The sequence below is a fragment of the Streptomyces sp. NPDC041970 genome, from assembly GCF_055588985.1.
In genome coordinates this window covers 15772-73442 of sequence record NZ_JBVJCD010000021.1, presented here as the reverse complement: position 1 = coordinate 73442, position 57671 = coordinate 15772, and the positions used below count along the sequence as shown (strand labels likewise).

Here is a 57671-nt window from a genome sequence, read left to right as displayed (position 1 = left end):
TCTCGGTCACCGCCACGATCCGGACGGCGCCGTCCGCGACGTACCCTTCGACGCTCACCTCGGGGCCCGTCACGTACGCCTCGACGAGCAGCAGGTTGCCGAGGCTGAGGCCCATGTCGTCGATGGGGTCGCGCCGGGACAGCTCCACCTGTTCGCGCAGCTCCTCCAGCTCCTCGACCCGGCGGACCCGGAGGCTTCCGCAGCCGTTGACGGGCTTGACGACCGCGGGGAAGCCCACCCGGCGGGCCACGTGCTGGAGCGCCTTGTCGTCGACCCGCTCCGCGGCCAGCGAGACGCCGTGCGCCACGCGTACACCGCCGACCGACAGGGCTTGCTTCATCTTGCGTTTGTCGCGCAGGAGTTCGGCCGCACGGGGGGCGATCCCCGGCAGGCCGAGGCGGGCCGCCACCGCCGAGGCGACGGGCACGGCGTACTCGAACGCCGGTGCCACCGCGGCGATCTCGGTCCGCCGGGCCAGGGCGGCGGCCGCGTCGGCCACCGCCCCGGCCGACCGCGTGTCCACCCGGAGGTGGGTCGCCGTTCCCGCGGCGACGGCGTCACGCACCGCGGAGGGCAGCTCGTGGGCGGCCCGGCGGTCGACCACGTGGACGCCGAAGCCGAGCCCGAGCGCTGCCGGGATGAGGTCGATTCCGGATGACTCCGGTTCGATTATCAGGACGGTCGCATCGGGCACTACGGATCCTTACGGTCGGAGGGCTTCACGCGGTCGTGCGGAGGGGTGCGGGCTGATTCAGACCTTGCTGCCCACGGTGGTCTCGTAGAGCTCGGTGAAGTAGAGCGCTATGAGGTCGATGAAGTTGACCAGGTGCCGTTCCGCGTCCTCCAGGGAACCCCAACCCTTGATGGCGCGGTCCACCGTGGACCACATCAGCTCGTCGTGGTCGTGGGACTCGTCGTAGTCGATGTGGGCCTGGGAGCCCTTGACCTTCTCCAGGCCGTACACCTCGGCCGCGTGCTTGGTGATGGCCGGGTTGTAGCGGTCGGAGTACCACTCGACGAACCAGTTCCAGACGGTGGTCGGGAGCGGCCCCTCCTGGTTGATGGAGAAGTACATGTACCCGATCAGGTACTCGGTCGAGGGGAGCGGGCGCGTGGCGTCCACGTCCTCCTTGGTGAGCCCGAACTCCTTGAGGTCCCTCAGGAACATTCCCTCGTGGTTGTTCTCCTCCGAGAGGTACCGGGCGAGGGTCGCGGCCAGGCGGTGGTCCTTGTAGCCCACCTTGTAGAGGCCGTAGGCGTCCACCTCGTTGTTGAGCCGGATGCGCAGTACGGTCTCGACCAGGTGGCGGCGGTAGTAGTCCGGGTCGCTCCACTCGGCGGCGTGGAATTCCCGAGCCTTCGGGACCTTCTCGAAGAGCCGCTCCATTCCTTCGGCGGCCAGCTTCTCGAGGCGCTCGCGTGACATGTGAGTCCCTTTCCTTGCACGGCAGTGTGGATTCTTTCGTGCTCCTCGGCGCATCGCGGTGAAAAGCCGATGCCGGCCGAGGCCCACCACCTCGTGAACTGTTCAGACCCTCAAGACGAACGCCGTGCACCTGTTCATCGACTCGCGACGGAGGGAATGAGCGGAGGCGGTTGTCCAATGGGGGGACCGGCTCACCGGCAGCCAGGAACCCCGGTTATCGAAGGGGCGTGCGACGCCGAAGGCGCGCGGCGGAACGAGTACGCCCGAGGAGAGGAGGATCGAATCGGAACGGACAACAGTAGGAACGGGTGCGGTCCTTCCGCATCCGACGGCTAGCCGCGGGCCGACTCGGCGCCCGCGGAGGCGCCGACCGGCTCGGGCGCGAGGTCCGGGCGGCGGCCGCGCTGTACGGCTCCGATGCTGGCCAGGACCACGCACAGGAGGCCGAAACACTGGAGCAGCGTCATCGACTGGCTGAGGAGGGCGAGGCCCACGACGGCCGCGATGCCCGGCTCGAAACTCATCAGGGTGCCCATCGCCGCAGTGGTCAGTCTGCGCAGGGCGACCATTTCCAGGACGTACGGCAGGACCGGCAGCAGCAGCGCGGCCGCGGCGGACCCCACCACCACCGCGGTGCTGAAGTGGCCCATCGCCTGGGGGAGGCCGAACGGCGCCGCGCACAGCGCCGCGACCGTCAGGGACAGGGCGAGCCCGTCGACGCCGGCGAACCGGTCGCCGACCTTCTGGGTGAAGACGACGTAGCCGCCGAGACACGCCCCGGACAGTGCGCCGAACAGCAGCCCGACCAGGTCCGCGGAGCCTTCCCAGGGGCGGGCCAGGGCCAGGACGCCGACGGCGGCGAGGGCGGGCCAGAGCAGGTCGAGCCGCCGGCCGCGCAGCCCGAAGATCGCCACGCCGAGAGGACCGAGGAACTCGAGGGCGCTCGCGACGCCCAGCGGGATCCGGTCCACCGCGAGGAAGTAGAAGATGGTCATCGCCGCGCTCATGGCGCCGAGCGTGGCGGCGACGCGCAGGTCTCCGGGCTCCCGCCCGCGCAGCCGGGGACGGGCCCAGAGCAGCAGGAAGGCGGCGGCCCAGGCGAGACGGGTGAAGGCAGTGCCCATCGGGCCGATCTCGTCGAACATCCAAGTCGAGACCGCGGCTCCGGACTGGACGCTGATCATCGCGATCACGACCAGGCCGGCCGGGCCGTAAGTTCTTGCGGAAACTGACTTGGCTGACACGGCTGCCCTCTGAATCTGTCTCGCTTAGACGGACGAAATGGGCGATCCTGCGGAGCGGGAATCAGTAATGCGTCGAATCGGTGATGGAGGAGGAATGGCTTCGCTCCCCCTTCCCCCAGCCGTCGTCTGCGACTTTCGGGACCAGTATGGTCCCAGCCATTCAAGAGAATGCCCCCGGCCCCGACGTGCACTCAAGCATTGGCCCGTCCGAGTGTCAATCAAATCTTGTCGATTCCAGCCACTTATGGCCGGAGAACGGCGATTCTCGGTCGCGTAACGACAGGTTCACGCCACGAACGCCCCCGTCGGCTCCGTACCCGCGTCCGCGCCGGACCGCACCGCGCGGGCCGCGGCCGCGAGGCGGGCCGCCGCCTCGCCCGCCAGCGGATCGCCCACCGTGAAGGGCAGGCGCACATAGCCCTCGAAGGCCCCGTCCACGCCGAAACGCGGCCCGGACGGCACCCGCACCCCGAGCCGCGCGCCGGCCTCGGCGAGGCGCGACCCGGAGAGCCCGCCCGCGCGCGCCCACAGCGTCAGACCACCACCGGGCACCTCGAACTCCCAGTCCGGCAGCTCCCGGCGCACCGCTGCCACGAGGGTGTCGCGGTTGTCTCGGGCCAGCGTCCGGCAGGCCTCCACACCCCGCTCCCAACCGCCGGTCCGCATGGCCCAGTTGACAGCGAGCTGCTCCAGTACGGGGGTGCCCAGGTCGGAGTGGGCGCGCGTCGCCACCAGGCCGCGGATCACGTCGGGCGCGGCGCGCACCCAGCCGATGCGCATCCCCGCCCAGAAGGCCTTGCTCGCCGAGCCGACGGTGACGACGGTGGAGCCGGCCGGGTCGAACGAGCACACCGGACGCGGCATCTCGGGACCGGGTTCGAACCACAGCTCCGACATCGACTCGTCGGCGACGAGCACGGCGCCCGCAGAACGCGCGGCGTCCACGAGGCCGCGGCGCTGGTCGTCACCGGGCAGGGCGCCGGTCGGGTTGTGGAAGTCCGCGATGACGTAGGCCAGACGGGGCGCCGACTCCCGCAGCACCCGGCGCCAGCGGTCCATGTCCCAACCCGTCGGCCCCTCGGCCATCGCGACGGGCACCAGCCGGGCGCCCGTCGCGCGCATGAGCTGGAGGACGTTGGCGTACGACGGCGACTCGACGGCGATGCGCTCGACGCGGCCCACGAAGAGCCGGCAGATCGCGTCGACCGCGCCCATGGCGCCCGTGGTGACCATGATCTGCTCGGGCGTGGTCGGGACGCCGCGCTCGGTGTAGCGGTCGGCGAGCATCCGCCGCAGCACGGGCAGCCCGGCCGGATGATCGCCGTGCGTCCGGGCGTAGGGCGGCAGTTCTTCGAGCGCGCCCCGCACGGAGCGGGTGAGCCAGGGCTCAGGGGCGGGCAGCGCCGCGCACCCCAGATCGATCACGAAGCCGGGCGCTTCCGGCGGCAGCGGCTCCGGGCCGCGCGCGGGCAGCGGATGACCCGCGGGGACGGTGATCCAACTCCCGGCCCCCCTGCGGGACTCCAGGAAGCCGTCGCCGCGCAGAGCCTCGTAGGCGGCGGCGACGGTGGTGCGGCTGACGTTCAACGACTGGGCCAGCTCCCGCTCGGCCGGCAACCGCGCCGCCACCGGTAAGCGCCCGTCGAGCACCAGGAGCCGGACGCCCTCGGCCAGCGCGCGGTAGGCGGGCGGGCGGCGCGCGCCCGCGGGCCGGTCCCGCAGGGAGCCGATCAGCCGCGCGAGGTGCGTGGAGCCCACCACGGAAGTCCACTGCGTCATGCCAACCAGCGCACCTTTCCCGAATGAACCACGCCAGACCCTATCCTCCGGGCCGGGGAGTGTCATGCGACGGACCGCGGCCGAGACGGGGCCGGGAGACCCCCGCGTACGGGCGGGCCGGTGAGGGACCGTCCACGGCCGCCCGGTGCTCTGTCGTGCGCAGAGCGGATGTCAGTACGGGCCCAGTTCGGCGCCAACGTCTTCGGCGCCGCCGCCACCGTTCAGGCCTGCCCGTCAGCGGTCACCCACATCCCGACCACGTTCACGTCACCGGTCCCTGGCCCGGCGGCTGCGTGCGGCGGGCTCGACTGGTTGCTCACCATGTGCTCCTTGCTGTTCGCGGTGGTGATCACCAGCCTGAGCGGGGCGGGGGAAGGGAGCCAGGACGAGTCGTGCCTGGGTACGGCGCACCCAGGCACGCGGAGTGGGGGCGGCTTAGCCTGAAGGGGTGGCCAGCAATGATCTCGGAGACTTCCTGCGCGCCCACCGCGCCCGCCTGCGCCCCGACGACGTCGGGCTCGCCTCCTGGGGTGCGCGCCGGGTGGCGGGGCTGCGGCGGGAGGAGGTCGCGCTGCTGGCCGGCATGAACAGCGACTACTACGCCCGTCTGGAGCAGGGGCGTGAGCGCAGCCCTTCGCCGCAGATCCTTGAGGCCATCAGCAGCGCGCTGCTGATGGATGTCGAAGCGCGGGAGCACATGTTCCGGTTGGCGGGCACCGCGCCGGAGGGGGAGCGGCCGCAGCCGGGGGAAGCGGTCAGTCCCGCGCTGCGCCAGTTGCTGGACGGGTACGCGAACGCCGCGGCGTTCGTCCTGAACCCGGCCAACGACTTCCTGGCTTCGAACGCGCTCGCCGACGCCCTGTTCTCCCCGTTCGAGGGCATGGACAACATGGCCCGTATGACCTTCCTGGATCCGGCCGCCCGGAGCTTCTTCACCCAGTGGGGCCGGGCGGCGGAGGCGGTCGTGGCCGGGCTGCGCCACGCCATGGGTCTTGACCCGCACTACCGGCGCCTGCACGACCTCGTCGAATCCCTGGCCGAGGAGAGCGAGGAGTTCGCCGCTCTGTGGTCCTCGTACGCCGTCCACGGCAAGACCCGTGCCGGCAAGGAGCTCCTCCACCCCGACGTCGGTCACCTCGATCTCACCTACCAGACCTTCGACGTCCGCGGCGCGCCGGGCCAGCAGATGGTGATCTACCACGCCGCGCCGGGAAGCCCCGGTGCCCAGGCGCTGGCCCTGCTCGGCAGCCTCCACGCCACCCAGCGTCAGCAATCCGCCCCGGAGCAGTGATGACCCCCGGGAGGGCGGAGCCTCGTGCGCGTGAGCCCATCGCGCCCCGGGGTGTGATGGGCTCACGCGCACAGAACAGCGACCACTCGGGGCGCCGGCGGCGCAGGGCCGGCAGTGCCAGGGGGGCGCCCAGGACGAGCCCGGCGGCGGCGACGGGCAGGAGGGTGCCGAAACCCTGTCCAGTGAGGGCGCCGGCCAGTTGCGGGCCCAGGCCGGCACCGATGAACACGCTGTACGCGTAGAGGGCGACGGCTGCGCCGCGCGCGTGCGGGGCGGTCGCGTTGACGGTCTCGACGACAGCGGGTGCCGCGGTTGCGACGGCGCCCACGAACAGCGGCAGTGCCACGGCCAGGGGGGCCGTGTGGCCGCCGAGCAGGCAGGCAGCCGCGACGGTGACAGCGGACACGCCCAGCGTGAGTATCAGCCGCTTCGGTGCGGCGGTCTTGGCCGGGTGCCGGGTGCCGGGTGCCGGGTGCCGGGAGGTGGCAGGGGGACGGGGCACGGGACTTCGGGGCGGGCACGGGGCGGCCGTTCGCACGGACGGTGTGCGATCGGCCGGGAAGGGATCATGGGTGCGGGGTGATCAGCGGCGGGTGAAGCGGTATCCGGCATGGTGCAGGCGGCCGTCGTGGAATGCGCCGAAGGCCCAGAAGCCCAGGTCGTCGAGGTAGTCGATGCGGTTTCCGGTGATCCAGTAGCGGCCCTGGTAGGCGCTGGGGCGGTCCCCGCGCGCCTCGTCGTAGCGACCGTCGGGCAGCAGCTCCTGGCGCACGAAGTCGTGGTCGTCGACCCACATCCCCACGAAGGGGTGTGACGGGTCGTGGGCGGGCTCACCGGCAGGGGCCGGCGTGGTGGGGGTGCCGGCCTCGTCGAGGGGGCGGCCGCCCCAGAGGCGGACCTGCCCGCCGGTGATCAGGAGGTCGAGGTGGCTGCCGCGGGCCGGTACCGCCCCGGTGGGGGTTCCGGGGGTGTCGGTCAGCCGCAGGACGGCGATGTCGGCGTTCTGGCCGGGGGTGAGGGTGGCGCTGGTGCGGGGGGCGGTGAAGTCGGTGGTGGCGGGCAGGACGAGGGTGCCCGCGCAGTCGATGACGATCATGTTGTCGTCGCCGGCGGCGGTCAGCAGGCCGGGGCCGATGCCCACGATCACGGTGCCGCCGATGAGGACGTCGGCGTTCTGCCAGTCGCCCAGCAGCTCGTTGCCGGTGACGACGGCGCCGCCGGTCAGCAGCAGCGGGCGGCCCTGGGGGGCGCGCAGTTCGCGCAGCATGTCGTTGTCACGGCGCGGGACGGGGGAGGAGGTGCTGGTCATGTCGGTACCCGATCTGTGTCGAGGCGGTGGAGGCGTCGTCAGGCGGCAGAGGTGTTGAGGACGTACTCGCGGGAGGCGTGGACCTCCTCGCGCAGCGCGGGCAGGTCGACGTCGAGGACCTGGCCGTTCCACTTGCGGGGTGCGCCGTTGATGAGGACGGCGCTGATGTTGCGGGCGTCCGAGCCCAGCACGAGGGTGCCGACGGCGTCGTTGAGCGGCATGTTGTTGAGGTCCTCGGCCCGGATGACCAGCAGGTCGGCCTTCTTGCCAGGAGTGAGTGAGCCGGTGACGCCGGCCAGGCCGTTGGTGCGGGCGCCCTGGAGGGTGGCGAAGTCCAGGACGTCGTGGGTCGTGATCCGGGCCGGCGGCTGCTCGGTGCCGTAGACCGTGTTGACCGCGCGCATCCGCTGGATGGCGTGCAGGGCCCGCATCTGCGTGAACATGTCGCTCACCAGCGCCACCTCGACGTCGATGCTCAGACCGGGCCGCACCCCCACCGACAGGGCTTCGTCGACGGCGGGGATCGCGGTCTCCAGCCCGATCTGCGCGTCCGAGGTCGGGGCCAGGGCGATGGTCGTGCCGCTGTCCCCGATCGCCTTCCACGCCTCCCGGGTCAGGCCGGTGGCGTGGATGAGGGTGAGGTCCGGACCGAGGAGGCCGTCCCTCTCCCAGTTCAGGATGGCCGACGAGGAGGAGGCGCCGAAGACGGCGTCCACGCTCACCCTGATCCCCAGGTCCCGCGCCGTGCGGGCCAGTTCGGGACCGTAGGCCAGGGTGGGCCCGGCGATCTCGTCGGTGGCCAGAGCGGCCAGGCGCAGGGTCAGCAACCGGTCACCGCCGGCGAAGTACCGCTCCTTGAGGCGGGCCAGGTCTCCGGGCCACTGCTCGTCCCAGTCCCCGAAGTGCGGGCCCATGGAGGCGTGCACCCCGCGGATACCGGTGTCGATCAGCGCTTGGACGGCCGCGTCGGAGTGCTCGGGGGTGCGGGAGTTGTGGGAGAAGTCGAGCATGGTCGTGATGCCGCTGTCGATCGCCGTCAGGGCGGCCAGCTTGGTGCCGACGTACATGTCGTGGGGCCGGTAGACGGTGGCGTAGCCGGCGAGGGTGGACATCACGTAGGCGCCGAGGTCGTCGACGTCCGGCATGATCCGGCGCAACTGGGTCTCCCAGGCGTGCCGGTGGGTGTCGACGAAGCCCGGCGTGAGGATCGTGCCGGTGGCGTCGACGACCACCGCACCGTCCTGGCCCAGGCTCCTGCCGATGGCGGTGATCGTGTCGCCCTCGACGAGGAGATCGGCGTCGTGAAGGACACCGAGGCCGGGGTCCATGGTGACGATGGTCGCGCCGGTGAACAGGATGCGCCGCTTCGGGTCGGTGGACCGGCGCTGGAGCTGTGCGAGCAGCGCCGGGCTGGTGGTGTCGGAGGAGATCAGGGGGAGGTCCTGTTCGTCAGGCCGGGGCGCGGGGTCCGGGCCGGGTGGGTGACGACCTCAGCCTCGGCCCGTGCGGCAGGGGCAACCAGGCCGCCGTCTGCCCAGGTACGGCGCACCCAGGCTCGCCGGCGGGGCCTGACGGTTCGCGTGGGAGCGGGGAGGACCAGATGCCATGAGCACCGCACCACGACGCGCTCGCCGTCGTCGCCGCGCTCGCGCACGCCGGCCCCCTCGCCGCCGCCGACCCCCTCACCGCCGCTCTCTCCTGGACCCGCCACCGGCTCTACGCGGCCCACGACCACGCCCGCACCCACCCGAACACCGGCGGCGCGCTCGCCCTGCGGCACGTCCCGCCCGAGGCGCACACCGTCACCCCGCACCTCGACGTCCTCGCCCCGCACCAGGTCGACGCGCTCACGGGACGGAAGAACCCCCGCCCCGACACACGCGGCCCCATCCGGCCCGCCGAGGCCGAAGTCCTCCTGCGCGTCGGGATCGACGGCGGCATCGCCCCGGAGACGCCGCCCAGCGCCAGGCCCTCGAAGACCTCGCCGCCGCCGACATGGTCTCCCGCGGCGACATCATCGACCGCTTCCACGACGACATCGCCTACAGCCCGCGGATGCTCCCCGAGCCGCCGGCTCCTACCGACACGGACTCTGCGATCCCACTGTCATGACCCTGCGCATCCCGTGACGTCTACTCCGCGCACGACATGCTCGCCGCTCCGGCACGGCAGCGCGGACCCACGCCCATGCGGCCCGTCCGGCGCCACCGGGGACGTACGCGCCCCGACCGTCCGGATAATCGGATGGCCGGGGCGAGCGCGACGCGGCAGGATGCTCCGCATGACCTTGCCCACCCCCGAGCTGCACACCGCCCGCCTGCGGCTGCGGCCCTTCACCGACGCCGACGCGGCGCCGCTCTACGCGCTGCACAGCAGCGCCCACGTGCTGCGTTACTGGGACTCCCCGCCGTGGACCGAACCGGCCCGCGCCCAACGCTTCCTCGCGACCTGCCGGACGATCGAGGAGGAAGGCACGGGAGCCCGGATGGCGGTCGACCGCCTCTCCGACGGCGCGTTCATCGGCTGGTGCGGACTGACCAGTTGGAACCCGGACTTCCGCAGCGCGTCCCTGGGTTACGTCTTCGACGCCGCCGCCTGGGGCCACGGCTACGCCACGGAGACCGCGCACGCCGTCCTGCGGTGGGCGTTCGACACCCTGGACCTGAACCGCGTCCAGGCCGAGGCCGACACCCGCAACGCGGCCTCCGCGCGAGTCCTGGAGAAGCTCGGCTTCGTCCGCGAAGGCACCCTCCGCGAGGACTGCGTCGTCAACGGCGACGTCTCCGACTCCTGGGTGTTCGGCCTCCTCCGCCGCGAGTGGGACCCGACGGCCACGCCGGCGTCCGGCCGTTGAACAAGCATCGGGAAGACCGATGTCGTGCTCGGCCTCACGCAGTGATGCGTGCTTCCGCCAGTTCGCAGCAGGGCGGAACGCGTATCGCTCTTCCCTGAAGGAGTGGCTCCGCGGCGGTTGGAAGCGGATCGCCGCCGTCGGCTTGCGACGCAGGCGGGGTGTGCGGGGATCCATGGCGCGTCTTCTCTCGTCCCGTCGCCCCATGGGTGCGGTCGGCTGGCCGGAGGGATTTCGTTCCGCCGTGGTGAAGCCGACCCGCCCGAACATCTGCGCATCTCGCTCCGGGCGGCAGCGGACGCTGACGCTCCGTCGGCCGGGGAGCTCGTCCGCGTCGGATTTCTCGTGCTCAGTGGCCCATGGCGGTGAGCTTGTCCCGCAACGACTGCAATTCCTTCGAGACGGTGATGTCGGGAATCTTCGCCAAGCGGTCCGCCACGGCGGCATTCTCATCCAGGCAGGCGGGATCATTCACGTTCTCGATGATCCACGTGTCACCCTTGGGGTAGAACTCTCCGTCGCCCCCTGCATCGACAAGGGCGATAGGGCCTACAGTCGTCCTGGTGCCGTCATGCTCGAAGACGATGTCCACCACCCCGTACCAGGCCGGCCCCCACCCGACCGATTCCGGCCCATCGTCAGGGTCAGGCGGTCGACCTTGTTGTCCTCGACGACGAAACTGATGTCCTTCGACTTCTCGTACGGCGTCTTCGGCAACTCGTAGGGCATCGGGAAGTCGTAGTTCATCGAGACCGCGGCCCTGCCCCTTGTGATCGCGTACCGTCAGGGGCATGAGTACAGAGCTCATCGTCGCCTCTGTCTCGGCGGCCGTGGCCTTGGTCAGCGTGGCCATCAGCGCGCGTGCCAGTCGACGGCAAACGCTTCTGGCCGCGGAGCTGGAACGCCAGACTGCGGCTCATGCCCGCGACATGGCCCGCCAAGACATCATGAGCCGTGTCCGCGACCCTCTCCTGTGGGCCGCCTACGACCTTCAGTCCCGGATCTACAACATCGCTCGAAGCGAGTTCGGGTTCCTCACCCTCTATCACAGGGACGGCACCCCGCAGGAGCGTGAGTACGCTCGTCGCAACACGCTGTACGTGATCGCGGAGTACTTCTACTGGGTCGAGGTCCTCCGACAGCGGGTGCAGTTCCTGGACTTGGGCAACAGAGAGGACAACCGGAAGGTGGTGAATCTCCTTCACGAGGTCTCCATCCGGTTCAGTGCGGACCGGAACCAGGGAGCCGGTTTCCGTCTCTTTCGGGGCGAACAGCGCGCCATCGGGGAGTTGTTGGTCAGCCAGACCGGCGGTGATCAGGGTTGTATGGGCTATGCCGAGTTCTGCCGGCGCCTTGACGAGGACGAGGAGTTCGGTGCTTGGTTCGCCTCTCTGGACATGGCCATTCAGGAGCTGGGCAATGAGTTCCATGTCGAGCCGCGCTTGATCGAGATTCAGCACACACTCCTCAGACTGATCAAGTTTCTCGACCAGGACGGCGAGAGATTCCCCTTCACACGTGAGCTGCCCCGGCCGCGGGCCGAGACACCTCGATGGCTCAACGGACTCCAAGCGGATGCGCTCGAACCTGGGTCCGGATGAGGGCCGGTCGGCCAAGACTGCTCGTAGCGCCAAGAACGGCCGGTCTGCCGGTACGGCCCGGCGGGGTGGAAGCGACGCCCTCCGCATTCGTGGGGTGCGGAGCAGACCGTACAGGGCGTCGACGCGACAAGGCGTCCGGCGCGTTGGGCCCTCGTGCCATGCGCGGGAAACCAGCCCTTGCCCTCTGATGTCGGACACACGGGACACCGCATCCCGAGGACCTGATGAGGACGGACGTCTCGTGGCTCCGCGGAAGAAGGTCCGCGAGCTCCAGGAGGCACGCGAGATCCTGCGCGAGGCGGCGACGTATTCCGCCAAGGCCTCCATCCCGCCCCTTCGACCCGTATCCCGGTCAGACCCCTCAACGGTCAGACCCCTCAACGGTGTGACGATGGGTTCTCCGGGCCGGTGAACGCGGTGCGGGAGGTCGGGGAAGCGGTGCTGCCCTGCCAGGTGTTCCAGAGGTCGGCGTAGGCGCCGCCGCGTTCGAGGAGTTCGTGATGGGTTCCCAGCTCGGTGATCCGTCCCTCCTCCATGACGGCGATCCTGTCGGCGTCGTGCGCTGTGTGGAGGCGGTGAGCGATGGCGACCACCGTGCGGTCCTTCAGGACGGCGGAGAGGGAGCGTTCGACCTGTCGGGCGGACCGCGGGTCGAGGAAGGCGGTGGCCTCATCCAGGATCAGGGTGTGCGGGTTCGCCAGGACGAGGCGGGCGAGGGTGATCTGCTGCGTCTGGGCAGGGGTCAGCGCGTCCTGGTGGAGGCTGATCCGGGTGTCGAGGCCGAACCGCGCCGCCCACTGATCGGCGTCGACCGCTGCCAGGGCGGCCTCGATCTCCCTGTCCGTGGCGTCGGATTTGGCGATCACCAGGTTGTCGCGCAGGGAACCGTCGAAGACGTGGTGGTCCTGGGCCACGATGGCGACCCGTCCGCGCAGGTCTTCCAGGGGTATCTCCGCCAGCGGCAGTCCTCCGAGGGTGATCGAACCGGAACGGGGCCGATGGATCCCCGCGAGCAGTTGACCGAGGGTGGACTTGCCCGAGCCCGAAGGTCCGACGATGGCGAGCCGTTCCCCCGGGACGATGTCGAGATCGATGCCGTGCAGTACGTCGACGCCGGTGCGGTACGCGTACCGCACGTCCCGTACGACCAGGTGGGAGTCGCCGGCGATGTCCGGCGTCTTCGGCGCGCTCTTGTGGAGGTCGGCGGCGGGCGAGGCGGACTCGGCGATGCCCAGCAGCCGGGCGAGGGCGACGCCCGACATCTGCAGCTCGGTGAGCCAGAACAGCAGGGTGTCGACCGGGCCGAGGAGCTGCTGTATGTACAAGGTGGCCGCGGTCACCTCGGCCAGGGTGACCATTCCGTGGATGTAGAAGAGACCGCCGATGACGAGGCTGGCCGCCACGGGCAGGACGTATGTCGTGTCGCAGATCGGGAGGAACACGTTGCGCAGGCGCAGGGTGTGGCGCTCGGCGGCGTAGGACTCGGCGATGTCACGGTCCACCCGTTCGAGTCGGCGGGCGGAGAGCTGGAGCGCCTCCACCGTGTGGGCGCCTTCGACCGTTTCGGTCAGACCTTCGGTGAGCTGCGCGTAGGACGCGCTCTGCCGCAGGTATCCGGCGCGGGCCCGAGCCACGTACCACCTGGACGCCGCGAACAGGATGGGGGCGGAGATCAGGCAGGGCAGGACGAGCAGGGGACTGAGCAGAAGCAGGGCGCCGACGGTGATCACGATGGTCACCACGGCGATCAGCGTCTCGGGGATCGCGTGCCGGACGGTGGTGGACAGCGTGCCCACGTCGCGCGTGGTGCGGGTCACCAGGTCGCCCCGGTCGGCGTTCTCGACGGTGTTGAGCTCCAGCGCGAGCAGGTCGTGGACGAACTCCTGGCGCAGTTCGGCGAGCACCTTCTCGCCCAGGATCGCCGCCGCGTACATCGCGTACTTGATGAGCAGCGCCTGGACAACGCAGGCCAGGCAGATCAGCAGCACGTAGTGCGCGATCTCGTCGCGGCCCCGGGCCACCGACGCGACAAGATCGCCCAGCAGCCAGGGCATCGCGAGCCCGGAAGCGGCCGCCAGCACGTTCAGCGCGATGACGGTGGCCAGTCGGCGCGGGTGGCGCAGGGCGATGCGCCTGGCGTGGGAGCGTACTTCCTTCGTCGAGGCGACCGGCAGTGTGTTCACATCGACTCCGTCGCCCTGGTGACGAGCGAGTGGTAGCGCGCGTCCTCCAGCATGTGATGGTGTGGTCCTTCGGCCACCACGTGGCCGTTCTCGACGTAACTGACCCGGTCCGCCAGCCCGAGAAGCATCGTGCTCGTGGTGATGACGATCGTGGTCCGGCCCTCGCGGGCCTCGCGGAGCCGGGTCGCCATCCGTGCCTCGGTGTGGGCGTCCACGGCGCTGGTGGGGTCCACCAGGATCAGTATCCTCGGGTCGGCCATCAACGCGCGTGCCAGGCGCAGCCTTTGCCGCTGGCCGCCGGAGAACTGCCGGCCGCCGGCGGCGACGGCGCCGTCGAGACCGTCGGGCAGTGCTTCGGTGACGTCGGAGGCGGAGGCGTGGTCGACGGCCGCGAGCAGGATGTCGTCCGAGTCCTGGGCCCGGTCGTGAGGGTCGAGTTCGGCGCGTAGCGGGCCGGCGAAGAACCGGGCGTCGTTCCTGGTGAGGAGGATGTGCTGCCGGACCGCCCGCAGTGGCAGGGAGTCCAGCCGCTGCCCGTGGTACGTCGTCTCCGAGGCCGTGTAGTAGGCCAGCCGCGCGGCCAGCATGTCGGCGTCGGCGGGGGAGGCACAGGCGACGGCGGTGAGGCGGCCGGGCAGCGAACGGACGCCGGAGACGGGGTCGACCAGCAGGTCGGGGCCGGCCGCAGGACCGGTGCCGAGGTCGGATCCGGCGGGTTCAGCCGGTAGCTCGGGCTCCATGCGCAGCAGTGCCGTGACGTGCTCCGCGGAGACATGGGCCTTCATCAACTGGCCGACCGCCAGCGTCAGACGGCGCAGCGGGACCGCCAAGAACATCGCGTACCCGTAGAAGGCCACGAGCTGGCCCACGGTGAGGTGGTCGGTCAGGACCCGGTGGGCGCCGAGTCCCACGACCAGGACGACGAGCACGCCGGGCAGCAGGGTCTTGGCGCCGTCCAGTACCGAATCGAGCTGCGCGACGTGTACCGCGGCCTGCCGGGTGGACTGGGACTTCTCCCGGTAGCGGCGCTCGATCACCCGCTCGCCCCCGATGCCGCGCAGGACCCGCAGGCCGTGGACGATGTCGACGGCCTGGTCGGTGAGCGCGCGCTGTTGCGCGTGGGACGTCGCCTGGCGGCGGTGCAGGGGACGGATCATCTGGGTGGTCAGCCAGAGCATGACGGGTACGCCGATCAGGACGACGAGACCGATCTGCCAGGACGCGATGAGCATCATCAGAGCGATGGCGATGATCGCGACGACGGCGCCCGCCCCCCGGGTGGCGACCTCCATGGCGTTGCCGATCTGCGTCATGTCCGAGACGCTGACGTTCACCATGTCTCCGGTGGACACCCGCTTGGACAGTGTGGCGCCCAGCCGGCAGGCCTGCCGGGTGGCGAACTGCATGGTCTGGTAGCCGGCGCCGACCTTCACCTCCAGTGCGAATCGGTCCTGCAGCGCGCTGCCCAGCGCCTGGACGACGCCCAGCGCCAGCACGGCCATGCCCCACCACACCAGGGCCGTCGTGTCGCGGGCGGTGATCCCGTCGTCGATCGCCTTGCCGACGAGCGCGGGCGACAGCCCTTGCGCGACGGTCCACACGATGGCGAACACGGAGCCCAGGACGATCGACCTGCGGTGATCACAGGCGAGCCACAGCAGATATCCGCGGGCGCTGCGGATATCCGGCGATCCGGGATCGCGGTCGGGGAAGCTGCGCAAGGGTGGCACCTGTTTCGCGACGTCGAGGTGAGGGGGGCGGGGGAGTGACAGTGGTGGCCGTCGTGCGATCAAACCCCGCGTACGGCCGCCGCGTCGAGCACGTTGCGCGTGAGCCGGTCCACGGCGGGATGGCCCAGGTGCCGTGGCCAGTCGGTGGTTCCGGCATTGAAGACCAGAGCCTGTCCGCGGCGGTAGTAGGCGATCGTCGCGCACCGCGGCGATCGCAGCTCCGGCTCGCGGGGGTCGGAGAACCAGCGGGAGTGCGGGGCGTCGTCGAGCAGAGCGTAGGCGAGAACCACCAGGTCGCCGGGGGTGTCCTCAGCGCCCCTGGGGTGCCACGGCCGGCCGGGTTCGTACGCGTGGCCGTCGGCCTCGTACCCCGCCAGATCGGTCAGCTCACTGAAGGCCGCCACGTCGACGCCGTCGAGCAGCGGGTCGCCGTCCGGCCGGAAGGTGTACGACGTGTCCGGCCGGGCTCCCAGCCAACTGGCTCCGCCATGGCGGAAACTGAGCCCGATCAGCCGCGCTTCCGGCCGGTCGGTGAGCCACCAGAGATCGCCGCCCGCGGGATTGGCCTCGTCCTTCCTCACCCGGATCTCGCCGTCCCGCACCTCGGTACGCCACCAGCAGGTGTTCCCGCCGAAGATCAGGACGTTGCCGCCGGAGGCCGAGAACTCCTCGGTCCGGCTGCGGCACTCGGTCGTCCAGTACTCGTCGTGGCCTGCCGTGATGAGCGTTTCGTATCCGCCGAGCAGTTCGGGCTCGGTGTCCAGCGCGGTGTCGAAGACGACGTCGAGGGCGTAGCCGGACTCGGCGGCCCAGGCCAGGAAGGGGCCGTCCCAATGCCAGAAGGTCTGGCGCGGGCTTTCCGGCGCGTAGGTGTCGACCGGTTCCGCGGTCGGACCACCGATACCGGCTCCGGGGCGCCGTACCCCGGCCACACACGCGCCGTCCCGCCACTGGCGGTTGACGTACAGGCTCGCGCCGCCGGCCGGGTTGTAGGCGAGGTAGGTGCGCATGGGCAGTTTGTACAGGGCGGAGGAAGCGGGCCGGTGCGGAGTGACGGCCAGCAGGGCGGTGGCGTCGTAGCCGACCAGGCTCGGCTCGTAGCCGGTCTGATCGCCGGTCTCGTTGCCCACGACGAGGTAGACGCCGCCGGGGAGGTCCGCGGGCAGGTCGACGGGGTAGCCGGGCCACTGCCAGTCCTGGGTCGGGTCGCCCGCAGGCAGCAGCCTGCCGACCAGCTCCGGGCTGCACCACACCGGAGTGGATCCGCGCAACGGGTACAGCTGCAGCCGAAAGGTGGCGGACGTGGTGGAGACGTGGACGGACGTCCGGTCGCCGGGCCGGACCACATGTTCTACATCGCAATACAGCGCTAGCATCTGGCAGCCTGTTCTCTCTGTGCTGGCATCCGGTCGGGGCGGCCCAGGACGCGGTGGGTGGTGTCCCGCGCCGAGCGGTCAGTCGGACGTGGCGCTCTCCACACAGGTGACGAGCGTCTCGACGGTCGGCGAGCTGAGGAACGCCATGAGCGGAACCTCGGTCGCGAACTCCTCGCTGATCCTGGCGAGCAGTTCCATGACGCGAAGCGAGTCGCCGCCGCTGGCCAGGAAATGGTCCCGCAGGCCCGCTGATTCCCGCCCCAGGACCTCGCACCACACACGGGCCAATGCCAGTTCGAGGTCCGTCCGCGGGACGTCGCCGGAATCCGGTGCCCGCTGCGGGGGAGCGGGCAGTCGGGCCCGGTCCAGCTTGCCCGTCGGCCCGATCGGGAACCGGTCCAGGACCATCACGTGATCGGGCACGGCGTAGGGGGGCAGGTGGCGGCCGAGATAGCCGAGCAGTTCCTCCGGATTGGCGTTCAGCGCCCCGGGCGAGGTCACATAGCCGATGAGGCGGGTGCCGTGCGTCGCGTGTCGGTCGGGCACCACCGCGGCCCGCCGGACGGTCGGGTGGGCGCGCAGCAGCGTCTCGGCCTCGGCGGGCTCGACCCGGTGGCCGCGGATCTTCACCTGCCCGTCCCGGCGCCCGCAGGACATCAGCCGCCCGTCGGGCAGCCGGCGGGCCAGGTCGCCGGTTCGGTAGTACCGCCTTCCGTCCGGTCCGGTGCCGAACGCCCGCGCCGTGGCTTCTGGCTGGTTCCAGTAGCCGAGGGCGATGTGGTCCCCGCGCAGTACGAGTTCGCCGAAGACCTCGGCCGTCCGGCCGGTGGCGTCCACCAGGTCCACGGTCGTCCCGCCGACGGGGTGACCGATCGGCACCGACGACAACTGGTCGGCGGCCGGGGCCACGAGGTACTGGAGGGCGATCGTGCACTCGGTGGGCCCGAGTCCGTTGACCAGAGCGGTGCCGGTGGGGAAGTGCCGGGCGAACTCGGCCACGTCCGCCCGGGTGGCCTCCTCGCCGCCGAGGACGACGGCCCGGATGTCCGTCCGCGTTCCGGCCACGTCGGTGTGGGACATCAGATGCCGGAACAGGGTGGGCGTGCAGTGCAGGAGCGTGGCGCGCGCCGCCGCCAGAGCGGCACGCAACGCGGTGGGCGACTGCGTGGGGTCGATCATGTGGAGGCTCGCGCCGGACAGCAGGCCGCCGAACACGTCCATGACGGCCGCGTCGGAGGTGTAGGGGGCGACCACCGGCAGGCGGTCCTCGGGGTGGATGCGCAGCCGCTCGGCGTAGCGGAGTGCGTGTCCCAGCACGTTGCGGTGCGACTGTATGACGCCCTTGGGGCGTCCGGTCGAGCCGGAGGTGTGCAGGATGTAGGCCACCTCGTCGGCCGCCGGCGCGGAAGGCGGCGCGGCGGCTGCGGCGTTCTCCTCATCGTCCAGCGCCAGGACCGGCAGGCCGCCTGCCAGCGCGGTCGCCAACGGGACCAGATCGGCGTCGCACAGCAGGGCCCGCACCGAGGCGTCGGCGACCAGCGCGGCCAGCCTCGGCTGCGGGTGCCGGGGATCGAGCGGTACGTACGCCGCGCCGGACTTGAGCACCGACCAGATGGCCACCACGGCTTCGACGCCGGTCCGGCACAGCAGTGCCACCCGCTGTCCGGGACCGGCGACCTTCGCCACCCGGGCTGCGACCGCGTCGGTGCGGGAGTCGAGCTGGGCGTAGGTGTAGCCGCCGGACGGCCCGCGCAGCGCCGGGCGGCCGCCGTGCGACGCGGCCACCGCCCGGAAGCGGTCCACCAGGCTCTCCGAGGGGCCCGGTGGTTCGGGCGCCCGGTATCCGACCGGCACGGGCAGCGCCCACGGCGGCGGGGTCGTGGGACCGGGGTCCAGAGCGATGTCGCCGAGCGGTCGCGCCGGGTCGCGCAGGGCCTGGTCCAGCAGTGCGGCGTAGTGCCGGCCGAGCCGCTCCGCGGTGAACGGCTCGAAGGCCGTGCTCCCGTGCCGGATCAGCAGGGTGGCGGGCTCGTCACCGGTCTCACTCAGCGTCAGTTCCAGTGGATGCCCGTCCGACGGGTACGGGCCCGCCGTCGCGGTCCGGTGGTGGAACACGATGCCGAGGGCTGGGCCGGAGGCGTCGGTCGTCGACCGGGCGGGGGCGGTGTGGTGGACCGCGTCGCTCAGGGCGGTGTGCACGGCGTCGACGAGTTCGGCGAAGGGCGCGGCCGGATTCACCGTGGCCCTCAGGGGCAGGACGGGGCCGGGCCCGTCGTCCGGTTCGCGGCCGGCGTCGGGCTCGTCGCGGCCGCCGGCTCCGCCGGCCGCCGCCCCCAGGAGCAGGTCGCACTCGCCGGTGTGTCGCTGGACGACCGCGAAGCAGGCGGCCAGCAGGACGGCGAGCGGCGTCGTGCGGTGCTGCGCCGCGTAGGCATGAGCCGCGGTGAGGGCCGGGGCGGGCACCGGGGTGCGGGTGACCGTCCGGTCCCGTCCGTCCTGGGCGGAGTGGGGCAGGCTGGAGGGGATCAGGGTCGCGGTCGCGCCTTCGAGTTGTCGGCGCCAGTACGCCTGGGAGTCCTCGATGCCGTCTGCGCGCCGCGGTCCCGGCGGGTGGAGAGGGCCTGTGGCTGTGTCCGTACTCATCCTGGTCGACTCCGGCTCAGGGCTCGGTGGTGAAAAGGGGGGCGAGCGCGAGGTTGACGTCCCACGCCGTGTCGATGTCGGGCGCCACGATGCAGTACATGACGCCCTGGTGCTCCGCGTCGTAGGCGCTGACGACGATCACCCCGGTCCGGGTGGCCGGGTCGTAGGCGTAGCCGGCCTCGGTGAGCGTCTGCACGGCGTCGCTGAACGAATCGGTGGCCCAGCCCGGCGGCCAGACGTGTTCCAGCAGGACGCGGTCGGCCTGGTAGTCCTTGCCCACCACCGTGTCGCCGAGGACGTAGTACGTGTGCGTGGACCCGGTCAGGCGCCCGTTCCACTCGGTGTAGAGGACCTGGCGGTCGGGGGTCACGATGGCGTCGGCGCTGAGCATCCCCCGGTATCCCATCGCGTGCAGCGGGACGCACATCCGGCGACCGCCCTCGATGAGCCGCTCCAGTGTCGCGGCATCGAGGTCGGCCGGGATGATCTGCGCCATGTAGTACGGCGCCGACTGCATCTCGCCATGGCCGCCCAGCTCGATGCCCTCGTCGCCGATGATGAACTCGACGAAGTAGGCCGCGCTGTCGCGGAAGTAGCGCTCCACGACCACCTGGTGTCGGCCGCCGTCGGTGAGCCAGTCCCAGTTCTCCTGCACATACGCGTGGACGGCGGGGCGTCCGGAGAGCACCACGGTGCGGCGGGCGCCCACCGGGCGGACCCCCTCGATGGGGCTGAGCACCTCGTTGCCGCGGCCGCCGGAGCGGAATTCGAGTTTGAGCATCACGATGTGGCCCTGGTCGAGCTGTTCCGTGATCGCGTTCTCGGCGGCGGCGCTGTTGGAGCACACCGCGCCCTCGGGCAGTGGCACTCCCGCTCCCGCGGCCACCGAGCGGAAGACCGCCTTGCTGCTGACCAGGGTGCCGCCGCTCTGGGCGAGGAAGGGGCCGCCGGACAGGGCGTCCTGCGCTCCGACGGCCTTGGCCAGCGCGGCCACCGAGGCGTGCGGCGACATGGGGACCACGCTCTGCACGGTGCGCCCCGCCAGGACGGTTCGCAGCTCGTCGTGCAGGACCGGATCGGTGAGGCGGTCCGCGGTGAGCAGCCCTGCGCCCGTCTGTCCGGGAGGCGGTACGACCACCCGCAGGGTGGAGCGGTCGGTGCCGGTCAGTGCGGTCACGTAGTCGAGAAAGGCGTCCTCCGGCCGCTCCGGAAGAACGAGGACATCGCCGTCCTGCGCGAACCAGGCGATGCGCTGGACCCACCAGCCCGACCACCCGCGGTCGTCCCGCAGGTCCTCGTCGAAATCATTGCCGATAAGCAGTCTGGTCACGCGCAGCCCTTTCGCCGAAGACTGCGTCATGAAAGCACGTGCCGTACGGGGCCCCTAGTGCTCGCTGCCGCTGCCATGCGGTGCGTATGCGGTGCGTATGCGAGAACTGCGTAGGCTGCTCGCGTTGCCCTTCCGGCCTGCCGGGAAGCGGTGTTCGGTGACGCCGCTCCGGCGGTGTCCAATTCCCTCACAATCCTTGGAGCGGGATATGGATATACCTTGGGATGCGCCGTTCGAGCAGATTCTCCGGCAAGCGCTGCCCCTCCTCCCCTCCGAGAAGGAGTTGAGCCCCGACCTCAACACCGCGCTGTTCGGGCTGGATTCGCTTGCGGCGGTGGAGCTGCTCATCACCGTCGAGACCGCATACGGCATCTCCATTCCCGAGGATCTTCTGCAGTTGAGCAGCTTCGCGACTCCCGGCGCCTTGTGGGAGTTGGTCTGTTCCGTTCGCGCGTCACACGGTTCGATGGCTCCTTGAACGCTATGCCGGCGCATCGGCCCGACCGTAATGCGGACGCCCCGTGCACGCCCCGGCCGGTATGTCGCGACAATGTCGCCGAAGGCTCTGTGGCCGCCGTTCGCGGAGATCGTCGTTCCGCTGCCGGGCCGTGTCCGTCGACCGGGACGATCCCTTGACACCGTGTGGCGGGGAACCGAAGATCATCTGGATCGTTCGGAAAGTTTCCCAACAGTTGGTCAAGCATCCCTCCCACGCACAGCGCCAGCTCACGCCGCTCGACACGACCCGCATCCGGGGACCTCGAAGGGTACGGCCTGCCATGACCTCCAAGCCCCCTCAGTTGATCGCCACCGATCTGGACGGCACGATCATCCGCAGCGACGGGACGATCTCCCCCCGGACGGTCGCCGCGTTCGCGCGGGTCGAGCGGGCCGGCGCCCAGTTCGTCTTCGTGACCGGCAGGCCACCGGGCCAACTGGCCGGGATCGTCAGAGCCTTCGGCGCCTTCGGCACCGCGATCTGCTCCAACGGAGCCCTCATCCACGACCTGCGCACCGGGCGCGTCGTCGAGGAGCACCCGATCGGCGCCGACGTCCTGCGTCAGGCCGCCAAGCTGCTCCGGGACCTGTTCCCCGGGATCGGACTGGCCGTCGAGTACGCCGACGAACTGGCCGGGGACCCGCATTACGTGCCGGACCACTGGGACGGAGACGTGGCGATCCGACGGCGCTCCGACGACGTGCTGTTCGGCCGGCCCGGCCACAAACTCCTGGGCCGCCATCCCCACCTGTCCGCCGACGAGCTGCTGACCGCGGCAAAGCCGGTGCTGGGCGACCTGGTCACCGTCTACCACTCCAACGGCCAGCGGCTGGTCGAGGTCAGCGCCGCCGGAGTGGACAAGGCGTCCGCCCTCGCCCGCCTGGCGCGACGCCGGGGCGTCGGGCCCGCTGACGTGGCGGCCTTCGGTGACATGCCGAACGACCTGCCGATGCTCGCCTGGGCCGGCGCCTCCTACGGAGTGTCCAACGCGCACCCGGCCGTGCTGTCCGCTGTCGACCACGTGATCGGCCACCACGATGAGGACGGTGTCGCCGCCGTCCTCGAAAGCCTCTTTCCCGAAGGAGACCACGCCGTATGAGCGATCGACGCCGGCCGGTGAGTCCGCGCCTGCCGCAAGCGCGGTACCACGCCGCAGCCGGATTCGGGGGGTGTCCGTGCATTTCCGACTGATCGGTCCACCCGGAGTGGACAGCGGCAACCGTCGCACGATGTCGCCCAAGGGGATGACGACCACCCTGTTCGCCGCGCTGCTGCTGCGCGCGAACCAGGCCGTCGACTCGACTTCCCTCGTCACGCTGCTGTGGCCCGGAACGCGTCCCCCCTCCGCGGACGCCAATCTCCGCCAGTACGCGTCGCGGCTGCGGACGTACCTGCAGAAGGCCGCCCCCGAGGACGAGCCGCGACTGCGCTCCGCGCCGGGCGGCGGATATCTCCTCGAACTGGGCCGCGACGAACTCGACCTGACCATTTTCGACGACCTTGCCACCCTTGGCCGCGAGGCCCTGGAAGCGGGTGACGTCCATACGGCACAGGCCAATCTCCAGCAGGCGGTCAGCCTCTGGAAGGGGCCGATGTGCCAGGGCGCCGCACTCGCCCCCGAGCTCGAAGTGGACGTCCTCTACTGGGACGAACTACGGCTCTCCGCAGCCCTTCTCCTGCTGCAGACCCGCCTGCGCCTCGGTGAATACCACAAGGCGATAGCGGAGATCCGCCCGATGCTCGCGAACTACCCGCTGTGCGAGGAACTGTGGGGAATGCTGATGCTCGCTCTCTACCGCTCCCATCGGCGCGGCGAGGCGTTGGAGGCGTTCCGCACCGCCCACCGGCGCTTCGTCCGTGATCTCGGTATCGAACCGACCCTGGACCTCCGCCGTCTCCACCAGGCCATCCTGGCCGGGGAGTGCCCGCTCGACGGTTTCTCGTGGGTCACTCCGCCGATGCGGGGCAACCCTGGTGCGAATGCCGCCGTCGGTCTCGGATCCCGCTGACCGGAGGGGAGGGAGAAACTCCGGAATGACGACAGCGAACCGTCGGCAAAGGAAGGTGTGCAGTGGTTACCGTCTACTCGACCTGTCCGGGCTCCACCGACCGCACGGCGGCGCAATTCCGCGTCGCGATTCGTGATGTCGCGCGCTGGACCGAGGACGCCGGATGCCGCGGGCTGCTGGTGTACACGGACAACAGGCTCGTCGATCCCTGGGCCGCCGCCCAGTTCGTCCTCGATCGCACCGAACGGCTCGTCCCGCTCGTCGCGGTCCAGCCGGTGTACATGCATCCGTTCACCGTGGCCCGGATGATCCGGTCGATCGACTACGTGCACGGCCGGAGCGTCGACCTCAACCTGGTGACCGGCGGCTACGCGGGCCACCTGACGTCCCTGGCGTCCGAGCTCGACCACGACGCCCGCTACGACCGCCTGGTCGAGTACGGCGAGATCGTCCGGGCGCTGCTCACATCGGACCGGCCGGTCAGCCATGACGGCGCGTACTACGAACTCCGGCAGGCCGCCCTGGACCTGCCGGGAGACGACGCGCTCGACCCCCGAGTCTTCGTCGCGGGGTCCTCCCCGGCCTGTGTGGCCGCCGCCGGGCGCCTGTCCGCGACCCGGCTCGCCTACCCCCGGTGGATCGAGGAGTACGACGACCCCGCCGCGCTCGCCGGCACCGGCATCCGGATGGGCGTCATCGCCCGCGACTCCGCCGAGGCCGCCTGGCGGCTGGCCCACGAACGGTTCCCACCGGACCCCCGCGGTGAGCGGGTCCACGACATCTCGGCGCGCATGGTCCAGTCCCACTGGCACCGCGGCCTCTCCGATGACGCGCGCCGCTCGTCGACCCCGCGCGACGCGTACTGGCTGTACCCCTTCAGGACCTACAAGACCTTCTGCCCCTACCTGGTGGGAAGTTACGAGGAGGTGGCGGAACTGCTGCGCCGCTATCTCGACCTGGGGGTCACCACCTTGATCCTCGACGAACCCGCGGCCGAGGACGATCTGCACCACGCGAACCGCGCGATCCGGCGCGCCGAGCGCCTCAGCGTCTCGGCGCCACCCGTGGCAGCCTCGATCGACTCCGGCCGCGGGGCCGGCGCGTGACGGCCGCCCCTCGTGAGACGAAAGGCACGCTCATGCCGGAGACGACCACCCGCACCGTGCGGTTCTCCGTCGGCGGCCCGCGCCAGGGGCCCCTCACCTGGGGGCAGTTGGCGATTCTGCGAGAGCTGACCTGGCTGGCCGACGAGGCGTACTCGTACAACGAGACCGTGACCGTCGACGTCGCGCCCGGCACCTCCCTCGACGCCGTGCTTGACGCGGTCCGGTTGATGGTGCAGGCGCACGAGGGGCTGCGCACCACGATCGGGCGCCCCGCCGGCGCGGACGCCTCCGCCGAACCGTGGCAGCGGGTCCACGCCCGCGGCCGGATCCAGGTCGGGCTGATCGACGGTCCGCGGACCGACGCGGACACGCAGTCCGGGGAGATCCCGGACGCGCGGCACAACTTCGACCCGGAGACCGAGTTCCCCGTGCGCTGGACGGTCTTCTGCCGGGAGGGGCAGCCGCGGCGCCTGTGCGCCGTCATCAGCCATTTCACCATCGACGGCACCGCGCTGCGGGCGTTCCGCGAGGAACTGCGGATGTTCCTGACCGGCGGCGATCACAGCCCTGCCCGTGGTCCGGTCTGGCATCCGCTCGATCAGGCCCGCTGGGAGCGCACCGAGGGCGCCGCGGCCAGCGGGGCAGCGGTCGAGCGCTGGCTGAGCGTGATCGCCGAGGCTCCGCAGCAGATGTTCAACGTCCGCCACCCCTCCACCGGGGCCGAGGACTTCCACTGCTTCGAGATGCGCTCCGTAGCCGCGGCAGTTGCCCTGCACCGTCTTTCACGGCGGATGAACGTCTCGACCTCCACCATCGTCGTCGCGCTCACCGCGGTCACGGTGGCCCGGCTCAGCGGCAACCGGCGCGTGGTCTTCAAGGTGGTGGTGGGCAATCGGATGGATGAGCGGTCGCGCAACCACATCGCCCCGCTGGTCCAGGACGGTGTCCTGGCTCTGGACACCCACGGCAGCTTCGCGGCGGTGATCCGGCGTGCCTGGCCCGCCTCGCTCCGCACCTACTCGCGCTCGCGCTACCATCCCGGCGAACTCTCCGCCGCGCTGGAGGAGTACGCCGCGCGGCACGGCCACGACGGCGATCCGCGCGTGGCGCTCAACGACGCCCGCTTCGACGGTCCGCGGACGGCGCTGCCCGAACCGCGAAACGCCGACGCGATGCGCGCACTGTGCGAGCGGACGGAGATCGCACACCAGTTCTCCCAGGAACGGGTCGACGTCAAGTTCTTCGTGGAGGTCACCCAGGCCGAGGACTGCCTGCGGATGAGCCTGCTGACCGACGGCACCTACATTCCGACCGACCTGATCCCGGACATCCTGCGCGGAATGGAGGGGATTCTCGTGGAGGAAGCCCTCGGGGCAGCGGAATCGGGTGACGACACTCCGCCCCGATGGAGCATCGCCCCTCTGGCGCGTGGCCCGGAATGGCAGCCGGTGCAAGGGCATTGGATCCGCCCGGAGGCCCTGCGCGCCGTCCTCACCTCGATACCCGGCGTGAGAAGCGCGGAATTTCCGTCTCTCCCCCCGCAGCGTACGGCGGAGGGGTTGGCGTGCCGACTGGTCGTGGACGGATCCTTCGGCCACGACGAGACGGAATTGCGGCGTCTCGTCGTCGACGCCGCCCGCGGTCGCGAAGACCTCCTCGTTCCGGAGACGTACGAGATCGTCCGTGCCGCCTCCTCGGCCGCAATGCGCTGACACCCGCGGGCGTGCCGGACGACCGGCCGGCCGTCGCGGTATGCGGCTCATATGCGGGCGTTTCGTACGATGCGCATACCCCATCGCCGTCGTCTGCGCGGTGCGAGCCGCGGATGCGGCTCGTCATGAGAGGACACGCTATGCGCCTGAACAGCTATGACGAATGGTCTCCGCTCAAGGAAATAATTCTGGGTTCCGCCGTCAATTACACCTCCCATGAACGGGAGTTGTCGTTCGAGCTCTTCTTCTACGATCAGGTGGCGACCCAGACGTCGTTCTACGACCGTATGTACTACCCCCATCACACGGCGCCGGGCGCCGAGTCCGCCGCCAAGGGCGCGTCGGGCAGCTCACCGATCAAGCAGCGGTACGTGGAGGAGCTGAACAAGGACGTCGAGGGCATCGCGGAGACCATGCGGTCGCTCGGGATCGTGGTGCACCGGCCGCTGGACCTGGAGCAGTCGATGGAGGTGCGGACGCCCGCGTGGCCGGCCGCGGTGGTGCCGCCGCTCAACATCCGGGACAACACCCTGATCCTCGGCGACGAGATCATCGAAACGCCGCCCCAGGTCAGGTCGCGGTACTTCGAGACGCAGTTCCTCACCCCCGTCTTCGCCGACTACTTCCGGCAGGGCGCACGGTGGACCGTGATGCCGCGCCCGCTGATGACCGACGACTCCTTCGACCCCTCCTACGTCAAGGGCGGCCCGGTCGAGTTCGTCCCCGATCCGAAGCCCTCCGCGTACGACGTCGGCTTCGAGATGATGTTCGACGGGGCCCAGTGCGTCCGGTTCGGCAAGGACCTGCTGGTGAACATCGCGACGGCCAACCACGCTCTGGCGTGCGACTGGCTGGAGCGCCACCTGGAGGGGCGGATCAGGATCCACCGGGTGCACAAGCTGGCTGACGGGCACATCGACAGCATGGTCCTGGCACTGCGCCCCGGACTCCTGCTGGTCCGCACGCCGCAGGTGGCCGAAGCGCTTCCCGAGCCGCTGCGCTCCTGGGACATGATCTTCGCTCCCGAGCCGGCGACCAACAACTTCCCCGAGTACGACAACGACGACCTGATCCTCACCAGCCCGTACATCGACCTGAACATCCTGTCGATCAGCCCGGACACCGTGATGATCAACGAGGCGTGCCCGGAGCTCATCCGCCTGATGGAGAAGAACGGCTTCACCGTCGTGCCCGTCCGGCACCGGCACCGGCGCATCTTCGGCGGCGGTCTGCACTGCTTCACCCTGGACACCGTGCGGGAGGGGGCAGCGGAGGACTACTTCGGCTGACGGCGCCGCCCCGCGCGTCGGGGGCAGCGAAGGAACCCGAAAGCCCGTTCACCCCGGCCCATGGAGGTGAACGGGCTTTCGGCCGCGATGTGGGGACCGCTCAGGCGACACCCGCGTGCATCAGCGCCAGCGCGATCCGCTCCAGCCCGAACGCCACGCAGGCGGTGTGCGCCGGGTCACCGCCGGCCAGGGTGACACCGAATGCCTCCCCGAAGTGCTCCTTGTGGCAGTTGGCGGAGGCGATCGCCTGCCGCAGCCCAGGAGCCACACCGGCGATGAACTCCCACTTGAGCGCCTGCTGCACCTGACTGGCCCGCATCAGCCGGGCGCCCGGGCCGAAGAACGGGTCATTGGCCAGCTCGGTGCGCACGTCCAGCCCCAGCCCGGTCAGCCAGTCCGCGATCCGCCCGCGCCACTGGTCGCGCCACTCCGCACAGCCCTCGGGCGAGCCGACGTAGACCAGCTCCTTCATCCGGAACGAGCGGAGCCGACCCACCTCGCTCGTCGCCTCGTCGCGGTAGCAGTACGCCTCCACGCCGAACCGCAGCGGCTCGGTGACATCCGCTCCGGTCAGCCGCGGGTAGACGTGGTAGCAGGCGGCGGGGGTGAGCACCACATCGGTGATCTCCTGGCGGTCGTGCCACCGGCCGTCGGGCCGGGCCTGCGGACGCAGTGTCCGCCACTCGTCCGCCGTGCCCGCGTAGCGGTGCACGGAGCCGAGCAGGTGGGGGAACTCCCTGACGAAGCCGCTTCGTTCCACGGTCTCGCGTGCGATGACCGGTGGTGCGCCGAGGGTGACGAAGGGCTCGTCCCCGGCCAGTTCGTCGATCTGCGCCCGCAGTCGCGCCACAACGCCTTCGAACCGCGCGCTGAACAGCTCGACGCCCGGTACGGGCCGGGGCGGGGCGGGGGCAAGCGGTTCCACCGGTGGGGTCACGTTGATCTCCTGAGGTCCATAGCGAGGCGGGTGGCCGCGAGTCGTGCGGGGTCGGCCCGGGTGGCACTCCACGGGCGGTGCAGATGGTCGCCGTCGCGCCGGGGGACCACATGCAGATGCAGGTGGAACACGTCCTGCCAGCCGGCGTCCCTGTTCGCCTGGAACAGGGTCAGGCCGTCGGGCGCGAAGACGTCCTTGACCAGGCGTGCCATCCGGTGCGCGGTGCGCATCACCGCGGCGGCGTCCGACTCGCTCACCGCCCACAGGTCCTCGGCGTGGCGCTTGGGGACGACCAGGGTGTGGCCCTCCATCACGGCGGTGTTGTCGAGGAAGGCGAGCGTCCTGTCGTCCTCGAACACGATCTCCGCCGGCAGTGCGCGGTGGACGATGGCGCAGAACACGCAGCCGTCCGGCGCCCCGGGAGGGCCGGCTCCCGGAGGTGTCACCAGGGCCGTCACCGCGCCAACTCCGCGGACAGTGCCCGTAGGTCGTTCGCCGTACGGGACAGCGGGAAACGCGCGGCGTTGCGGTGCCCGGAGCGGCGCAGGTCGGCGAGGGCGCCGGCGTCGTCCCGCAGTCCGCTCACCACGGCCGTCACCAGGCGCGGGTCGGCGCCGAAGTCCACTGCCAGAGCGGAGTCCCCCAGGACCTCGGCGAGCCCGGGCACCGGCGTGTGCAGCACGGGGAGCCCGCACGCCTGGGCCTCGACGGCGACCAGCCCGAACGCCTCCAGCCGGTTGGACGGCATCACCAGGGCGTCGTGTTCGCCGAAGACCTGCCACAGCCGGGGGCGCGTCAGCCAACCGAGATACCGCACCCCACTGAGGTCCATCCGCCCGGCCAGCTTCCGGTACTCCGCGGCCGGGGCGGCGATGCTGAGCGACACCCCGGGGATCCTCGTCAGCTCTGCCACGGCCTCGGCCGGCCCCTTCTCCGCGCTGAGCCGTCCCGCGTAGAGCAGCCGCAGCGGTGCGCCGTCGTGCGCGGGCCGCGGCGGGGGAGCGGAGAGCAGCCGGTCGGGTACGCCCCAGGGGATGTGCACGACGCGTCGCGCGTCGACGTCCGCCAGCGAACGCAGGGCCGCGGCCATGGCCGTGGTGGGGACGACCACGGCCGCGGCCCGGCGCACCGTCTCGCGCAGTACCTCGGCCTGCGTGGCGTGGTCGGCCGCGAAGATCAGGTCGGTGCCGTGCACCAGGGCGATGTGCGGGTGGTCGGGGAAGGCCCGCAGCAGGGCGGGGGTGGCCCCGAAGGCGAGGTGCTGCAGATGGACCACTCCGTGGTCACCCGGTGCGAAGCGCCGCCGCAGCGCTCGGGCGAGCTCGGCCACGTACGACCAGAAGCCGGGCCCCGACACCTGTTTGCCCGGCACGGACAGCAGAGCCGGGCGTGCGGCGCCCGGCTCTGCGGGCTGCTCGTCGTCGGCCGGTCCGGAGAGCAGGAAGACCTCGGCGTCGAGCGGCCGGTCCGGCGCCAGGTACAGGTCCCGCAGGAGTTCCATGCTGCCGCCCGGGCTGCCGGCGGGGAGGTCGATGCCGGTGAGCGTGGTCACTCGAACTCCTCGTGCAGACGGGAGATGCCGATACCGCCGGTCACGGTGTACTTGCGGCCCACCTCCTGGTAGCTCAGCAGCGGTCCCTGCGTCGCCAGGAAGATGATCTTGCCGAAGGTCATGCGGGGGTAGACGCGCACCGGTCGGGCCACCCGGATCTCCAGCGTCCAGCGGATGGCGTGGCCGACATGGCCCAGCGGAGCCGACACGTGCACCCAGACGCCCAGCGCGCCGATCGCGTGATCACCGTTGATCATCTGGGCGTAGTGGTCGGAGTGCGTTCGCTCGTGCGTGACGCCCAGATACAGCCGGTGCGGCTGCAGCACCAACCCCTGGGCGGGAATGGTCGCTTCGGTGAAGGGCGTGGACACCGCCGCGTCGAGCGGGCCGTCGTGCCAGCGGATCCGGTCGCCCAGACGCCAGTCGTAGGCGTTCGGCGAGACCCGGTCCGCCTCGAACGGCTCGATGACGATCTCGCCCGCCCGCACGGCCGCCGCGATGGCCGGCCCGGTGAGGATCACGAGACACCGACCCGGTCGTGCCAGTAGCGCGACTCCTGAGGTCCCGACGCGGCCTGGTACTTGCCCTGGTAGAGCTCGACCTCGCCACGGGAGACGAAGAACATGATCTGCCCGATCTTCATCCCGGGGTAGACCCGCAGGGGCAGGACCGCCGAGAGCATCAGCGTCCACTGCCCGTGGAACCCGATGTCGCCGATCGGCGCGGTGATCTCCACGAACAGGCCCAGTCTGCCGACCGAGGAGCGGCCGAACAGCAGCGGCACGTAACTGTCGGAACCCACGTGCTCCATGGTGTGGCCCAGGTACAACTGCCCCGGCTGGAGCACGTATCCCTCGGGGCCGATCCGCACGGACGTCGTCGGGTTCGGGGCGTAGGCGTCGATGACCTCGTCGACGTACGTCATGAGGGTCTCGCCCAGCCGGATGTTGTAGCTGTTCGGGTTGACCTGCTCGGGGCTGTAGGGACAGATCCTGACCCGACCGTCGTGGTGGGCTCGGCTTATCTCCGGTCCTGTGAGTATCAACTTCTCCCCGTAACGCCGTCGGTCCTCGTCGTCGGCGTCCCCGCCGGTGACACCGTCATCGTGTGCTCCTCTCCAGCGCCGCGACCCGCCCCCGCGTCCCGGCCGCGCGATATCCCGTGTGGAAGGCGACCCAGGCGATCTCCGTCAGCACCTCCCAGTGCTCGCGCCACCGCACGACGGCCGCCTCCTTGGCCAGGCCCGACTCGACGAGGGTGGCCATCGCCGCGCTGTTGGCCGGTGAGCGGCCGGGCGGGTCGGCCTGATCCGCCCGGACCCCGGCCACCACCCAGCCCAGGCCGTAGCCGGCCAGGTACAGCTCCCGGACCAGCAGCCGGACGGCTCCGCGCCGCTCGGGCAGCGCCGGCATCTGCTCGAACCAGACGTCCGACAGGCGCTGGAGCCGGTCGGCGGACAGGCCGAGGACCTGGAGCTGGGCCACCCGGGTCTGCGTCTGCCAGCGGGCTCGCCCCAGCCTGGACGGCATACGCAGCAGCGCTCGGCGTTGGTTGAACTGCGCCCAGGCCGGAGGGGAGCGGAGCACGGACCGCACGAGGGGCGCCTGGGTGTGCGACTGGAAGCACACGGAACGCCGCACCCCGCCGAACATGTCGGGGCGCCGGGGGTCGGCGTCCCAGCCCGACAGGCTCGGCAGGTCCCGGTGCTCGACGAGATTCTGGGCGCGGAGCAGGGCCGGCACCTGGCGGTCGGCCAGGAAGTCGGCCAGCACCTCGTCGTCGTCGGTCTCCTGCTGCGCCAGATGGTCCGTGGCCAGCTCCGCGAAATCGTGGGCGATCGCGCAGGGCATGACGGTCGCGAGCGTCGGAAAGTACTCGCCGGGGACCGGTGGCACCCAGGTGTGGCCGGCCAGTACCGCCGCCCGCGCCGACGCGCCGTTCCAGCTTGTGGAGTTGACGTAGAAGGTGAGCACCGCCGCCGGATGCTCGTCGATGGCGCTCACCATGAGCGGCCACAGATTCGCCGTCGGTTCGATGTCGTCCTGGACGACCGCGTGGTGGGTGCTCGTGCCGTCGCAGGCCGCCCAGGCGCGGGCCGCGGTGCGCAGGGCGCTGGGCGCCGCATCAGGCTCCGGGTCGAATACCTGGCGGGTGCCGTTGCCCAGCCGCTCCGCCAGCCGTCCGGCCTCCCGCGCGCGCCGCGGGTGGCACATCACGGTCATGCTGAGCCGGCTGGAGGAGTCCCTCCCTGTCCGTGCCTCCGCCTCCGGCGGGCGGTCGGACGGTGTCTGCTCGGTCACACTCGGGCCTCGTCTCTCGCGGGGGCTGTGCGGGGGGACCGGTACCGTGCCACGCCCAGCCACCAGGCCAGGCCCAGCCCGTCGTCGCCCCGCCGTTGCCGGGACTCCTCCAGCAGGCCGCCGAGCAGCCGCTGGATCGTGGCTCGCCGGGGCCCGGCGGAGCGCCGGTAGGCGGCGTACGCGGTCGGCGCCAGGTCGGCGAACTCCGCCCAGTAGGCGGCCGTGTCGGGGACCGGCCGACGGCAGTGCCGACGCTGCCAGTCGACGGTGCCGAAGCCCGCGTCGCGCAGCCAGCCGCCGACCCGGTCGGGCGTCAGCGCGAAGGGGCCGGTCACCCCGGCGGAGAGGCGGGACGACGGGACCACCCGGCCGATCGCGGCGGCGCCGAGGGTGAGGAGGCGGCAGTCCGCGGGAGCGCCCCAGAGGTGGACCACCAGGACGCCTCCGGGACGGAGCACCCGTGCCGTCTCGGCGAGAACCCGCTGCGGGTCGGCGAACGCCCAGAGGGTCGACACGCACAGTGCCGCGTCGGTCGACGCGGCGCCGAGGGGGATGCGCTCCGCGTCGGCGCGCAGCCACACGCCGCCGCCGCGAAGGATGCCGTCGCCCGTGCCTGCCGCCTGGCCGAGTGCCTCGGCCGAGAAGTCCATCCCGATCCCGCGCACACCCGCGGGCATCGCGGCCAGCAGGGCGCCGGTGCCGCAGCCGATGTCCAGGACGGTCCCGGCGCCCCGCAGATGCCGGTCCACGGCCGAAGCGACGGACGTGTGCAGCGCGCGGCTCGCTCCGGTGCCGCCGGGCGCCCGGGTGCGGTGGTCCTGCTCCCGGTGCACGTCGTCCCAGTGCTCCGGCCGGTGGTAGGCGGGTGCGGACATGTCACCACCCCCCGAGCGGGGCGATCGCGAACCAGTACACCGTCGCCAGGACGCAGAAGGTCGCCGCGGTGCTCAGCAGGATCGAGGCCAGCGCGTAACCGACGTGGAGCAGTGGCGCGTCATGGCCGGCGCGGGCGGACGGGGGCGTCCCGGTGACGGCGTCGAGCAGGTGCTGGAAACTGCGCTGACGCAGGTTCGGCCTGTCCAGCCACATCTCCAGCAGCAGATACGCGTCGCCCTCGAAGGTCGGGACCAAGGTGGGGGCCATGCCCACGGTCCCGGCGACGACGGTCCACAGTCCGACCAGCCGCAGCGCCTCGACGTCATGGCCGACCCACCACAGTGTCCCGCCGAGTGCGGCGAACAGCAGGCTGCCCAGGGGGCCGGCCACAGCGGTCACGACCCTGGCCCGTCCCGGCAGCCGTCGCCACGCTCCCTGATCGGGTCTGGTCCACGCGAAGGGCACGAACCAGCGCAGCCCGATGCCCATCCGCTCGACGCCCACCGCGTACCGGTGGCACGCGATCGCGTGTCCGCCCTCGTGGAACACCGCCGAGGCGGCGAAGGCGGCGGCCAGGCCGAGAAGCCCGCCGTGTTCCAGGGCGGGACGCAACTCGCCGGCCAGGTCACCGGCGCGGGTGCAGAGCAGGACGAGCACCGTCAGGGAGTACGCCGTCACGACGGACACGGAGACCCGGTCGGTGAGGCGGCGCACGAGCCGGCCCCACCGGTCCAGCAGGGGAGTCGGGTCGCCGCCCGCGAACTCGATCGTGCCCAGCCGGCGCCATACCGCGACAAGCCGCCGCTGGAGGCCTGCGGCCCGTCCGGCGCCGCCGGGTTCCAGGATGCCGAGCCGCAGGAGTCGGGCCTCGAAGCGGCGGACCGCGTGCGGAGCGACCGCGGGACGGCCGGTGCTCGCGTCGGCCGCCGCGATGTCGCGGTAGCTGCGCGTGCCGTCGAATCGGCGCGCGGTAAGCAGCTCCCGCGGGCCGAGTATCCACCGGCGGTCCGACGCCGGATCGCGTACCTCGCACCGTCCGTCGGTGTCGGGCGGTCCGATCCGGTAGCGGGCCGGGAACATCCCGAGGGCGCTCGTGTCGTCGGGACAGGACGCGGGCTCGGGTTCGGCCACGGGGTCCGACCCGGCCGTGCGGGGGTGCTCGGACGGGGCGCCGGGGTGGCGCATCGGCATCTGTTCCACCTCACACCACGAACGACAGGCGTAGTTCCGAGCAGTACCGTCCGCGGTCGTCGGCCAGCCACAGTTCGTCCGGGCCGGGGCTCATCTCGGTCAGCCGGACGTGCCGCGCCTGGCGGACGGCCTTGGCGAAGGTGTCCACGGCCTGCGGGTTCAGCCAGTCGAGGTACATCGGCTTGGGCTCGGTGTCCGCGAGGAAGAAGCCGTGTCGCGGCAGGCCCTGCTCGCGGGCCCAACCGGCAAACGCCGCGTAGTGGGCGAAGCACTCGGCGGGCTGCGGTGCGTCGGGCAGCCCGGCGGTGTCGAAGGACCACGAGCGGCGCTTGATCTCGACCTCCTGCCAGACGACACGCTGCGGCAGCGCGCCTCCGAGGACCTCGCCGGCCACGGCGAACAGCACCCGGTGCAGATCCGTCGAGAACACCGTGACGATGTCCTCCTCACGGCCGGACGCGCGGTCGACGAAGCGGATCAGCCCGTCGCGTACGACGACCCGGCCGCGGCCGACGGGGATCTGCCGGTCGGGGGCGCAGCGGCTGGTGGCCCCGGGCAGGGTCACCTCCCACAGATGTGGCACCACCGGCCAGTCGATCCGTGACCGCTGGTACGACTCGTTGCTCGCCGCCAGCAGGACCCGTCCGGGCGCCAGCAGGTCGTTCACCTGTCGCCGGGCCTCGGTGAGTGCGGTCTCGTCGAAGAAGGGCAGGACCACCGGCTGGAGCGCGGTCAGCACACCGGGGTGGACCTCGCCGATCACGATCCGGGCGGCGCCGGACCGTAGGGCGTCCGCGTCGCGGGCCGCCAGCAGCACGTCGGGGGAGACGACGCCGACGCCGAGCACGTCGGCGAACCGTTCGTGATCGGGGTGCGCGGCGGTGAGCGCCGCCTCGACGCGTGCCAAGCCGTCCTCGGTCAAGCGCAGTTCGTCGGCGGAGGCGTCCTTCGCCAGTTCGGCCCACACCGAGCGGAGCACGTCCCGGAGGGCGGTCACGACGGGTTCGTGCACGCGCTGCTGGTGGCCGCTGCCCCGCACCGCGCTCAGGAACAGCGGGAAGTCGACCTGGCCGTCCACGGCCGGCAGGGACGCCAGGGTGTCCGCGTACCGCGCGTGCAGGCGGGCGGCGGCGCATTCGGCGACCAGCCGGTAGATCCGCATCAGGGGGGTGAGCCGAAGGCGCAGTCGCGCGGCGAGCGGCGCTCCGATGGTGACGCCCAGATTGCGTTCGCAGTCCTCGTAGACCGGGAACCGCCCGACGTACATGCGGCCCCGGGCGCGGTCGGTATCGACGCCGACCGAAGCAAGAGTCCGACCCATCCCCTCGAGCAGAGCGCGGCGTTCCTCCTGCCCGGCTGCTTCGAAGTCCCGCCGCATGACGTCAAGTGCCTCGGCGGCCTGGTGTATCGGCCGCGTCTCGGGCACCGGGCCGGCGATGCGTACGACCTTGGAGATCTGTTCCATCGGCTGTGGCGCGCCCGGCGGGAGGGCGAACTCGGCCGACACCAGGCGCGCCACCGTCGCGCGGACCGCGTCGGTGGCGGCGTCGAGGGTCTTCGCGTCCAGATCGCCCTCGGCGGCGGCCGCCAGCAGCTCCGCGGTCTCCGCGCTCACCGCGATCTGCTTGCCCAGGGGGATGCGCACGGTGCGCCCCAGCGCGTCGCAACTGGGCAGGAGACGGTGGGGCAGTACGTGCCTGAGGTGTCCGCCCTCGTTGAGCACGGTGCAGAGTCGATCCACGACCCAGTGCTCGAAGAAGACCCGTCGCCGGTGCAGTGGGCCGAGGCTCTCGTCCAGTGGGTCCAGCCGCAGTGCGTCCGGCGACGCGAGGTCGAGCCGTCCCAGGGCCAGCGGGCCGAAGAAGCTGCAGGTGTCGTTCTTGGTGTGGAACCGCTGCAGATAGCTCCAGCCCAGCCGCAGCCGCTGGCGCTGCCGTGAGTTCAGCGGCCGCTCCGGGTCCTTGCCCAAGGTGGCCAGCCGGTCCAGGGCGTCGGGGTTGGACAGCAGCAGCGCCTCGGTGGCGCGGGGTCCGGCGAGCAGGGCGGCCAGGTCGGTCCGGGCCCGTACGACGTGCTGCCGGAACATCGCCTCGTCGTCGGCGGTGGGCGTGGGGAGCGTGATCTGCGTCGGCAGGGCGAGCCGGGTGAGGTCGCCGAAGGGGAAACCGGTCGAGCGCAGCCAGAAGAACTCAAACACGGGCGTGAGTCCTGTCCTCAGGCGCGTCCACGAGCCCCTTGGCCGCGAGCCGGCCGAGCAGTTCGCGGTCGCGTCGCGCGTCGCGGGGATGTCCGTCCCTCTCCAGTGCCGTCGACAGATCCGCCGCGCTGAGCGGCCCCTCGTGCAGGATGTGCAGGACGCGGGCGGCTCGTGCCGGCAACGCGACGATGTGTCGGTCCGCGGTGAGGGAGGGCAGGTGGACGGCGTAGATCCGCGGCGTGCGCGGCGGCGCGATGCGGCCGACGGCCCCGGGGTCGCGCAGCCACTGCGACAGGTCGACGTCACTTCGGTGGATCGCGCACCAGGGACGGGCCCGCCACAACGGGTCGGCCGTGACCGCCGACCGGGGCGGGCCGGCGTCGGCTCCGGCCGGGGAGCCGGCCGGCGGTGTCCTCACGTCGTCCGGGGAGCCGCCGGTCGGTGTCGTCGCGTCGGCGGCGGCCGTCACGAGGTCGATCGCCGTTCGTTCCAGCGCGATGAGTTCGCGCAGCCCGTCGATGGCCATCGCGGTGTCGTCGGCCTCGACGTGGGCCAGGATCTGCCGGCCGAAGGTGTAGACGAACGGTCCGAAGTCCGACCAGGCGTGCGCGTCGAAGAACGCCGTCGCGACGGCACGCAGATCCGCCCCGCTCGCCAGGAGCGCCCGGTGGGTCAACGGGGAGGCCGTCTCCAGGGCATTGAAGAACGAACTCACCATGCGGAAGCGGTAGCTCTCCACGAACATCCGCACACCGGCCTGACCGGCGGCGTACTCGCGCGCCACCGCGACCTCGTCCGGGCTGAGCCGCAACGCCCCGGCTCTCTCCTCCAGCAGGCCGTCGGCCATCGCCTGCCGCACCGGCGCTTCGCACAGGATGCGCCGCCAGACCTGCCAGACCATCGCCGCGTCCATCACACGACCTCGGCGGGGCGCATGGCGGCCTGCCAGATGCTCCGGGCCCGTGCGAGATCGTCGACGATCATCCGCACATCGGACTCGCCGCCCAGCACACGGGTCCCCTCGTGGTGGCAGCGCCCTTGGTACTCCAGCGTGACCGCGGCCGGCGACGACCGCTCCAGCAGCCACTGGAGCATCTCCCACACCGGCTCCGGCACCGGACTGTCGTGCCAGTCGTGGTAGAAGCCGTCGCGCCAGCTACCCCCGGCCAGATGGACTGCGAGCACCTTGTCCAGCGGCAGCGCGTCCAGGTACGCCTCGGTCCGATAACCGGGCAGATTCAGCGAGTTGGCGTAGATGTTGTGCAGGTCGAGGTGCAGATAGGTGCCCGCTTCCTCGGCCACGGCGGCCATGAAGTCGGCCTCGCGCATGTCCGCGCCCGGTGTCGGGACGTAGTACGTCGCGTTCTCGTGCGCCAGCGGGACCCCGTACAGGTCCTGCAGCCGCCGCGCCCGGTCCGCGACGCGGACGACCTCGGCTCGGGAGAACTGCAGCGGGCTGCTCCAGATGTCCAGCCACGAGTTGTCACCGTAGAAGCAGTGGTCGGCAACCCACGGGCTGCCGATCGCTTGGGTCATCGGTACGTGCCGGCGGGCGGCGGGCGTCTGCTCCAGCGGGAGGAACCCGAAGTCGCAGCCGTAGTTCGAGTGGGCCAGCAGAGGGCGTCGCTGTTTCAGTTCCAGGAGTTTTTCGAGCGCCCCCGGCAGGAAGACGTAGGGGCTGTCGAGTGGGCCCATGACGGGGTCGAGCAGCACCTCGAAAAGATCGACGTCCAAACTCTCGAACGGGAACCAGTCGAGTATCTCAGGGTTGTACTGGATTCCGATGCCGATGCTCTGCGGACGATCCATGGCCGTCATTCGCCCCCCGATGCGCTAGAAACACTGAAGAATTGACCCGGCAGTCCAGGCGGCTAACCGAAGACCTTGCTCTCGATGACCTCGATGTCATCCAGGGTGAATTCCTCGAAATCATCCTCGGATTCACCGGTCGCGTCGGAAAACGCGTCGGCGGAAGGCTCGGTCGAGCTCTCCTGGTCCGTGCTCTCGTGGTCGGGGGTCACAGGGATCTCCTTCTGCGATCAGGAATTCTTTGCGTCCAGACAGTACAGGGCGAGCTTCTCGCTGTGTAGACCCGAATTCTCCATCGAGCCCAGGGGCTCGCCCCACCCGGTGGAACCCGAAAGAATGATACGGCAGGGAGCAGCGGAATGCGCATATGTGTTGCATAAGGCCCGCACACCAGCCGTACTCAGAGAAAGCTGCGTTCCTTGACACATTCCTTCCGCCGCTGAAGCATCCAGTGGCGGCGGCTGAACGGGCTGCCCGTTCCGGCGTGATGGAAGGGACGACGTATGGGCCAGTCGAGTGTGCCGACCGAGGAACGCTTGACGCCTCTCAGAACGGCCCCCGCCTCTCTCACCCAGGAACAGCTCTTCCCGCTGGTCTCCCGATTGCCGGAGATCAACCGCACCTACACCACCTATCAGGCGTACCGGCTGCGTGGCGCTGTCGACGTCGATGCGCTGGGCCGCGCGTTCGATCAGGTCGTCGCCCGGCACGAGGCGCTGCGCACACGCCTGCGGCGCACGTCCGAAGGGCTGCGTCAGGAGATCGTCGCCGACCGCGGCGCAACGCTGCGTTCGGTGGATCTGCGCGCTGTCCCGCCGTCCGAGGCCCCGGACGCTCTCGCCCGGAGTCTCCTCGCGGAGTCGGAGGCGCTCTTCCGGATCACCGACGAGCCGCTCTCGCGTTTCACGCTCTTCCGGACAGCCGACGACGATCAGGTCGTGCTGGCCGTGGTGCATCATCTGGTGTTCGACGGCTGGTCGTTCGGCGTGCTGTGGCGTGAGGTCGGCGAGCTCTACCGCGCCGACCTCACCGGCGAACCACCCGCTCTGGAACCGGTCAAGAAGCAGTTCGCCGACTTCGTCACCGAGCAGCGCGGCTGGCTGGAGCAGGGCGGAGCCGAACGGCAGATCGCCTACTGGCTCGCCGAGTTGGACGGCTGCACCGGCGGAGCGACGCTCCCGTACGACGGAGTCGCGGCGTCGGCGTCCCCGCGCGCGGGCGCGCGCCTGCCGGTGGCGCTGTCCGCCGAGCTGAGCGCCCGCGTGGCGACGACCGCGCGGCGGGAACGCGTGACGCCGGCCGCGATCACCCTGCTGGCCCTCCAGCTCGCGGTCGGCCGGGCCGCCGCCGCCGACGATGTGGTGCTGGGCATCCCGATGGGGAACAGGACCGGGACGGACGACTTCGACGCGATGGGGTTCTTCGTCAACGCCCATGCCGTGCGGATCCGGCTGAACGACGGGCGGACCGAACGCGAGCTCGTACGCGGTGCCGCACGCAAGCTGCTGGAAGCGATGGTCAACCAGCGGGTGCCGCTGCCGGCCGTCGTCGCGGCCTCCCGGGCGAACGGGAGGCCGGGACTGCCGTCGGCGCTGTTCCGGGTGATGTTCACCTACCACAACGAACCGAATCCGCCCCTGGACCTCAGCGGTGTCCGCTCCGAGTGGTGGAACGTCGAGGACCGCACCCGACGGGCCGATCTGACGCTGCACATCGGGTTCCAGGAGGACCGGCTCGCCGGAGAGTTCGAGTACAGCACCCAGTTGTACCGCCCGCAGACCGTCGCGCGGTTCGGGCAGACGTACACGGCCACGGTCCGGGAGATCCTCGATGGCCTCGACGCCCCCCGGGCCGCCGCGGTCCAGCACTGACGTTCGACACCGAGCCCGGAGATCCAGGAAGTGGTGGCTGTGGACATCTACTGTGTACTGCCCGAGGCCGTCGGGGAATTCGAGGATTTCCGCGACAGCTACCGAAAGCGCCTGACGGACATGGCCCGCACCGCCGAGGGGGCGAGGTGGACAGGCGGTCTGATCCCGACGTTCCTGCACGAGGTCGACCCCTTCATGGTCGCGTCGTACTTGGGATCCGCCACCGAGGGATTCATCCCGCTCATCGCCGTCCAGCCGGCCTGCACCCCGCCGCACGCCGCCGCCTCGTGCGCCGCCGCGTACGCGATGATGTACGACCGCCCGGTGTACTTCAATCTGGTCGCCGGTGCGCGGGACGACGAGATGCGCAGGATCGGGGACGACCTGACGCACGACGAGCGCTACGACCGGCTGCATGAGTACGGGCGGGTGCTGCGGGGACTGCTGGCGGGCGAGAAGGTCACCCATCACGGGACCTACTACACCTACGACAAGTTCGCCCTGGCCCCCCGGCCCGAAGTGCTGGAGCAGTGCAAGATCTTCGTCGCGGGCTCCTCGACCGCGGGACGGCAGGCCGCCCAGAGCATCGCCGATGTCGTGGTCACCCACCCCAAGCCTTTCGCGGACTGGCGGGAGAACGTACTGCTCCCGTTGCTCGCCGGCGGATACGAGGGCGAGATCGGGATCCGTATCGGGGTGATCTGCCGCGAGAGCCGTGACGAGGCGTGGGAGATCGCCCACCGGCGTTTTCCCGAGACCTGGATCGCGCAGCAGGAGACCCTGCTCAAAACCCGCTCCCAGAGCGTGTGGTCGCGGGATCTGGCGCGGATGGCGATCTCTCGGGAGACCGGGCTGCCCACGGAGCCCGACAGCTCCGGGACCTACTGGCTCGGCGCCTTTCGCAGCGGCCGGGCCAGCGCGCCGTTCCTCGTCGGCAGTCACGACGAAGTCGCCGACGCACTGGGGGAGTTCCTGGCCGCCGGAGTGACGCACGTGGTGCTCGCCGCCGCCGAACTCGACGACTTCGGTCCGATCACCCACGCCGTGCGCCTGGCACAGCGGTCGGGTCAGATGTGAAGCAGTTCCACATCGAGCAGCGACCACGAGTGCGGCCCGATGGCCGCCGCCAGGACAGGGCTCCCGACGCCGATCGCCCCGTCGTCGGCACGCTGGCGCAGAGTGACCAGAAGGTCGCTGGAGCAGTGGCCGAGATCCGCGAGGTCGCCCAGCAGCAGGCTGCCGGCCGGCAGGCCCATCGCCGCGGTGAGGAAGCGCTGCGCGGAGATCCGGTAGTTGCCGAAGACCGTGTGCTGGAAATCCTCGGGACGGCGGCCCGTCCCGCCCAGCAGGTCGGCGACGCAGGCCGCGGCGAGTTCGGCCTTGGCCAGCATCGCCTGTTCGGGCGGCACAGCACGGAAGTCCGTCCGGGTGGTGATCGAGGCGACCGAGAACCGTGCGCCGGCCGTCCGCTGCTCCTGGCGCGTCACCAGGCACGCGGCGGCGCCGTCACTGAACACCGACATGCCGTTGCGCATCACGCGCTCGCCCGGCAGGGCCCGGTCGGCGGTGACCAGCATGATCCGCGAATGCCGCCCGGACTCGAGCGCGTCGGCCGCGGCCTGCAGCGCCGGCCCCAGATTGCCGCAGTCATGACCGGACACGGCGAGATACGCGAGGGACGGCAGTCCGAGGCGGAGGGAGATCCCGGCCACGGAGGCGGGCACCCGTGCGTCGTCCTCGCTCGCATAGATCAGCAGATCGGGCGCCCCGCCCGCGGCCAGGAAGCAGCGCTCGGCCGCCGAGGCCGCCAGCTCGCCGATCTCGTGCTCGCTCTTCCGGTAGTGGACGAGTCCGTGCACCGGGAGGGAGAGGTCGACAGGCATCTCCTCATCCAATTGGGACAGCTTTTCCGGAGCGCCGTGCACGAATTCTATGGCGGAAAGATTCAAGGGTTCCATCTGTCTCGCTCCCAGGGAAAATATTGAAGTCCGGGGATGGGTGACCCGAAAGCTAGCACAGACTCTTCTTGTCCGGAAGGCCGTGGAAATCAAGCCGAGAAAGAGGAACGACGTGTCGAAAGAACTGGATATCATTGTGCTGGAGCAGGCAGTCACCGAGATGTGGTGCGATGTCCTCGACCTGTCCGCCGCCGACCCTGGCGAGGATTTCGTCGAGAGCGGTGGCGATTCGGTGCAGCTCCTGCGATTCATAGCCCAGGTGCAGAGTGCGTTCGGGGTGGAGCTCGCGCTCGTGGATTTCCTGAAGGAACCCACCATCAAGGCTGTTGTCTCGGAAATATCTTCGCAATCCCGACCCCACGGCGGAATGGGGCCAGGATGAACCCTCCCGCGGACCCGGAGCGGACTCCGGACGGCAGATACGTGGTCGTCGACCACCGCCGATGGCGTGCGACGGATTCGGAGATCCCCCGAGGACGTCGCCTCCCGCCTACGGCATCGTCTGATGGCGGCGCGCCGCGGGGTGGCTGCCGCACGCCGCGCCGCCGACGCGAAGGCTGAGGGCCGGGCGCGGAAACGCGTGAACACCGGGAAGGCGGCGCTCGGTGAGCGGGGTGATCCCTGGTGGGAGCAGTCTGCCGAGGTTCGCCGTCCGCGCTGGGAGAGGGGGCTCCACGAGCTCGACCAGACTGAGCGGGAGGAGGGCGGGCGCGCACCGTGAGGCGGGTCGTCTCCTTGGGCGTGGTACGAGGCTCCGGCCCGTGGCGCACGGAGTGATCAGGTCCCCGGACCCCTGCCGATTCGAAGCGGACCGCTGTGCCCTCCGGTACGGGACCGCTGGGGGGCGAGGTCCGACCTACCTCGCGCGGGAGTTCGCCGAGAAGCGCCGGCCGGTGCGCGCAGGGACGGGCCCCAGCGGGTCGGTCCGTCCCGGAGGAGCCCGGGCGCCCGGCCGGCGATGCCGCCCCGAGCGGTATGACCTCAGCCCCCGGGGAAGGAGACTCACGTTCCCCACCCCGGGCGAGAGGAGTCCACCGATGGCAGCCGAGGACATAGGGCACGCCGAGGACGCGTGGTGGCGGTCCGCGGTGGTCTACCAGGTCTATCCGCGCAGCTTCGCCGACTCCGACGGTGACGGCGTCGGCGACCTGGACGGCCTCACCGGACGCCTGGGCCATCTGTCCGGGCTCGGCGTCGACGTGCTTTGGCTGTCGCCCGTCAACCCGTCCCCGCAGGCCGACAACGGGTACGACATCAGCGACTACCAGGACATCGACCCCGTCTTCGGTGACCTGGCGGCCTTCGACCGGCTGGTGGGCGCCGTGCACGAGCGCGGGATGAAACTCGTCATGGACCTGGTCGTCAACCACACCTCCGACGAGCATCCGTGGTTCCAGGAGTCACGTGACCCGGCGAGCCCGAAGCGCGACTGGTACTGGTGGCGTCCGCCACGTGAGGGACGCGAACCCAACAACTGGGGCTCCTTCTTCTCCGGTGCGGCCTGGGAGCTGGACGCGGCGAGCGACGCGTACTACCTCCATCTCTTCTCGCCGAAGCAGCCCGACCTCAACTGGGAGAACCCCCACATGCGTCGGGCCGTGTACGCGATGATGCGCTGGTGGCTGGACCGGGGCGTGGACGGCTTCCGGATGGACGTCGTCAACCTCATCTCCAAGGACCCCGCCCTCCCCGACGGCGAGGTGCACGAACAGGGGCCGTACGGTGACGGCTCGCCCTACTTCGTCTGCGGACCCCGCATACACGACTACCTCCAGGAGATGCACCGCGAGGTGATCGCCCGGTACCCGGGCCGGCTGCTGACCGTCGGGGAGATGCCCGGGGTGACGGTCGAGCAGGCCCGCCTGTTCACCGACCCGGCGCGTGCCGAGCTCGACATGGTCTTCCAGTTCGAGCACGTAGGGCTCGACCACGGGCGGGGCAAGTTCGATCCCCGCCCGCTGCGGCTCACCGACCTCAAGGCCTCGCTCGGCCGCTGGCAGTCCGGCCTCGCCGACGTCGGGTGGAACAGCCTGTACTGGAACAACCACGACCAGCCCCGGGTGGTCTCCCGGTTCGGTGACGACGGACCGAGCCACCGGACCCGGTCCGCGACGATGCTCGCGACCGTGCTCCACCTGCACCGGGGCACGCCGTACGTCTATCAGGGCGAGGAACTCGGCATGGCCAACGCGCCTCTGCGCACCATCGAGGACTTCAGGGACATCGAGTCCCTGAACCACTACACGGAGGCGCTGCGCGCGGGGGCGCAACCCGAGGACGTCCTGCCGGGACTACGGGCGATGGGCCGCGACAACGCCCGTACACCCATGCAGTGGGACGCGTCCCCGCACGCGGGGTTCACCACAGGCACCCCGTGGATCCCCGTCAACCCGGACCACGCCGAGGTCAACGCCGAAGCGGCCCTCGCGGACCCCGGCTCCGTCTACCACCACTACCGCCGGCTGATCACCCTCCGGCACCAGGAACCGGCCATCGTGCACGGCGACTTCAAGATGCTGCTGCCTGACGACGAGCGGATCTACGCGTTCACACGCCGGCACGGCCGCACAGTGCTCCTGGTCGTCGGGAATTTCACCGGCGACACAGCCTCCGCCGTCATGCCCGCCGGATGGGACGGCGCCGAACTCGTCATGGGCAACGGCCCTTCGGCCCCCGCGCGGCCCGGCCGCCTCGTGCTCGCCCCGTGGGAGGCGAGGGTGCACCTGCGCACCGACTGAGCCGAGCGGGCGCGACGGCGACCGGTGATCCCTCCGGTACCGGGTACGCGGACCCCATGACCGTCTACGGATTCCACGCCTCCCACGAACAAGTACCTCCCGCCGACCTGTTGGCAGCCGTCGTACGCGCGGAAGGCGCGGGCTTCACCGCCGCGATGTGCTCGGATCACTTCTCGCCCTGGAGCGTCCGGCAGGGTGAGTCCGGCTTCGCCTGGTCCTGGCTCGGCGCGGCGCTCCAGGCCACCGACCGGATCCCCTTCGGAGTGGTGAACGCCCCGGGCCAGCGCTACCATCCGGCGATCGTCGCGCAGGCGATCGGCAGCCTCGCCGCGATGTACCCGGGCCGCTTCTGGGCGGCGCTGGGAAGCGGTGAGGCGTCCAACGAGCACATAACCGGCGACCGTTGGCCACGCAAGGACGTCCGGAACGCGCGGCTGCGCGAGTGCGTCGACATCATCCGGGCGCTGCTGCGCGGCGAGGAGGTGAGCCACGACGGGCTGGTGACCGTGGACCGGGCCCGGCTGTGGACGCGCCCGGAGACGGTGCCGCCGTTGTTGGGAGCCGCGTGCAGCGAGGCGACCGCGCGGTGGTGCGCGGAGTGGGCGGACGGCCTGATCACGGTCAACGCGCCGCGCGAGACGCTGCGCCGGATCGTGGACGCCTACCGTTCGGCGGGTGGCGCCGGCCGGCTGCACCTCCAGGTGCACCTCAGTTGGGCCCCCGACCTGGGGACCGCCCAGGAACTCGCCCACGACCAGTGGCGCACCAATGTGCACGGGCCGCCGGCGAGCTGGGACCTGGACTCGGCCGAGCTGTTCGACAACGTCAGCGAGCACGTCCCACCGGACCGGGTCGCGGAGTCCGTCAACATCTCCGACGACCTCGGCCGGCACGCGGCCTGGCTCCAGGAGTACGCCGACCTGGGCTTCGACGCCGTCATGCTGCACCACGTCGGCAAGGAGCAGAGCGCCTTCATCGACGCGTTCGGTGCGAAGGTGCTGCCGCAGCTCAACGTCACCCGTCCCCCGGCCGCCGTCGCGGAGGGTGTCCGATGAGGATGACCCGTACCTCCGACCTGTGGTGGAAGAACGCGGTCGTCTACTGCCTGGACGTGGAGACGTACCAGGACTCCGACGGCGACGGCATCGGAGACTTCGCGGGCCTGACCCAGCGCATCGACCACCTGGTGCGCCTCGGTGTCACCTGCGTGTGGCTGATGCCGTTCTATCCGACACGGGAACGCGACGACGGCTACGACATCACCGACTTCTACGCCGTCGATCCCCGGCTCGGCACGCTGGGCGACTTCACCGAGTTCGTGCGCACCGCCCGCGACCGGGGCATCCGGGTCATCGCCGACCTGGTCGTCAACCACACCTCCGACCACCACCCGTGGTTCCAGGACGCCCGCTCCAGCCGCACGTCGAAGTACCGCGACTGGTACGTCTGGTGCGACAGCCCGCCGGAGGACGGCCCCGACGGTGTGGTCTTCCCCGACGTCGAGAAGAGCGTGTGGGAGTACGACGAGACCACCGAGCAGTACTACCTGCACCGGTTCTACAAGCAGCAGCCCGACCTCAACGTCGCCAACCCGGCGGTCCGTGACGAGATAGCGCGCATCATGGGCTTCTGGACGCAGCTCGGACTGTCGGGATTCCGGGTCGACGCGGTGCCGTTCCTGCTGGAGACCGACGGCCAGGAGGACGCGGACCGGCTGCCCGACCCGCACGAGTACCTCGCCGACCTGCGGGCCTTCCTCGGACGTCGCAGCGGTGACGCGGTGCTGCTGGGCGAGGTGAACCTGCCCTACCCGGACACCGCGAAGTTCTTCGGCGACTCGGAGTCCTCCCGCGGTGACGAGCTGACCATGTGCTTCGACTTCATCGGTATGCAGCGGATGTACCTGTCGATGGCGCGGGGCGAGGCGGCCCCTCTGGCGGCGGCTCTCCGGGAGCGCCCCGCGGCGCCCCGCGACGCGCACTGGGCGACGTTCGTCCGCAACCACGACGAGCTCACCCTCGACAAACTCGACGACGACGAGCGCGCCGAGGTGTTCGCCGCCTTCGGCCCCGACAAGGACATGCAGCTCTACGACCGGGGCCTGCGCCGCCGCCTGCCGCCGATGGTCCACGGCGACCGGCGGCGCGTGGAACTGGCGTACAGCCTGCTCTTCTCCCTGCCCGGCACACCGGTGCTGTTCTACGGCGAGGAGATAGGCATGGGCGAGAACCTCGCGGCCGAGGGCCGGCAGGCCGTCCGCACCCCGATGCAGTGGACACCCGACAAGGGTGGCGGTTTCACCGCGGGGGAGGGAGTGGAGCTGCCCAATCCCGTCGTGACGGGTGCCTTCGGCCCGACGAAGGTCAACGCGCACGACCAGGCGCACGACCCGGCTTCTCCGCTGGGTCGGATGCGGACGCTGATCGAGCGCTACCGGGAGACCCCCGAGTTGGCCTGGGGCGACTACCGGGTCATGGCCGCGGACGATCCGGGCGTGCTGGTCCACCTCAGTTCGCTGGAGGACGGCGCGGTGCTCGTGCTGCACAATTTCTCCGAGCGGTCCGTCACCGCCTCCGTCGAGGTCCCGGGACTGAGGGGCGGCCGACTGCTCACCGATGTCTTCACCGGTGACACCCTCAAGTCGGCGGCCGCCGGCCTCGTCGAGGTCGCGCTGGACCCGTACGGCTACCGGTGGCTGAGGGTCAACACCCCCCTCGACGACCCGGATCGGACGACAGCGGTGTGATCCGACGCGCGCGAGGTGTCCGGCCGCACGGAGTGGGCCGGACACCTCGCACGCTGGTCGTCCCGCCGGCTAAGGCGCGTCCACCAGAGTGCGGCCGTCGGCGGGAACGAGCGAGGCGAGGCCGCCGGCGTAGGCGGACTGGACGCGGGATCGTTCAGTCGCGTTCGGGACCGCGTTCGTGCAACTGGTGCCCGCGGTCGACCCTGACATCAGTTGGGAGCACGGGCCGGGCTTGGTGTCGGGCAGGCCCAGGCTGTGCCCCAACTCGTGGGCGGCGATGCGGGTCTTGTCATAGCCCTGGGACACCGCCTGGCTGCCGAGTTCGACACGCACCTGGCCACCCGGGCGCACCGGTCCGAGTGTCGCCTGCGGCCAGCCACTGGTGGCGACGATCTGGATCTCGGCCCGGGTGCCGGGTGCGGCTTCGACGAGCCTGACGTTGCTGACGTTCCGGTTCCACGAGGCGACTCCGGCGGCGATCGCCGCTTCCCAGCCGCCTGCGCGGCTGTCGTCGTAGCGGAGTGTCACTACGGCAGCCACGCTTGTCGCTGCGGTCGACTCCGGTGCGGGCGCGGGTGCGGCGTGGGCTGCTGTCGCTGTGGCCAGGGCGACCGCGAAGGCGGCGCCGGCCGCCTTCAGCCATGAGGACTGCGGCATTGCTGTCCCTTCACTCGTGGGGGACTCGGCTCGCTTCGAACCGAGAGCGGGGAGGGGCCGCGACCGGCGGAGTGGCCGGTCGCAGGTTCTCCGAGGGCCTCAGAACTATGCCCATCGCTCCGTGCTTATCATGCCCCTGTCATCAAGGGAGGCTGGAAAGGAGCGGTGCGGGCCGCGTCCGAGGTCCGGGGCGGGCAGCCTGCGCCGCGTGAGGCGGTGCTCCTGACGCTCTGGGTGATACGACGTTCCCCTGCGCGGGGGGTTCTTCAGTGCAGGCGCGGACAGGTCGTTCCGTAGGCCGGAATGTGCCGTTCTTTACTGATCATTCAGAATGAGTTCAGTGAGGGGCTTGGCTGTGGGGTGGGGCCGCGGCAGACATCCGCGGATGTCGGCTGATCTTGTGCCTGATGACCTGTGGGAGCGCGTGGCTCCGTTGCTCCCGCCCCATCCGCCGCGTCGTCGCCGCTATCCGTGCCGGTTGCCGGTGGACGACCGGGCCGCCCTTCGCGGGATCGTCCATGTGCTGCGCCAAGGGGTGAGCTGGGCCGATGTGCCGGCCGAACGCATCGGCTGCGGCGGGGTGACGGCTTGGCGACGGCCGCGGGACTGGACCGAGGCCGGAGTCTGGCCACGTCCGCACCGGAGCCTCCTGGGCGAACCGCGCAAGGCAGGACTGCTGGACATGGACGACACGGCGATCGACGGCTCACACGTCCGCGCGCTCGAAGGGGGGCTCACACCGGCCCTTCGCCGGTCCACCGGACTCGCCCGGGCGGCAAGCACCATCTGGTCACCGACCGGCACGGAACACCGCCGGCTGACTCCTTGACCAGCGGTAATCGCCATGACATCACCCAGCTCATGCCCCTGCTCGACGCGATACCGCAGATCCGGGGGACTCGTGGGCGGCGTCGCCGACGGCCGAAGCGCGTGTTCGCCGACCGCGGCTACGACTACGACAAGTACCGCCGCCTTCTCCGAGATCGAGCCTCACACCGAAGATCGCCCGCAAAGGCACCGTCCACGGTTCCGGCCTGGGGAAGACCCACTGGGTCGTCGAGCGGACCTTCGCCTGGCTCCACCCGTTCAAACGACTGCGGACCCGCTACGAGACACGTGCCGACCTCCACCTCGTCCTGCTCCAGACCGTTTGCAGCATCATCTGCTTGAGACGACTGCGAACCTCATTCTGATCAGTGGGACCGTTCGTTGATACCTGGAACCGGTCGGCTGCCGCCGTCGGACCGGGGCAGCGCGGTCGAGGCGAGGAAGTCGTCGAGCATGGTGATCTGTACGTCCTTGGGGAATCGGCCGGGGTCGAAGAGGGCCTGGACGACGAGTCCGTGGGTGAAGGCGACGGCGGTGGCGGCGAGTTGTCCCGGGTCGGCGCCTGCGGGGAGCTGGCCAAGGTCGCGTGCGGCTTCGAGGTGCGGGCGGATCGTCGAGCGCAGCCGGGTGTAGCGGTCGGCCTGTTCCGTGGTCAGCCCGTCGTCGGCGAGGGAGAGGTCCCAGGAGCTGACCCAGATGCGGTTGCGGGCGGTGTCGACCGGGGTCAGCGGCAGGATGTCCAGGAGCATGGCGCGCACGGTGGCGAGGCCCGCGGCGGGACGCGCGCGGCGGGGCCTCTCCGCGGTGCGCTTCTCCAGCAGGTCCAAGGCGTGCGTGATCAGGGCCCGTTTGGTCGGGAAGTAGTGCGTGAGCATCCCCGTCGAGACCCCCATCGCAGCGGCGACGGTACGCAGGGTCAGCCCGCCGAACCCCTTGTCGGCGAGTACGTGCCACACCGCCTCGGACACATCCTCGCGGCGGGCTTCACGGTCTCCGGGTGCGGGCGACATGCTGCTAGCTTACGTACCGAACGCTTGTTATGCATCCAGAGAGCGAGGCTCCCATGTTCACCCTGCCGCTCGGCGACCATGCCCGACTTCGTCCCCTGGAGCCCTGGCAGGCACGGGAGTTCCTCGCCCATATCGACCGCGCCCGGGTCTCCGTGGACCCGTGGATACCTTGGGCGACGTTCAGCGCCGACCTCGACTCGGCCACGGCTTCCCTCCAGCGCTACGCCGACCGTCTGGCCGAGGACACCGGCCGGATCTACGGGATCTGGCTGGACGGCACGCTGGTCGGCGGCGTCATGTTCACCCGCTTCGACAGCGCCTCCGGGGTGTGCGAGATCGGCTGCTGGCTGGAGCTGGCCGGGGAGGGGCGGGGCCTGGTGACCCGGGCCTGCCGGGTGTTGATCGACTGGGCCTTCCAGGAACGCGGGATGAGCCGCGTCGAATGGTGGGTCGCGGCGGGCAACACCCGCAGCGTCGCCGTCGCGCGCCGGCTGGGCATGACCCGCGACGGCGTGCTGCGGCAGCGTTCTTCGTATCGAGGTGTGCGGCACGACAGTGAAGTCTGGTCGGTCCTTTCCGAAGAATGGCCCTCTCTCGGGGAAGTGTCCGGGTCCCGCGTCCAGGCCGAGCTCGATCGGCTGATGCGCGTGTTCGTCGGCGCCTTCACCAACACCGACGACAGCCAGCCGGACCTCGGGGCCATCCGCGACGTCTTCATTCCGCAGGGCAGGATCATCGCGAACGTCGGGGACGAGCCCGTGGTCTACGACCTCGAGGCGTTCATCGAGCCTCGGCAGAAGATGCTCACAGATGGGACGCTGACGGAGTTCCGCGAATGGGAGGTCGCTGAGCGGACCGAGATCTTCGGATCGATCGCGCACCGGTTCAGCGAATACCGCAAGTCCGGCTTCCATCACGGCGAGTGGTTCGAGGGCTCCGGCCACAAGACCACCCAATTCGTCCGGACCCCGTCAGGGTGGAGGATGTCCTCACTGGCCTGGGACGACGCGCCCGCCACCGTCACCGGATGACCGTGCGGATCAGGGTGGGACCGATAGCCCGGGCTTCTGCGGAGCTTCCACGTCAGGCTTCATCTTTCGCCTCGGGACGGTTGGGAGGAGCAGGAGGGTTCTGAGCCCGATGCCTCCAGTGCCGCGTTTCCCCGTCCGAGCTGTTCGCGCAGTACGGCACGTCCCGTTCTCTCGGCCCCGCGGCCCCGCGTCATCGCCACCCCTCGCCCCACCCCGCGAGTCGCCGGTGGCGGTGGGGTACGGGGGAGCCGTCTCGAGGGTCGACGCCGCCGCGTCGGCGGCCGGCGTCGAGGTGCAACACGCGACCTTCGGCATCCGCCTGAACCTTCTCGGTCTGTCACCCGGCCGGCGCACTCACGACCTGGACACCCTTGACCTCGGCGACCGCCGCTCGTCACGGCAGGCGGCCAGGATCCGCTCGCGGGTGTCCCGTCCGGCGGCGAGGTCGGCGACGGCCTGGCACGGCCAGTTTTCGGTGGCGATCACGCGGCGCTCGTGCTGGTCTCGCGGCGAGGCCGGCTGTGCCGACCGGCATCCAGCGTTCCGAGGCCGCTTCGGCGGCCATTCTCCGTCTAGGCTGACGGCACTCAGGCGGGACTGACGCATCGTCAGTCGCGCGGAATCATATCGCACGCGCGTTGCACAAGGCGCTGAAAGGCAGCGGTGATCAGTGAAAGGTGGTGAGGGTAGATAGACCCTGGTCAGCCGGCATGTCGTGGCGTCGTGCCCCTCGCCCCCAAGGGGCACGACACCCCACCCGTCAGATGTCGCGGAAGATCTCGATCTGCGCGCCGACCGAGTTCAGCCGCTCCGCCAACTCCTCGTAACCGCGGTTGATCACATAGACGTTGCGCAGTACGGAGGTGCCTTCCGCCGCCATCATCGCCAACAGCACCACCACGGCGGGCCGCAGGGCGGGCGGGCACATCATCTCGGCGGCGCGCCAGCGGGTCGGGCCCTCGACCAGGACCCGGTGGGGGTCGAGGAGTTGGAGGCGGCCGCCGAGGCGGTTGAGGTCGGTGAGGTAGATCGCGCGGTTGTCGTAGACCCAGTCGTGGATCAGGGTCTGGCCGTGCGCCGAGGCCGCGATGGCCGCGAAGAAGGGGACGTTGTCGATGTTGAGGCCGGGGAACGGCATCGGGTGGATCTTGTCGATCGGCGCCTCCAGTTTGGAGGGGCGCACGGTCAGGTCCACCAGCCGGGTGCGGGCGTTGTCGGCGACGTACTCCGCGGTGCGGTCGCAGTCGAGGCCCATCTCCTCCAGGACCGCGAGTTCGATCTCCAGGAACTCGATCGGGACCCGGCGGATGGTCAGTTCGGACTCCGTCACCACGGCGGCGGCCAGCAGGCTCATCGCCTCGACCGGGTCCTCGGAGGGGGAGTAGTCCACGTCCACGTCGATCCGCGGGACGCCGTGCACGGTGAGCGTGGTCGTGCCGATGCCGTCGACCCGTACGCCCAGCGCCTCCAGGAAGAAGCAGAGGTCCTGGACCATGTAGTTGGAGGAGGCGTTGCGGATGACCGTCGTCCCGTCGTGGCGGGCGGCGGCCAGCAGGGCGTTCTCGGTCACGGTGTCGCCGCGCTCGGTCAGCACGATGGGCCGGCCGGGGGAGACCGAGCGGTCGACCTGCGCGTGGTACAGCCCCTCGGTGGCGGCGATCTCCAGGCCGAACCGGCGCAGCGCGATCATGTGCGGCTCGATCGTGCGGGTGCCCAGGTCGCAGCCGCCCGCGTACGGCAGGGTGAACTGCTCCATCCGGTGCAGCAGCGGGCCCAGGAACATGATGATCGAGCGGGTGCGGCGCGCGGCGTCGGCGTCGATCGCCTCCATGTCCAGGTGCGCGGGCGGCACGATCTCCAGGTCCACGCCGTCGTTGACCCAGCGGGTGCGCACCCCGATGGAGTTCAGCACCTCCAGGAGCCGGAAGACCTCCTCGATCCGGGCGACCCGGCGCAGGACCGTGCGGCCCTTGTTGAGGAGCGAGGCGCACAGCAGCGCGACGCAGGCGTTCTTGCTGGTCTTGACGTCGATGGCCCCGGAGAGCCGGCGGCCGCCGACGACCCGCAGGTGCATGGGCCCGGCGTAACCGAGCGACACGATCTCGCTGTCGAGGGCCTCACCGATACGGGCGATCATCTCAAGGCTGATGTTCTGATTACCGCGCTCGATGCGGTTGACGGCGCTCTGGCTGGTGGCGAGCGCCTCGGCCAGTTGCGTCTGGGTCCAGCCCCGGTGCTGACGGGCGTCACGGATGAGCTTGCCGATGCGTACGAGGTAGTCGTCTGACATGTCGGCAGGTTATCTCAGATATGAGATGAGAATGGTGTGGGGGTGTGCCGTTCGAGTGACGGGAGTGCAACGGTCGCCGTACGCCCCGGTTCCCGCGCCCCGTGCTCCTGCGGCCGCCGACCGGGTCGCCGGAAGGCGCCCGCGCTGCCATCCTCCCCCGGACGGGGGTGCGGGGCGCGGGAGGCGCGGCCGTCCGGGGCCGGCGGCCCCGTACGGCCGCACAGGCGTCGACGGGACCGCGCCCGCCGGGCGCGGCGTCGAGGGCGACGCGTCACGGCGCGGGTCGAGCGGTCCTCATCGAGGGGCGCGTGACCGTTCTTCGAGGAGCTGCTCGCGCAGGATGTCGGCGTGCCCGCAGTGGTGGGCCAGCTCGCGCAGGACCTGCAGGTAGACCCAGCGCAGCGTGCGCGGCCCGGTGCGGTGACCCGTCACGACGGCGTCCAGCGGCAGGCCGGCGACCACCGCCCGAGCCGTCGCGCAGGCGTCCCGGTGGGCCGCCGTGACGGAGGCGACGGTGTCGTCGTCGGCGAGCCGGAAGGACTCGTCCGGGTTCAGCACCAGGCCCAGCTCCCGACGGGGTGTGCCGCCGACGCACTCCTCGAACCACACCCGCTGCATCCACGTGACGTGCTTGACCAGCCCCAGCGGCGTCGTCGCCGACGCGACGAGCCGGCGGCGGGCCTGCTCCTCGGTGAGGCCGGTGAGGGTCGCCTCGAGGGCGCTCCGGTAGTCCTCGACGAACGCGTCGAGCTGGGTGCGTTCGTCATCCAGCAGCACATCGAACGAGCTCATCAACGCCTCCCGCGCGCCGCCGACCGAGGACGCGTCGTCCCGTGGGGGCGGCGACCCACGGCGACGGCGACGATCCTAGGGAGTTCCGCGGGCGGCCCGCCGAGCGCCCCCGAGAACTCCTGGAGGGCCCAGGGAGTGCGGCGGGTCGCGGCGGCCGGACGCGCCGGTCGGGGGCAGGGGCAGGGGCAGGCGGTCCTCGCCGTGGCGACGAAGGCGCGCGGAACGGGCTCGACGGCACGGCCCCGCCGGACCCGCCCCGGCCGTCCGGAGCCGCGGTGCTGTCGCCCGCCCGACCGGGCCCCCGAGGCGGAAGGCGGAACGGCTCGTCCGCCGAGCGGTCGACGCGCTTGGGCGGGGCGGTCGGGGGCACCTGGGCATGACCGGGAGGCGGCGATGTACTAGAGTTATCTCGACATCGAGATATCTGCCGAGGCGCACCGCAGCCGCCGCCCGGTAAGGGTTACCTAACTAATCCTTACCTTAGCGGATGGTCGGGGCCGTAGCGGCACATCGCGGCGCCCGCCGCCCCTGGAGGCGCGGCGCGGGGATACGCGCACATTGAAGAAGGAGACTGTCGTGTCGGCGAACAGCTTCGACGCCCGCAGCACGCTGCGCGTGGGCGACGAGTCGTACGAGATCTTCAAGCTGGACAAGGTAGAGGGCTCCGCGCGCCTCCCGTACAGCCTGAAGGTCCTGCTGGAGAACCTGCTCCGCACCGAGGACGGCGCGAACATCACCGCCGACCACATCCGGGCGATCGGCAACTGGGACTCCCAGGCGCAGCCCAGCCAGGAGATCCAGTTCACGCCGGCCCGCGTGATCATGCAGGACTTCACCGGCGTGCCGTGCGTGGTGGACCTCGCCACCATGCGCGAGGCCGTGAAGGAGCTGGGCGGCGACCCGGCGAAGATCAACCCGCTGGCCCCGGCCGAGCTGGTCATCGACCACTCCGTCATCGCCGACAAGTTCGGCACCAACGAGGCGTTCGCGCAGAACGTCGAGCTGGAGTACGGCCGCAACAAGGAGCGCTACCAGTTCCTGCGCTGGGGCCAGACCGCCTTCGACGAGTTCAAGGTCGTCCCGCCCGGCACCGGCATCGTCCACCAGGTGAACATCGAGCACCTGGCGCGCACCGTCATGGTCCGCGGCGGCCAGGCGTACCCCGACACCCTCGTCGGCACCGACTCGCACACCACCATGGTCAACGGCCTCGGCGTGCTGGGCTGGGGCGTCGGCGGCATCGAGGCCGAGGCCGCGATGCTCGGCCAGCCGGTCTCCATGCTCATCCCGCGCGTCGTCGGCTTCAAGCTGACCGGCGAGCTGCCGGCCGGCACCACCGCCACCGACCTCGTGCTGACCATCACCGAGATGCTGCGCAAGCACGGCGTCGTCGGCAAGTTCGTCGAGTTCTACGGCGAGGGCGTCGCCGCCACCTCGCTCGCCAACCGCGCCACCATCGGCAACATGTCGCCGGAGTTCGGCTCCACCGCCGCGATCTTCCCGATCGACGACGAGACGCTGAAGTACCTGCGTCTGACCGGCCGCGACGAGCAGCAGGTCGCCCTCGTCGAGGCGTACGCCAAGGAGCAGGGCCTCTGGCTGGACCCGGCCGCCGAGCCGGACTTCTCCGAGAAGCTGGAGCTGGACCTCTCCACGGTCGTCCCCTCCATCGCCGGCCCCAAGCGCCCGCAGGACCGCATCGTGCTGGCCGACGCCGCCGAGCAGTTCGCCGTGGACGTCCTCAACTACGTCGACGCGCCCGTCCCGCAGCCGGCCAAGGAGCAGAGCTCCCCAGTCGACGAGGCCGGCGACGAGTCCTTCCCGGCCAGCGACGCCCCGGCCTACGGCAGTGACGACAACGGCGCCGGCGCGCCCGAGCACGCCTCCTCCACCGGCGCCTCCGTGCCGTCCAACCCGGTCACCGTCACGGCCCCCGACGGCTCGACGTATGAGCTCGACCACGGCGCCGTCACCGTCGCCGCGATCACCTCGTGCACCAACACCTCGAACCCGTACGTCATGGTCGCCGCCGCGCTCGTGGCGAAGAAGGCGGTCGAGAAGGGCCTGACCCGCAAGCCGTGGGTCAAGACCACCCTCGCGCCGGGCTCCAAGGTCGTCACCGACTACTTCGACAAGGCGGGCCTGACCCCCTACCTCGACAAGGTCGGCTTCAACCTCGTCGGCTACGGCTGCACCACCTGCATCGGCAACTCCGGCCCGCTGCCGGACGAGGTCTCCAAGGCGGTCAACGACAACGACCTCGCCGTCACCTCGGTGCTCTCCGGCAACCGCAACTTCGAGGGCCGGATCAACCCCGACGTCAAGATGAACTACCTGGCGTCCCCGCCGCTGGTCGTCGCGTACGCCATCGCCGGTTCGATGAAGGTCGACATCACCAAGGACGCCCTCGGCGTCGACCAGAACGGCGAGCCGGTCCACCTGGCCGACATCTGGCCCTCCGAGGCCGAGGTCAACGAGGTCGTGGCGAACGCCATCGGCGAGGACATGTTCAACAAGTCCTACCAGGACGTCTTCGCGGGCGACGCCCAGTGGCAGGCGCTGTCCATCCCCACCGGCGACACCTTCGAGTGGGACGCCGAGTCCACCTACGTGCGCAAGCCCCCGTACTTCGAGGGCATGACGATGGAGACGACCCCGGTCGAGGACATCGCCGGCGCGCGGGTGCTCGCCAAGCTCGGCGACTCGGTCACCACCGACCACATCTCCCCGGCCGGCGCCATCAAGGCCGACACCCCGGCCGGCAAGTACCTCACGGAGCACGGCATCGAGCGCCGCGACTTCAACTCCTACGGCTCGCGCCGGGGCAACCACGAGGTCATGATCCGCGGCACGTTCGCCAACATCCGCCTGCGCAACCAGATCGCGCCGGGCACCGAGGGCGGCTACACCCGCGACTTCACGCGGGCGGCGACCGCCGACGAGGCTCCGGTCTCGTTCATCTACGACGCCTCGCAGAACTACCAGGCCGCCGGCATCCCGCTCGTGATCCTCGCGGGCAAGGAGTACGGCTCCGGCTCGTCCCGCGACTGGGCGGCCAAGGGCACCGCGCTCCTGGGCGTCAAGGCCGTCATCGCCGAGTCCTACGAGCGCATCCACCGCTCCAACCTCATCGGCATGGGCGTCCTCCCGCTCCAGTTCCCCGAGGGCCACAGCGCCCAGACCCTCGGCCTCACCGGCGAGGAGACCTTCTCCTTCACCGGCGTCACCGAGCTGAACGACGGCACCACCCCCCGTACGGTCAAGGTCACCACCGACACCGGTGTGGAGTTCGACGCGGTCGTCCGCATCGACACCCCCGGCGAGGCCGACTACTACCGCAACGGCGGCATCCTGCAGTACGTGCTCCGCAGCCTGATCCGCAAGTAGGCGATCGGCGGGCAGCAGGGCGTGGGGGGGGGGGGGGGGGGGGGGGGGGGGGGGGGGGGGGGGGGGGGGCTTGTTCCTGCTCCCTCCGCCCTCCCGCCATCCGTGCTCGTACTCGGATAGCTT

Annotated in this window: 47 protein-coding genes and 1 pseudogene (1 of these 48 running past the window's edge); 18 read left to right on the top strand and 30 right to left on the bottom strand. The window is 70.8% G+C overall.

All coding sequences use genetic code 11. The features are described 5' to 3' along the window. The 4 genes from ACZ6EJ_RS13555 to ACZ6EJ_RS13540 all read right to left on the bottom strand — a co-directional run. Positions 1-694: the 5' portion of an ATP-grasp domain-containing protein gene (locus ACZ6EJ_RS13555; protein ID WP_469266995.1), read on the bottom strand. 590 nt of this gene lie to the left of the window's left edge; 694 of the gene's 1284 nt are visible here — the first part of the coding sequence; it begins with the start codon at positions 692-694; its stop codon lies off the left edge, out of view. Positions 695-751: 57 nt separating this feature from the next. Next, the gene (locus tag ACZ6EJ_RS13550) at positions 752-1426 is read right to left on the bottom strand and encodes an iron-containing redox enzyme family protein (RefSeq protein ID WP_469266994.1); all 675 of its coding nucleotides are present in this window, start codon (positions 1424-1426) and stop codon (positions 752-754) included. 332 nt (positions 1427-1758) lie between these two features. Then, a complete protein-coding gene (locus ACZ6EJ_RS13545; RefSeq protein WP_469266992.1) occupies positions 1759-2670 on the bottom strand; it encodes an EamA family transporter in 912 nt (303 codons plus the stop codon). A 285-nt stretch (positions 2671-2955) separates the two neighbouring features. Beyond that, positions 2956-4449, bottom strand: coding sequence for an SCO1417 family PLP biosynthesis transcription factor (locus tag ACZ6EJ_RS13540; protein ID WP_469266990.1), 1494 nt, complete (start codon positions 4447-4449; stop codon positions 2956-2958). Positions 4450-4897: 448 nt separating this feature from the next. Between ACZ6EJ_RS13540 and ACZ6EJ_RS13535 the strand changes: the two genes are divergently transcribed. Continuing rightward, on the top strand, positions 4898-5740 hold the full coding sequence (locus ACZ6EJ_RS13535) for a helix-turn-helix transcriptional regulator (protein ID WP_469266988.1): 843 nt from the start codon (positions 4898-4900) through the stop codon (positions 5738-5740). A gap of 583 nt (positions 5741-6323) precedes the next feature. Here the strand turns inward: ACZ6EJ_RS13535 and ACZ6EJ_RS13530 are convergent. Both ACZ6EJ_RS13530 and ACZ6EJ_RS13525 read right to left on the bottom strand, forming a co-directional pair. Then, the gene (locus ACZ6EJ_RS13530; protein ID WP_469266987.1) at positions 6324-7049 is read right to left on the bottom strand and encodes an Atu4866 domain-containing protein; all 726 of its coding nucleotides are present in this window, start codon (positions 7047-7049) and stop codon (positions 6324-6326) included. Between the two features lie 38 nt (positions 7050-7087). Further along, positions 7088-8482, bottom strand: a complete 1395-nt coding sequence (locus ACZ6EJ_RS13525; RefSeq protein WP_469267023.1) for an amidohydrolase family protein — start codon at positions 8480-8482, stop codon at positions 7088-7090. An 848-nt stretch (positions 8483-9330) separates the two neighbouring features. Here ACZ6EJ_RS13525 and ACZ6EJ_RS13520 point away from each other — a divergent pair. After that, complete coding sequence (locus tag ACZ6EJ_RS13520; RefSeq protein ID WP_469266985.1) at positions 9331-9903, top strand: GNAT family N-acetyltransferase; 573 nt, start codon at positions 9331-9333, stop codon at positions 9901-9903. Between the two features lie 346 nt (positions 9904-10249). On the opposite strand, the gene ACZ6EJ_RS13515 is transcribed toward ACZ6EJ_RS13520, so the two are convergent. After that, positions 10250-10708, bottom strand: coding sequence for a hypothetical protein (locus tag ACZ6EJ_RS13515; RefSeq protein ID WP_469266984.1), 459 nt, complete (start codon positions 10706-10708; stop codon positions 10250-10252). Here ACZ6EJ_RS13515 and ACZ6EJ_RS13510 point away from each other — a divergent pair. Then, a complete protein-coding gene (locus ACZ6EJ_RS13510; protein ID WP_469266982.1) occupies positions 10692-11501 on the top strand; it encodes a hypothetical protein in 810 nt (269 codons plus the stop codon). The genes ACZ6EJ_RS13515 and ACZ6EJ_RS13510 overlap by 17 nt on opposite strands. A gap of 377 nt (positions 11502-11878) precedes the next feature. On the opposite strand, the gene ACZ6EJ_RS13505 is transcribed toward ACZ6EJ_RS13510, so the two are convergent. From ACZ6EJ_RS13505 to ACZ6EJ_RS13485, 5 genes are all read right to left on the bottom strand, one after another. Further along, positions 11879-13684, bottom strand: a complete 1806-nt coding sequence (locus ACZ6EJ_RS13505) for an ABC transporter ATP-binding protein (protein WP_469266980.1) — start codon at positions 13682-13684, stop codon at positions 11879-11881. Continuing rightward, complete coding sequence (locus tag ACZ6EJ_RS13500; protein ID WP_469266979.1) at positions 13681-15405, bottom strand: ABC transporter ATP-binding protein; 1725 nt, start codon at positions 15403-15405, stop codon at positions 13681-13683. Before ACZ6EJ_RS13500 ends, ACZ6EJ_RS13505 begins: the two co-directional genes overlap by 4 nt. Before the next feature lie 68 nt (positions 15406-15473). Continuing rightward, on the bottom strand, positions 15474-16685 hold the full coding sequence (locus tag ACZ6EJ_RS13495; RefSeq protein WP_469266977.1) for a N,N-dimethylformamidase beta subunit family domain-containing protein: 1212 nt from the start codon (positions 16683-16685) through the stop codon (positions 15474-15476). Positions 16686-16868: 183 nt separating this feature from the next. Next, complete coding sequence (locus ACZ6EJ_RS13490) at positions 16869-19433, bottom strand: amino acid adenylation domain-containing protein (protein WP_469266975.1); 2565 nt, start codon at positions 19431-19433, stop codon at positions 16869-16871. A gap of 16 nt (positions 19434-19449) precedes the next feature. Beyond that, the gene (locus ACZ6EJ_RS13485) at positions 19450-20763 is read right to left on the bottom strand and encodes a preATP grasp domain-containing protein (RefSeq protein WP_469266974.1); all 1314 of its coding nucleotides are present in this window, start codon (positions 20761-20763) and stop codon (positions 19450-19452) included. 208 nt (positions 20764-20971) lie between these two features. On the opposite strand from ACZ6EJ_RS13485, the gene ACZ6EJ_RS13480 reads away from it, so the two are divergent. The 6 genes from ACZ6EJ_RS13480 (at position 20972) to ACZ6EJ_RS13455 (ending at position 27378) form a co-directional block, all read left to right on the top strand. Then, the gene (locus tag ACZ6EJ_RS13480) at positions 20972-21241 is read left to right on the top strand and encodes an acyl carrier protein (RefSeq protein WP_469266972.1); all 270 of its coding nucleotides are present in this window, start codon (positions 20972-20974) and stop codon (positions 21239-21241) included. 301 nt (positions 21242-21542) lie between these two features. Beyond that, positions 21543-22361 (top strand): HAD family hydrolase, encoded by an 819-nt coding sequence (locus tag ACZ6EJ_RS13475; RefSeq protein WP_469266970.1) that lies wholly within the window; start codon positions 21543-21545, stop codon positions 22359-22361. Positions 22362-22506: 145 nt separating this feature from the next. Then, positions 22507-23271, top strand: coding sequence for an AfsR/SARP family transcriptional regulator (locus tag ACZ6EJ_RS13470; RefSeq protein ID WP_469266968.1), 765 nt, complete (start codon positions 22507-22509; stop codon positions 23269-23271). Positions 23272-23333: 62 nt separating this feature from the next. Further along, positions 23334-24377: an LLM class flavin-dependent oxidoreductase gene (locus ACZ6EJ_RS13465; protein WP_469266967.1), complete on the top strand. Its 1044-nt coding sequence runs from the start codon at positions 23334-23336 to the stop codon at positions 24375-24377. A gap of 32 nt (positions 24378-24409) precedes the next feature. Further along, the gene (locus ACZ6EJ_RS13460) at positions 24410-26089 is read left to right on the top strand and encodes a condensation domain-containing protein (RefSeq protein WP_469266965.1); all 1680 of its coding nucleotides are present in this window, start codon (positions 24410-24412) and stop codon (positions 26087-26089) included. A 140-nt stretch (positions 26090-26229) separates the two neighbouring features. Beyond that, on the top strand, positions 26230-27378 hold the full coding sequence (locus ACZ6EJ_RS13455; protein ID WP_469266963.1) for a glycine amidinotransferase: 1149 nt from the start codon (positions 26230-26232) through the stop codon (positions 27376-27378). Positions 27379-27478: 100 nt separating this feature from the next. On the opposite strand, the gene ACZ6EJ_RS13450 is transcribed toward ACZ6EJ_RS13455, so the two are convergent. The 12 genes from ACZ6EJ_RS13450 to ACZ6EJ_RS13395 all read right to left on the bottom strand — a co-directional run bounded on the left by ACZ6EJ_RS13450 (position 27479) and on the right by ACZ6EJ_RS13395 (position 38452). After that, the gene (locus ACZ6EJ_RS13450) at positions 27479-28315 is read right to left on the bottom strand and encodes a class-II aminoacyl-tRNA synthetase family protein (RefSeq protein WP_469266962.1); all 837 of its coding nucleotides are present in this window, start codon (positions 28313-28315) and stop codon (positions 27479-27481) included. Beyond that, on the bottom strand, positions 28312-28716 hold the full coding sequence (locus ACZ6EJ_RS13445) for an HIT family protein (RefSeq protein ID WP_469266961.1): 405 nt from the start codon (positions 28714-28716) through the stop codon (positions 28312-28314). The genes ACZ6EJ_RS13450 and ACZ6EJ_RS13445 overlap by 4 nt, the downstream gene beginning before the upstream one ends. A gap of 53 nt (positions 28717-28769) precedes the next feature. After that, the gene (locus ACZ6EJ_RS13440) at positions 28770-29816 is read right to left on the bottom strand and encodes a glycosyltransferase family 4 protein (protein ID WP_469267022.1); all 1047 of its coding nucleotides are present in this window, start codon (positions 29814-29816) and stop codon (positions 28770-28772) included. Positions 29817-29863: 47 nt separating this feature from the next. After that, positions 29864-30388 (bottom strand): dCTP deaminase, encoded by a 525-nt coding sequence (locus tag ACZ6EJ_RS13435; protein ID WP_469266959.1) that lies wholly within the window; start codon positions 30386-30388, stop codon positions 29864-29866. After that, positions 30385-30912 carry a dCTP deaminase gene (dcd, locus tag ACZ6EJ_RS13430; RefSeq protein WP_469266958.1) on the bottom strand — a complete coding sequence of 176 codons (528 nt, stop codon included), beginning with the start codon at positions 30910-30912 and terminating at the stop codon, positions 30385-30387. Before dcd ends, ACZ6EJ_RS13435 begins: the two co-directional genes overlap by 4 nt. A 55-nt stretch (positions 30913-30967) precedes the next feature. Continuing rightward, a complete protein-coding gene (locus ACZ6EJ_RS13425) occupies positions 30968-32167 on the bottom strand; it encodes a hypothetical protein (protein WP_469266956.1) in 1200 nt (399 codons plus the stop codon). Next, positions 32164-33042, bottom strand: a complete 879-nt coding sequence (locus ACZ6EJ_RS13420; protein ID WP_469266955.1) for a class I SAM-dependent methyltransferase — start codon at positions 33040-33042, stop codon at positions 32164-32166. The genes ACZ6EJ_RS13425 and ACZ6EJ_RS13420 overlap by 4 nt, the downstream gene beginning before the upstream one ends. A 1-nt stretch (position 33043) precedes the next feature. After that, a complete protein-coding gene (locus ACZ6EJ_RS13415; protein WP_469266953.1) occupies positions 33044-34234 on the bottom strand; it encodes a M50 family metallopeptidase in 1191 nt (396 codons plus the stop codon). 10 nt (positions 34235-34244) lie between these two features. Then, complete coding sequence (locus ACZ6EJ_RS13410; RefSeq protein ID WP_469266951.1) at positions 34245-36431, bottom strand: hypothetical protein; 2187 nt, start codon at positions 36429-36431, stop codon at positions 34245-34247. Further along, positions 36424-37344, bottom strand: a complete 921-nt coding sequence (locus tag ACZ6EJ_RS13405) for a hypothetical protein (RefSeq protein WP_469266950.1) — start codon at positions 37342-37344, stop codon at positions 36424-36426. Before ACZ6EJ_RS13405 ends, ACZ6EJ_RS13410 begins: the two co-directional genes overlap by 8 nt. Further along, positions 37344-38240 (bottom strand): MbnB/TglH/ChrH family RiPP precursor modification enzyme, encoded by an 897-nt coding sequence (locus ACZ6EJ_RS13400; RefSeq protein WP_469266949.1) that lies wholly within the window; start codon positions 38238-38240, stop codon positions 37344-37346. Before ACZ6EJ_RS13400 ends, ACZ6EJ_RS13405 begins: the two co-directional genes overlap by 1 nt. Before the next feature lie 62 nt (positions 38241-38302). Continuing rightward, positions 38303-38452 (bottom strand): hypothetical protein, encoded by a 150-nt coding sequence (locus tag ACZ6EJ_RS13395; protein WP_469266947.1) that lies wholly within the window; start codon positions 38450-38452, stop codon positions 38303-38305. 324 nt (positions 38453-38776) lie between these two features. Between ACZ6EJ_RS13395 and ACZ6EJ_RS13390 the strand changes: the two genes are divergently transcribed. Together ACZ6EJ_RS13390 and ACZ6EJ_RS13385 are read left to right on the top strand one after the other, a co-directional pair. Beyond that, positions 38777-40111 carry a condensation domain-containing protein gene (locus tag ACZ6EJ_RS13390; RefSeq protein WP_469266946.1) on the top strand — a complete coding sequence of 445 codons (1335 nt, stop codon included), beginning with the start codon at positions 38777-38779 and terminating at the stop codon, positions 40109-40111. 39 nt (positions 40112-40150) lie between these two features. Beyond that, positions 40151-41188: an LLM class flavin-dependent oxidoreductase gene (locus ACZ6EJ_RS13385; protein WP_469266944.1), complete on the top strand. Its 1038-nt coding sequence runs from the start codon at positions 40151-40153 to the stop codon at positions 41186-41188. Here the strand turns inward: ACZ6EJ_RS13385 and ACZ6EJ_RS13380 are convergent. Then, positions 41179-41994: a beta-ketoacyl-[acyl-carrier-protein] synthase family protein gene (locus ACZ6EJ_RS13380; RefSeq protein WP_469266943.1), complete on the bottom strand. Its 816-nt coding sequence runs from the start codon at positions 41992-41994 to the stop codon at positions 41179-41181. The genes ACZ6EJ_RS13385 and ACZ6EJ_RS13380 overlap by 10 nt on opposite strands. 187 nt (positions 41995-42181) lie before the next feature. Here ACZ6EJ_RS13380 and ACZ6EJ_RS13375 point away from each other — a divergent pair, with 187 nt between their 5' ends. The 4 genes from ACZ6EJ_RS13375 (at position 42182) to ACZ6EJ_RS13360 (ending at position 47553) form a co-directional block, all read left to right on the top strand. Continuing rightward, positions 42182-42451, top strand: a complete 270-nt coding sequence (locus ACZ6EJ_RS13375; protein ID WP_469266941.1) for an acyl carrier protein — start codon at positions 42182-42184, stop codon at positions 42449-42451. Positions 42452-43106: 655 nt separating this feature from the next. After that, a complete protein-coding gene (locus ACZ6EJ_RS13370) occupies positions 43107-44807 on the top strand; it encodes a glycoside hydrolase family 13 protein (RefSeq protein ID WP_469266940.1) in 1701 nt (566 codons plus the stop codon). A 56-nt stretch (positions 44808-44863) separates the two neighbouring features. Then, positions 44864-45862: a TIGR03885 family FMN-dependent LLM class oxidoreductase gene (locus ACZ6EJ_RS13365; protein WP_469266939.1), complete on the top strand. Its 999-nt coding sequence runs from the start codon at positions 44864-44866 to the stop codon at positions 45860-45862. Between the two features lie 2 nt (positions 45863-45864). Continuing rightward, the gene (locus ACZ6EJ_RS13360) at positions 45865-47553 is read left to right on the top strand and encodes an alpha-amylase family protein (protein ID WP_469266938.1); all 1689 of its coding nucleotides are present in this window, start codon (positions 45865-45867) and stop codon (positions 47551-47553) included. Positions 47554-47622: 69 nt separating this feature from the next. Here the strand turns inward: ACZ6EJ_RS13360 and ACZ6EJ_RS13355 are convergent, their stop codons facing one another. Then, positions 47623-48210: a snapalysin family zinc-dependent metalloprotease gene (locus ACZ6EJ_RS13355; RefSeq protein WP_469266937.1), complete on the bottom strand. Its 588-nt coding sequence runs from the start codon at positions 48208-48210 to the stop codon at positions 47623-47625. A 385-nt stretch (positions 48211-48595) separates the two neighbouring features. On the opposite strand from ACZ6EJ_RS13355, the pseudogene ACZ6EJ_RS13350 reads away from it, so the two are divergent. Continuing rightward, a pseudogene (locus tag ACZ6EJ_RS13350) lies at positions 48596-49403 on the top strand (IS5 family transposase). Here the strand turns inward: ACZ6EJ_RS13350 and ACZ6EJ_RS13345 are convergent. Then, complete coding sequence (locus ACZ6EJ_RS13345; protein ID WP_469266936.1) at positions 49404-50048, bottom strand: TetR/AcrR family transcriptional regulator; 645 nt, start codon at positions 50046-50048, stop codon at positions 49404-49406. It lies immediately after the preceding pseudogene. 53 nt (positions 50049-50101) lie between these two features. Between ACZ6EJ_RS13345 and ACZ6EJ_RS13340 the strand changes: the two genes are divergently transcribed. Then, positions 50102-51079 carry a GNAT family N-acetyltransferase gene (locus tag ACZ6EJ_RS13340; protein ID WP_469266934.1) on the top strand — a complete coding sequence of 326 codons (978 nt, stop codon included), beginning with the start codon at positions 50102-50104 and terminating at the stop codon, positions 51077-51079. A gap of 354 nt (positions 51080-51433) precedes the next feature. On the opposite strand, the gene ACZ6EJ_RS13335 is transcribed toward ACZ6EJ_RS13340, so the two are convergent. From ACZ6EJ_RS13335 to ACZ6EJ_RS13325, 3 genes are all read right to left on the bottom strand, one after another. Further along, positions 51434-51565, bottom strand: coding sequence for a hypothetical protein (locus ACZ6EJ_RS13335; RefSeq protein WP_469267025.1), 132 nt, complete (start codon positions 51563-51565; stop codon positions 51434-51436). A gap of 274 nt (positions 51566-51839) precedes the next feature. Then, the gene (locus ACZ6EJ_RS13330; RefSeq protein WP_469266933.1) at positions 51840-53369 is read right to left on the bottom strand and encodes a helix-turn-helix domain-containing protein; all 1530 of its coding nucleotides are present in this window, start codon (positions 53367-53369) and stop codon (positions 51840-51842) included. Positions 53370-53663: 294 nt separating this feature from the next. Next, positions 53664-54161, bottom strand: coding sequence for a DinB family protein (locus ACZ6EJ_RS13325; protein ID WP_469266932.1), 498 nt, complete (start codon positions 54159-54161; stop codon positions 53664-53666). A gap of 576 nt (positions 54162-54737) precedes the next feature. Here ACZ6EJ_RS13325 and ACZ6EJ_RS13320 point away from each other — a divergent pair. After that, positions 54738-57548 carry an aconitate hydratase gene (locus ACZ6EJ_RS13320; protein WP_469266931.1) on the top strand — a complete coding sequence of 937 codons (2811 nt, stop codon included), beginning with the start codon at positions 54738-54740 and terminating at the stop codon, positions 57546-57548. Positions 57549-57671 lie beyond the last annotated feature (123 nt).

Bases quoted from the DNA above. Each gene is read 5' to 3' on its own strand.
- ACZ6EJ_RS13365 (WP_469266939.1), top strand. From the start codon at position 44,864: ATGACCGTCTACGGATTCCACGCCTCCCACGAACAAGTACCTCCCGCC.
- ACZ6EJ_RS13475 (WP_469266970.1), top strand. From the start codon at position 21,543: ATGACCTCCAAGCCCCCTCAGTTGATCGCCACCGATCTGGACGGCACG.
- ACZ6EJ_RS13340 (WP_469266934.1), top strand. From the start codon at position 50,102: ATGTTCACCCTGCCGCTCGGCGACCATGCCCGACTTCGTCCCCTGGAG.
- ACZ6EJ_RS13540 (WP_469266990.1), bottom strand. From the start codon at position 4,449: ATGACGCAGTGGACTTCCGTGGTGGGCTCCACGCACCTCGCGCGGCTG.
- ACZ6EJ_RS13360 (WP_469266938.1), top strand. From the start codon at position 45,865: ATGACCCGTACCTCCGACCTGTGGTGGAAGAACGCGGTCGTCTACTGC.
- ACZ6EJ_RS13400 (WP_469266949.1), bottom strand. From the start codon at position 38,240: ATGGATCGTCCGCAGAGCATCGGCATCGGAATCCAGTACAACCCTGAG.
- ACZ6EJ_RS13345 (WP_469266936.1), bottom strand. From the start codon at position 50,048: ATGTCGCCCGCACCCGGAGACCGTGAAGCCCGCCGCGAGGATGTGTCC.
- ACZ6EJ_RS13515 (WP_469266984.1), bottom strand. From the start codon at position 10,708: ATGAGCTCTGTACTCATGCCCCTGACGGTACGCGATCACAAGGGGCAG.
- ACZ6EJ_RS13490 (WP_469266975.1), bottom strand. From the start codon at position 19,433: ATGAGTACGGACACAGCCACAGGCCCTCTCCACCCGCCGGGACCGCGG.
- ACZ6EJ_RS13370 (WP_469266940.1), top strand. From the start codon at position 43,107: ATGGCAGCCGAGGACATAGGGCACGCCGAGGACGCGTGGTGGCGGTCC.
- ACZ6EJ_RS13440 (WP_469267022.1), bottom strand. From the start codon at position 29,816: ATGGAACTCCTGCGGGACCTGTACCTGGCGCCGGACCGGCCGCTCGAC.
- ACZ6EJ_RS13325 (WP_469266932.1), bottom strand. From the start codon at position 54,161: ATGAGCTCGTTCGATGTGCTGCTGGATGACGAACGCACCCAGCTCGAC.
- ACZ6EJ_RS13420 (WP_469266955.1), bottom strand. From the start codon at position 33,042: ATGTCCGCACCCGCCTACCACCGGCCGGAGCACTGGGACGACGTGCAC.
- ACZ6EJ_RS13355 (WP_469266937.1), bottom strand. From the start codon at position 48,210: ATGCCGCAGTCCTCATGGCTGAAGGCGGCCGGCGCCGCCTTCGCGGTC.
- ACZ6EJ_RS13330 (WP_469266933.1), bottom strand. From the start codon at position 53,369: ATGTCAGACGACTACCTCGTACGCATCGGCAAGCTCATCCGTGACGCC.
- ACZ6EJ_RS13455 (WP_469266963.1), top strand. From the start codon at position 26,230: ATGCGCCTGAACAGCTATGACGAATGGTCTCCGCTCAAGGAAATAATT.
- ACZ6EJ_RS13510 (WP_469266982.1), top strand. From the start codon at position 10,692: ATGAGTACAGAGCTCATCGTCGCCTCTGTCTCGGCGGCCGTGGCCTTG.
- ACZ6EJ_RS13460 (WP_469266965.1), top strand. From the start codon at position 24,410: ATGCCGGAGACGACCACCCGCACCGTGCGGTTCTCCGTCGGCGGCCCG.
- ACZ6EJ_RS13550 (WP_469266994.1), bottom strand. From the start codon at position 1,426: ATGTCACGCGAGCGCCTCGAGAAGCTGGCCGCCGAAGGAATGGAGCGG.
- ACZ6EJ_RS13415 (WP_469266953.1), bottom strand. From the start codon at position 34,234: ATGCCGATGCGCCACCCCGGCGCCCCGTCCGAGCACCCCCGCACGGCC.
- ACZ6EJ_RS13520 (WP_469266985.1), top strand. From the start codon at position 9,331: ATGACCTTGCCCACCCCCGAGCTGCACACCGCCCGCCTGCGGCTGCGG.
- ACZ6EJ_RS13530 (WP_469266987.1), bottom strand. From the start codon at position 7,049: ATGACCAGCACCTCCTCCCCCGTCCCGCGCCGTGACAACGACATGCTG.
- ACZ6EJ_RS13405 (WP_469266950.1), bottom strand. From the start codon at position 37,344: ATGGACGCGGCGATGGTCTGGCAGGTCTGGCGGCGCATCCTGTGCGAA.
- ACZ6EJ_RS13470 (WP_469266968.1), top strand. From the start codon at position 22,507: ATGACGACCACCCTGTTCGCCGCGCTGCTGCTGCGCGCGAACCAGGCC.
- ACZ6EJ_RS13480 (WP_469266972.1), top strand. From the start codon at position 20,972: ATGGATATACCTTGGGATGCGCCGTTCGAGCAGATTCTCCGGCAAGCG.
- ACZ6EJ_RS13380 (WP_469266943.1), bottom strand. From the start codon at position 41,994: ATGCCTGTCGACCTCTCCCTCCCGGTGCACGGACTCGTCCACTACCGG.